Origin of the sequence: Aeromonas sp. 600886 (assembly GCF_049174935.1) — a bacterium.
In the GTDB taxonomy this organism is placed as follows: Bacteria; Pseudomonadota; Gammaproteobacteria; order Enterobacterales; family Aeromonadaceae; genus Aeromonas; species Aeromonas veronii_A.
The window spans coordinates 1-56,767 of record NZ_JAAKUB010000011.1 but is presented as its reverse complement, the minus strand read 5'-3'; the positions used below and the strand labels follow the sequence as shown (position 1 = coordinate 56,767).

The 56,767-nt window shown below is 58.4% G+C and carries 57 protein-coding genes, 1 riboswitch and 1 other annotated feature (1 of these 59 cut by a window edge); of the genes, 22 read left to right on the top strand and 35 right to left on the bottom strand.

Annotated elements, in window-relative coordinates:
• Nucleotides 1–50: the 3' portion of a Zn-ribbon-containing protein gene (locus tag G5179_RS10585; protein ID WP_421258329.1), read on the top strand. Its footprint begins 736 nt before the window's first position; only the last 50 of its 786 coding nucleotides appear in the window; its start codon lies off the left edge, out of view; the stop codon is at nt 48–50.
• Nucleotides 51–142: 92 nt separating this feature from the next.
• On the opposite strand, the gene syd is transcribed toward G5179_RS10585, so the two are convergent.
• Nucleotides 143–691 (bottom strand): SecY-interacting protein, encoded by a 549-nt coding sequence (gene syd, locus G5179_RS10580; protein WP_323924029.1) that lies wholly within the window; start codon nt 689–691, stop codon nt 143–145.
• 204 nt (nt 692–895) lie between these two features.
• Here syd and queF point away from each other — a divergent pair, with 204 nt between their 5' ends.
• From queF to G5179_RS10545, 7 genes are all read left to right on the top strand, one after another.
• Nucleotides 896–1,744, top strand: a complete 849-nt coding sequence (gene queF, locus G5179_RS10575; protein WP_101530823.1) for an NADPH-dependent 7-cyano-7-deazaguanine reductase QueF — start codon at nt 896–898, stop codon at nt 1,742–1,744.
• A gap of 177 nt (nt 1,745–1,921) precedes the next feature.
• Complete coding sequence (locus G5179_RS10570) at nt 1,922–4,204, top strand: hypothetical protein (protein WP_421258328.1); 2,283 nt, start codon at nt 1,922–1,924, stop codon at nt 4,202–4,204.
• A 79-nt stretch (nt 4,205–4,283) separates the two neighbouring features.
• Entirely contained in the window at nt 4,284–5,897 is a 1,614-nt protein-coding gene (locus tag G5179_RS10565) for a diguanylate cyclase (protein WP_421254405.1), read from the top strand.
• A gap of 148 nt (nt 5,898–6,045) precedes the next feature.
• Nucleotides 6,046–7,401 carry a nucleotide 5'-monophosphate nucleosidase PpnN gene (gene ppnN / locus G5179_RS10560; protein WP_019445906.1) on the top strand — a complete coding sequence of 452 codons (1,356 nt, stop codon included), beginning with the start codon at nt 6,046–6,048 and terminating at the stop codon, nt 7,399–7,401.
• Between the two features lie 135 nt (nt 7,402–7,536).
• Nucleotides 7,537–8,337, top strand: a complete 801-nt coding sequence (gene xni / locus G5179_RS10555; protein WP_216958970.1) for a flap endonuclease Xni — start codon at nt 7,537–7,539, stop codon at nt 8,335–8,337.
• Nucleotides 8,338–8,496: 159 nt separating this feature from the next.
• Nucleotides 8,497–9,504 (top strand): isocitrate dehydrogenase, encoded by a 1,008-nt coding sequence (locus tag G5179_RS10550; protein WP_421258327.1) that lies wholly within the window; start codon nt 8,497–8,499, stop codon nt 9,502–9,504.
• 117 nt (nt 9,505–9,621) lie between these two features.
• Nucleotides 9,622–10,080 carry a hypothetical protein gene (locus G5179_RS10545; RefSeq protein ID WP_043819010.1) on the top strand — a complete coding sequence of 153 codons (459 nt, stop codon included), beginning with the start codon at nt 9,622–9,624 and terminating at the stop codon, nt 10,078–10,080.
• A gap of 82 nt (nt 10,081–10,162) precedes the next feature.
• On the opposite strand, the gene rlmM is transcribed toward G5179_RS10545, so the two are convergent.
• The 6 genes from rlmM to dinB form a co-directional block, all read right to left on the bottom strand.
• Nucleotides 10,163–11,257 (bottom strand): 23S rRNA (cytidine(2498)-2'-O)-methyltransferase RlmM, encoded by a 1,095-nt coding sequence (gene rlmM, locus G5179_RS10540; RefSeq protein WP_005338617.1) that lies wholly within the window; start codon nt 11,255–11,257, stop codon nt 10,163–10,165.
• A complete protein-coding gene (locus G5179_RS10535) occupies nt 11,250–11,636 on the bottom strand; it encodes a DUF423 domain-containing protein (RefSeq protein WP_421258326.1) in 387 nt (128 codons plus the stop codon). Before G5179_RS10535 ends, rlmM begins: the two co-directional genes overlap by 8 nt.
• Before the next feature lie 51 nt (nt 11,637–11,687).
• Entirely contained in the window at nt 11,688–12,317 is a 630-nt protein-coding gene (locus tag G5179_RS10530; protein WP_421258325.1) for an alpha/beta family hydrolase, read from the bottom strand.
• Nucleotides 12,310–13,230, bottom strand: a complete 921-nt coding sequence (locus G5179_RS10525; RefSeq protein WP_185227590.1) for a transcriptional regulator GcvA — start codon at nt 13,228–13,230, stop codon at nt 12,310–12,312. Before G5179_RS10525 ends, G5179_RS10530 begins: the two co-directional genes overlap by 8 nt.
• 284 nt (nt 13,231–13,514) lie before the next feature.
• Nucleotides 13,515–15,656 carry a methyl-accepting chemotaxis protein gene (locus tag G5179_RS10520; protein WP_421258324.1) on the bottom strand — a complete coding sequence of 714 codons (2,142 nt, stop codon included), beginning with the start codon at nt 15,654–15,656 and terminating at the stop codon, nt 13,515–13,517.
• Between the two features lie 66 nt (nt 15,657–15,722).
• The gene (gene dinB / locus G5179_RS10515; protein WP_323913059.1) at nt 15,723–16,778 is read right to left on the bottom strand and encodes a DNA polymerase IV; all 1,056 of its coding nucleotides are present in this window, start codon (nt 16,776–16,778) and stop codon (nt 15,723–15,725) included.
• Between the two features lie 131 nt (nt 16,779–16,909).
• Between dinB and G5179_RS10510 the strand changes: the two genes are divergently transcribed.
• Nucleotides 16,910–17,116 (top strand): hypothetical protein, encoded by a 207-nt coding sequence (locus tag G5179_RS10510; protein ID WP_101530802.1) that lies wholly within the window; start codon nt 16,910–16,912, stop codon nt 17,114–17,116.
• Between the two features lie 111 nt (nt 17,117–17,227).
• Here G5179_RS10510 and G5179_RS10505 read toward each other — a convergent pair whose 3' ends face one another.
• Entirely contained in the window at nt 17,228–17,788 is a 561-nt protein-coding gene (locus G5179_RS10505) for a DJ-1 family glyoxalase III (RefSeq protein WP_101530803.1), read from the bottom strand.
• Nucleotides 17,789–17,825: 37 nt separating this feature from the next.
• Nucleotides 17,826–18,779, bottom strand: coding sequence for a ketopantoate reductase family protein (locus tag G5179_RS10500; RefSeq protein WP_421258323.1), 954 nt, complete (start codon nt 18,777–18,779; stop codon nt 17,826–17,828).
• 201 nt (nt 18,780–18,980) lie between these two features.
• Here G5179_RS10500 and G5179_RS10495 point away from each other — a divergent pair, with 201 nt between their 5' ends.
• Entirely contained in the window at nt 18,981–19,463 is a 483-nt protein-coding gene (locus G5179_RS10495; protein WP_421258322.1) for a YajQ family cyclic di-GMP-binding protein, read from the top strand.
• Between the two features lie 97 nt (nt 19,464–19,560).
• On the opposite strand, the gene G5179_RS10490 is transcribed toward G5179_RS10495, so the two are convergent.
• From G5179_RS10490 to G5179_RS10470, 5 genes are all read right to left on the bottom strand, one after another.
• Nucleotides 19,561–20,403, bottom strand: coding sequence for an outer membrane protein OmpK (locus G5179_RS10490; RefSeq protein WP_216951901.1), 843 nt, complete (start codon nt 20,401–20,403; stop codon nt 19,561–19,563).
• Nucleotides 20,404–20,559: 156 nt separating this feature from the next.
• On the bottom strand, nt 20,560–21,939 hold the full coding sequence (locus tag G5179_RS10485) for an AmpG family muropeptide MFS transporter (protein WP_040068511.1): 1,380 nt from the start codon (nt 21,937–21,939) through the stop codon (nt 20,560–20,562).
• Between the two features lie 172 nt (nt 21,940–22,111).
• A complete protein-coding gene (locus G5179_RS10480; RefSeq protein ID WP_421258357.1) occupies nt 22,112–22,699 on the bottom strand; it encodes a peptidylprolyl isomerase in 588 nt (195 codons plus the stop codon).
• Between the two features lie 2 nt (nt 22,700–22,701).
• Nucleotides 22,702–23,286 (bottom strand): YajG family lipoprotein, encoded by a 585-nt coding sequence (locus G5179_RS10475; protein ID WP_005349692.1) that lies wholly within the window; start codon nt 23,284–23,286, stop codon nt 22,702–22,704.
• Nucleotides 23,287–23,303: 17 nt separating this feature from the next.
• Complete coding sequence (locus G5179_RS10470) at nt 23,304–24,437, bottom strand: methyltransferase (protein WP_421258321.1); 1,134 nt, start codon at nt 24,435–24,437, stop codon at nt 23,304–23,306.
• A gap of 203 nt (nt 24,438–24,640) precedes the next feature.
• On the opposite strand from G5179_RS10470, the gene G5179_RS10465 reads away from it, so the two are divergent.
• The 9 genes from G5179_RS10465 to nqrM all read left to right on the top strand — a co-directional run bounded on the left by G5179_RS10465 (nt 24,641) and on the right by nqrM (nt 32,520).
• The gene (locus tag G5179_RS10465; protein ID WP_227341207.1) at nt 24,641–24,955 is read left to right on the top strand and encodes a BolA family protein; all 315 of its coding nucleotides are present in this window, start codon (nt 24,641–24,643) and stop codon (nt 24,953–24,955) included.
• Nucleotides 24,956–25,406: 451 nt separating this feature from the next.
• Nucleotides 25,407–26,750, top strand: a complete 1,344-nt coding sequence (locus tag G5179_RS10460) for a Na(+)-translocating NADH-quinone reductase subunit A (protein WP_216951904.1) — start codon at nt 25,407–25,409, stop codon at nt 26,748–26,750.
• A 3-nt stretch (nt 26,751–26,753) separates the two neighbouring features.
• Nucleotides 26,754–27,983 (top strand): NADH:ubiquinone reductase (Na(+)-transporting) subunit B, encoded by a 1,230-nt coding sequence (locus G5179_RS10455; RefSeq protein ID WP_421258320.1) that lies wholly within the window; start codon nt 26,754–26,756, stop codon nt 27,981–27,983.
• Nucleotides 27,973–28,761 carry a Na(+)-translocating NADH-quinone reductase subunit C gene (locus G5179_RS10450; RefSeq protein ID WP_005343676.1) on the top strand — a complete coding sequence of 263 codons (789 nt, stop codon included), beginning with the start codon at nt 27,973–27,975 and terminating at the stop codon, nt 28,759–28,761. Before G5179_RS10455 ends, G5179_RS10450 begins: the two co-directional genes overlap by 11 nt.
• Entirely contained in the window at nt 28,754–29,386 is a 633-nt protein-coding gene (locus G5179_RS10445) for an NADH:ubiquinone reductase (Na(+)-transporting) subunit D (protein ID WP_033114212.1), read from the top strand. The genes G5179_RS10450 and G5179_RS10445 overlap by 8 nt, the downstream gene beginning before the upstream one ends.
• Before the next feature lie 3 nt (nt 29,387–29,389).
• Nucleotides 29,390–29,986 (top strand): NADH:ubiquinone reductase (Na(+)-transporting) subunit E, encoded by a 597-nt coding sequence (gene nqrE / locus G5179_RS10440; protein ID WP_227341212.1) that lies wholly within the window; start codon nt 29,390–29,392, stop codon nt 29,984–29,986.
• Nucleotides 29,987–30,018: 32 nt separating this feature from the next.
• Entirely contained in the window at nt 30,019–31,242 is a 1,224-nt protein-coding gene (nqrF, locus tag G5179_RS10435) for an NADH:ubiquinone reductase (Na(+)-transporting) subunit F (RefSeq protein WP_216951907.1), read from the top strand.
• Between the two features lie 3 nt (nt 31,243–31,245).
• On the top strand, nt 31,246–32,286 hold the full coding sequence (locus tag G5179_RS10430; protein ID WP_216951908.1) for an FAD:protein FMN transferase: 1,041 nt from the start codon (nt 31,246–31,248) through the stop codon (nt 32,284–32,286).
• 9 nt (nt 32,287–32,295) lie between these two features.
• Nucleotides 32,296–32,520, top strand: a complete 225-nt coding sequence (nqrM, locus tag G5179_RS10425) for a (Na+)-NQR maturation NqrM (protein ID WP_216951909.1) — start codon at nt 32,296–32,298, stop codon at nt 32,518–32,520.
• Between the two features lie 66 nt (nt 32,521–32,586).
• Here nqrM and G5179_RS10420 read toward each other — a convergent pair whose 3' ends face one another.
• From G5179_RS10420 to G5179_RS10340, 17 genes are all read right to left on the bottom strand, one after another.
• Complete coding sequence (locus G5179_RS10420; protein WP_216951910.1) at nt 32,587–33,132, bottom strand: DUF3833 domain-containing protein; 546 nt, start codon at nt 33,130–33,132, stop codon at nt 32,587–32,589.
• A gap of 14 nt (nt 33,133–33,146) precedes the next feature.
• Nucleotides 33,147–33,689: a chalcone isomerase family protein gene (locus G5179_RS10415; RefSeq protein WP_216951911.1), complete on the bottom strand. Its 543-nt coding sequence runs from the start codon at nt 33,687–33,689 to the stop codon at nt 33,147–33,149.
• Nucleotides 33,646–33,867 carry a TIGR02450 family Trp-rich protein gene (locus tag G5179_RS10410; protein WP_005338671.1) on the bottom strand — a complete coding sequence of 74 codons (222 nt, stop codon included), beginning with the start codon at nt 33,865–33,867 and terminating at the stop codon, nt 33,646–33,648. The genes G5179_RS10415 and G5179_RS10410 overlap by 44 nt, the downstream gene beginning before the upstream one ends.
• Complete coding sequence (locus G5179_RS10405; protein WP_064338593.1) at nt 33,864–34,340, bottom strand: DUF2878 domain-containing protein; 477 nt, start codon at nt 34,338–34,340, stop codon at nt 33,864–33,866. The genes G5179_RS10410 and G5179_RS10405 overlap by 4 nt, the downstream gene beginning before the upstream one ends.
• A gap of 2 nt (nt 34,341–34,342) precedes the next feature.
• On the bottom strand, nt 34,343–35,599 hold the full coding sequence (locus G5179_RS10400; protein WP_216951912.1) for an SAM-dependent methyltransferase: 1,257 nt from the start codon (nt 35,597–35,599) through the stop codon (nt 34,343–34,345).
• The gene (locus G5179_RS10395) at nt 35,599–36,381 is read right to left on the bottom strand and encodes a DUF1365 domain-containing protein (RefSeq protein ID WP_216951913.1); all 783 of its coding nucleotides are present in this window, start codon (nt 36,379–36,381) and stop codon (nt 35,599–35,601) included. Before G5179_RS10395 ends, G5179_RS10400 begins: the two co-directional genes overlap by 1 nt.
• Entirely contained in the window at nt 36,378–37,637 is a 1,260-nt protein-coding gene (locus G5179_RS10390) for an NAD(P)/FAD-dependent oxidoreductase (protein ID WP_216951914.1), read from the bottom strand. Before G5179_RS10390 ends, G5179_RS10395 begins: the two co-directional genes overlap by 4 nt.
• Nucleotides 37,634–38,368: an SDR family NAD(P)-dependent oxidoreductase gene (locus G5179_RS10385; protein WP_421258319.1), complete on the bottom strand. Its 735-nt coding sequence runs from the start codon at nt 38,366–38,368 to the stop codon at nt 37,634–37,636. Before G5179_RS10385 ends, G5179_RS10390 begins: the two co-directional genes overlap by 4 nt.
• Nucleotides 38,365–38,793 (bottom strand): nuclear transport factor 2 family protein, encoded by a 429-nt coding sequence (locus tag G5179_RS10380; protein ID WP_113739012.1) that lies wholly within the window; start codon nt 38,791–38,793, stop codon nt 38,365–38,367. Before G5179_RS10380 ends, G5179_RS10385 begins: the two co-directional genes overlap by 4 nt.
• Nucleotide 38,794: 1 nt before the next feature.
• A complete protein-coding gene (phrB, locus tag G5179_RS10375) occupies nt 38,795–40,216 on the bottom strand; it encodes a deoxyribodipyrimidine photo-lyase (protein WP_421258318.1) in 1,422 nt (473 codons plus the stop codon).
• Nucleotides 40,213–41,100 (bottom strand): MerR family transcriptional regulator, encoded by an 888-nt coding sequence (locus G5179_RS10370; RefSeq protein WP_421205905.1) that lies wholly within the window; start codon nt 41,098–41,100, stop codon nt 40,213–40,215. The genes phrB and G5179_RS10370 overlap by 4 nt, the downstream gene beginning before the upstream one ends.
• A gap of 67 nt (nt 41,101–41,167) precedes the next feature.
• Nucleotides 41,168–42,115, bottom strand: a complete 948-nt coding sequence (locus G5179_RS10365; protein WP_266134143.1) for a YbgA family protein — start codon at nt 42,113–42,115, stop codon at nt 41,168–41,170.
• A 180-nt stretch (nt 42,116–42,295) separates the two neighbouring features.
• Nucleotides 42,296–42,946: a porin family protein gene (locus tag G5179_RS10360; protein WP_216979351.1), complete on the bottom strand. Its 651-nt coding sequence runs from the start codon at nt 42,944–42,946 to the stop codon at nt 42,296–42,298.
• 188 nt (nt 42,947–43,134) lie between these two features.
• Nucleotides 43,135–43,707, bottom strand: coding sequence for a DUF3157 family protein (locus G5179_RS10355; protein WP_227341230.1), 573 nt, complete (start codon nt 43,705–43,707; stop codon nt 43,135–43,137).
• Between the two features lie 106 nt (nt 43,708–43,813).
• Entirely contained in the window at nt 43,814–44,650 is an 837-nt protein-coding gene (locus G5179_RS10350) for a hypothetical protein (RefSeq protein WP_227341232.1), read from the bottom strand.
• Nucleotides 44,651–44,729: 79 nt separating this feature from the next.
• On the bottom strand, nt 44,730–45,008 hold the full coding sequence (locus G5179_RS10345) for a DUF6482 family protein (protein WP_421258317.1): 279 nt from the start codon (nt 45,006–45,008) through the stop codon (nt 44,730–44,732).
• A gap of 18 nt (nt 45,009–45,026) precedes the next feature.
• Entirely contained in the window at nt 45,027–45,638 is a 612-nt protein-coding gene (locus tag G5179_RS10340; RefSeq protein WP_421258316.1) for an HAD family hydrolase, read from the bottom strand.
• 170 nt (nt 45,639–45,808) lie between these two features.
• Nucleotides 45,809–45,930, top strand: a sequence feature (Phe leader region).
• A gap of 38 nt (nt 45,931–45,968) precedes the next feature.
• Between G5179_RS10340 and pheA the strand changes: the two genes are divergently transcribed.
• Complete coding sequence (pheA, locus tag G5179_RS10335) at nt 45,969–47,141, top strand: prephenate dehydratase (protein ID WP_005338715.1); 1,173 nt, start codon at nt 45,969–45,971, stop codon at nt 47,139–47,141.
• An 88-nt stretch (nt 47,142–47,229) separates the two neighbouring features.
• Here pheA and G5179_RS10330 read toward each other — a convergent pair whose 3' ends face one another.
• Nucleotides 47,230–47,655, bottom strand: coding sequence for an LPP20 family lipoprotein (locus G5179_RS10330; protein ID WP_064338605.1), 426 nt, complete (start codon nt 47,653–47,655; stop codon nt 47,230–47,232).
• Between the two features lie 10 nt (nt 47,656–47,665).
• Nucleotides 47,666–48,286 (bottom strand): FlgO family outer membrane protein, encoded by a 621-nt coding sequence (locus G5179_RS10325; RefSeq protein ID WP_005338718.1) that lies wholly within the window; start codon nt 48,284–48,286, stop codon nt 47,666–47,668.
• Between the two features lie 207 nt (nt 48,287–48,493).
• Between G5179_RS10325 and G5179_RS10320 the strand changes: the two genes are divergently transcribed.
• The gene (locus tag G5179_RS10320) at nt 48,494–49,648 is read left to right on the top strand and encodes a flagellar assembly protein FlgT (RefSeq protein WP_421258315.1); all 1,155 of its coding nucleotides are present in this window, start codon (nt 48,494–48,496) and stop codon (nt 49,646–49,648) included.
• 76 nt (nt 49,649–49,724) lie between these two features.
• On the opposite strand, the gene G5179_RS10315 is transcribed toward G5179_RS10320, so the two are convergent.
• A complete protein-coding gene (locus G5179_RS10315; RefSeq protein ID WP_216951924.1) occupies nt 49,725–50,669 on the bottom strand; it encodes a chemotaxis protein CheV in 945 nt (314 codons plus the stop codon).
• 139 nt (nt 50,670–50,808) lie between these two features.
• Nucleotides 50,809–53,811 (bottom strand): glycosyl hydrolase family 18 protein, encoded by a 3,003-nt coding sequence (locus tag G5179_RS10310; protein ID WP_421258356.1) that lies wholly within the window; start codon nt 53,809–53,811, stop codon nt 50,809–50,811.
• Nucleotides 53,812–53,959: 148 nt separating this feature from the next.
• Nucleotides 53,960–54,042: riboswitch (cyclic di-GMP riboswitch) on the bottom strand.
• Nucleotides 54,043–54,335: 293 nt separating this feature from the next.
• On the opposite strand from G5179_RS10310, the gene G5179_RS10305 reads away from it, so the two are divergent.
• Nucleotides 54,336–56,525: an ExeM/NucH family extracellular endonuclease gene (locus G5179_RS10305; protein ID WP_421258314.1), complete on the top strand. Its 2,190-nt coding sequence runs from the start codon at nt 54,336–54,338 to the stop codon at nt 56,523–56,525.
• Nucleotides 56,526–56,767 lie beyond the last annotated feature (242 nt).

Genomic DNA, 56,767 nt, shown 5'->3' with positions numbered 1-56,767 from the left:
GCGACAGCTGCCGTCTGATCTCCAACCTCTCCTGGGATTTCAAGGATTAAGCGCGTTCCCTGTACGCGATGCCATAAAAAAGAGCCTTGCCGCATGGCAAGGCTCTTTTCGTTCCGATGAGTAACCTTGGCTCGAAGCGGCGCTATTGCGGCAACGTCTCCAGCCGCTCCAGAAACGCCGGCAAAGAGGGCGCCAGCGTCAGACGGCGGCCGGAATCGAGCCACTCCAGCCACACCTGACCACTCTCGTTATCCAGCGAGATGAGCGTCATCTCGTTGCGGGTGGTGGCAATAAAGATGGAGGGGGTTCGTTTTAGCTTGCGCAGCATCAGCAAGTGGCCGATGAGGTTCTCCTTGAGCAGGTCGAGATCCGCCTCGTTCCACGGCAGGATCAGTTCAAGGCGCAGCCCCTTGAAAAGGCAGGGGATGGGGCGGCTTAACCAGTGCCCGAACAGGGCGATAGCGCTGGGATGAATCGTCAGCTCGAGGGCATCGGCCATGGCTGTAAAATCGGCCGGCTCGGAGCGCTGGTGAGGGCGCCAGGCCACCCGGCCATCGGCGGGCTCACCAAGCTGGCAGGGGGAACGCCAGTCCGCCTCCCACTCGCACAGGGGCAGGCCTCGTCTGGCCTCGCCATCCCGTTGCCAGCGGGCAAAAAAGTGCTCCAGGGCAGACAAAACTTGATCCGACATCGAAAATCCCCACAATTGCTGGCAAAGTCCGCTATTGCACCACCAAACCCGGTAACAGACAAGGTTGCCAGCCGACCTAGTGACCCGGGAAACAGAACCCGGGATACAGAGAGGCCGACGCCCAAGCCAAGCGGCTGCAACCATCCGGCCCTGCAATGGCCCGTTTCATTCCACTCATCATGAGCACATTACGTGAGCAACCCTGTGAGCAAACAAGATAGATACGCCGGGGCCAGCGCCCTGACCGGCCTGAGCCTGGGCCAGCAATCCGATTACATTAGCCAGTACACCCCCTCCCTGCTGCAGCCGGTTCCACGTAGCCTGAACCGGGATGATCTCAAGCTGGGCGATGACCTGCCCTTTAGCGGTTGCGATGTCTGGACCCTCTATGAGCTCTCCTGGCTCAATGCCAAGGGCAAGCCGATGGTGGCGGTGGGTGAAGTGGCCATTCCGGCCACCAGTGCGAACCTGATCGAATCCAAATCCTTCAAGCTCTACCTCAACTCCTTCAACCAGACCCGTTGCGACTCTATCGAGGCAGTCGCCGCCATGCTGACCAAGGATCTGAGTGCCTGTGCCGGTGAGACCGTCAAGGTGACCCTGTTCCCCCTCGACAAGGCGCCGCACCAGATTGCCCTGCTGCCCGGCGAGTGCATTGATGAGCAGGATATCGAGGTAGACAATTACGAGTTTGATGCGTCCCTGCTGCAAGGGGCGGCCGGCAGCGAGCAGGTTGAAGAGACTCTGCACAGCCACCTGCTCAAATCCAACTGCCTGGTCACCAGCCAGCCCGACTGGGGCTCCGTGGTAATCCGCTACAAGGGGCCGAAACTCGATCGGGAGAAGCTGCTGCGCTACCTCATCTCGTTCCGCCAACACAACGAGTTCCACGAGCAGTGCATCGAGCGGATCTTTATCGACCTCAAGCACTATTGCCAGCCTGAGCAGTTGACCGTCTATGCACGCTATACCCGCCGCGGCGGCCTCGACATCAACCCGTTCCGCTCCGATTTCGAAGCCGTGCCAACCAACCTGCGTCTGATCCGTCAATAAGAGCAGACGTTGATAAAGGGCTTCCCGGTATCACACCACAGCGCCCTGCTATCTCAACCCTGCTGGCGCCTTGATGCATCCGGCTACAAAGGAGCCTGAGCACACCATCAGTAAACGCTGGACTCGCAGGGGTGGGCTTGGATAACATGCCAACACCTCTGCGCCGTCCTTAATCCAATGAATCAACTGTTTTTTCTGGCTATGATGATGTCTTCTCTGTCCGCTCCAAATCTGGATCTGGACAAGGAGCAACTATCCCTGGATCTGCAACAGGCCCAATCACTGGTGCTGACCGACCCTGCCAGATGTGTTCAGATCACCTCCGCCTTTCTGACGCGTGCGGCCAATAATCCCCAGCAAATCATCAGTAATCGTCAGGAGTTCGGCTATCGCGAGCCTCTGCTCAGCTACAGCACCGTTTCGCAAACCATCGGAGCACACCTGCTTGAAGGGGAGTGCCGAATCCAGCTTGGCCAATATCAAGCTACCCAGCAAACCCTCGACAAGGCGATGGAACTGGCGGAGAGAGAGCGCCAACCCGAACTCAAGGCCCACGCCCTCTATCTCAAAATCCGTAGCCAGGGGCTAAGGCAAGATGGCCAGAACAACAGCCGTATCCTGCTGGAACAATTGGACGAACAGCTGGCCCGTCCCGACCTCAAACAGAGCCAGTTACAGATCTATAGCCGCCTGCAACGCACCAGCTACGAGATTGAAAATCAGCATCTTGAAGACGCCAAGACCCATCTGGCGGATGCAAGGATCTGGGCTGCCAAAGTCGCCAATCCTCTTGCCAGCGCCTGGGTCAGCGCCATCAGCGGCGACCTTTATCGTGTGCTGCAACAACCCCAGCTGGCATTGGGTGAATATATCGATGCCCAGCAGCAGGCCAAGAATCTCAACGACCCGCTCTTTCTCGGCTTGCTCTCCAACCAGATAGTCAAACTCTATCAGCAAGAGCAGGAGCCCCAGAAAGCGCTGCAATATGCCAATGAAGCGGCCAACTATTTTCACTCCATCGGCAATCCGTCACTGCTATGCGACTCACTTATCGTGCTGGCCCGACTCAACCGTGATCAGGGCGACCTCAATATGGCGCTGGTCTACTTCTTCAATGCGCTGGATTTGCTCGATGAGGGAAGCAGTCGGCCGCAGGCCTCTCTGCTCAAGTACGAGATAGGCAAAACCTATCTGCAAAGCGGTAACCTCTCGCTGGCCGGCAACTACCTCAATGCATCCCGGCAGTCCCACGAGTTGGGCGATGCCAAAGAGCCGCTGATCGATACCCTGCTGTTGCTCGGCGAGCTCTATCTGAAGAAGCAGGAGGCGGCCATCGCCATCCTGCAGCTGGAAAATGCCCGGGCACTGGCCAATCAGGTAGGCGACACTCGCCGCCAGTACGAAGTATTCCGCCTGTTGTCACTTGCGTATGAACAGAAGGGATACCTGCACCAAGCCCTCGACAGTTACAAGCGCTTCCATCGTTTGGGAGAAGAGGTTCGCCAGCAGGAAATTGATCAGGAGCAGGCTGCGATCCGCGACAACTATGTCCAGGTTGAACGGGTACAACACATCAAGGAGCTGGAGCAGCAGCTTAACAACAGCCAGCACCAGCAGGAGCGCTATCTCTGGTCGAGCATTACCACCAGCCTGCTGCTGGCGCTCTTCATCTACCTCTTCTTCACCCTCTGGCTAAAATTGCGTACCGCCCGTCTGCAACTGAAACGCACTGGCGAGGCCCTGCTGATCGAACCCCGCTCCGGACTTGCCAACTGGCAGCGGCTGATGAATCGCTGGCCGCGGGAGATGGCAAAACGCCAGCTGAAATCGGAGCGCTGGTATCTGAGCGAAGAGCACAGTGAATTCGATGACAAGCTGCACTATCTGCTGTTCCGGGTACCCTTCCTGGTCAATACGCTGGAGCGCCACGGCTATCAGGCCAGCCGTGAAATCGAGCAGGCGTTCGGCATCTATATGGATACCCTGACCCCGCAAGATGGCCGTATCTATGACTTGCGTGAAGGACACATGCTCTATGTGGTGCCACAGCGCCACGTGACCAACCTGCATCAACTTGCGGGAGACCTGCTAACCGCAATCGCCGCCTTCCCTTGCCAATACGAGCTTGATCGCCAGATAAGCCTGGGGATTGTCAGCCACCCCTTCCTGCCCAAGGCGGCGACCGCGCTCGATCACAATGGCCTGTTCGACCTCTGCTATCTCGCCCTTTCGGGAGCCATTCAGCTCAGTGAAAAATACCGGCAAAACGCCTGGTTGGAGCTCGCCGCCATCGATTGCCAGCAGGCTGCATTTTTTAATGGGGATGTGTGGCAATGCGGCTTGATGGCAATTGACAAGGGGCTGGTAAAAGTCAATTCTTCTCATGAAAAGCAATGGGTTAACTGGCCCAGCCTCGCAAGGATGCAAGCGGCTGAAGGCCAGCCGGCAAATAATAGATAACAGACGACACTCAACCTCGGGTTCGGCCACTGTTGCTATCCAACACCAAAAACAATAATGACAACAGGGCGACCTGATAATGAATGACATCGCTGCCGTAGCAGGACAATTGGCCAGGCTCAGGGAATCCCTCCAGCAAAAACAGCTGGAGCTCGACGGCGTTCTCTCCTTTTCCGATGCAGAGCGAGCTCGTGGCATCCAGTTTATCAACAAGCTGATGCTCTCTTGCCGCGGCTTCGATCGTGAGCTGGACAATCGCTTCGCCAAGCTCAAGCAGAGACTGGATAGCAATCCCGCATTCACCTCGCTGGATGCAGAGCTACTTGCCATCGAGAAGTTGCTGCAGCAGCACAGCAATGCACTGGAAGAGTCGCTCACCCTGACCCAGGCAGCCATTGATCTTGGCTCAAAACAGCTAAAAACCATCAAGGGCTTCCCGGAAGAGACCCGAAAATCCCTCAAGGAATTTCTGAAAAGCCCCGCCGGCTATGGTATTGCCGATCATCAAAAGAAGGTGATCCGCCTGCTTGAATTCTATCAGCAGGCGATCAAGATCCAGCTGCTGCCAAGCCAGCCACTGTCCGGCTCTTCAGCGCCCCAACAGCAAGAGAGCGAGCCCGGTTGTGAACCCCAACCTGATGTTGAGCCGTTTGACCTCAAAGATCATGCGCGTATCGCAGACGAACTGCAGCGGCTGATCACCGAACTTGATTTCGCCGGTTCAATTGGCGAGAGCCTCGGGGATATCCGCCGTCAACTGCTGATCGGCATCAATCCTGCCCTGCTGGCAGAGACCTGTATGCAGGTCATCGAACTTATCATCGAAGGCACCCGCGAGGAGCGCAAAGCCTCCCGCGCCTTTCTCAGCTCCCTCAACGAGAGCCTGTCAGCAGTGCATGTCGGCTTTACCGAATCCCTCGATGAGGGGCGTGCGCTACAAAATGAAACCCGTGAAACCCGCGAAGCTCTGGTCTGCGAACTGCAGGCGATCGACCACTCCCTGGCCAGCCATAACTCCATCGATGCGCTCAAGCGTGCCATCTCCGGCCATATGGGCGCCATCAATCTGCTGCTGCAAGAACGGGAAAGTACCGCAGCACGGGAACGTCACCTGCTCACCCGCCTCTCCACCATGGAGTCCAAGCTGCGCTTGATGAAGGATGAGACCGCCGAATACAAGAAGCGGCTGACCATTCAGAAGCACAAGCTGTTCCTCGACAGCCTGACTCAGGTACACAACCGGGCCGCCCTCGACGAGCGGCTGGAGCAGGAGTTCAAGCGCTGGCTTCGCTACCGCACTCCGCTCTGCATGGCGATCATCGACATCGATCACTTCAAGAACATCAATGACAATTATGGCCACATGGCCGGCGACAAGGCGTTGAAGGTTGTTGCCAAAGCGCTGCAGAGCGCCCTGCGTGACACTGACTTCATCGCCCGTTTCGGCGGCGAAGAGTTCGTGGTGCTGCTGCCCAATATCAACCCGGACAAGTTCCAGAAGCCGCTGGAAACCCTGCGCCAGACCATCAAGAGCATCCCGTTCCGTTTTCGCGATGCCAAGGTGGAGATCACCATCTCCATCGGCGCAACCCTGTTCAAGGATGGTGACAACCCCTCCGATGTGTTCGAACGGGCGGACAGAGCGCTCTACCACTCCAAGAACGCAGGTCGGGATCAAGTGACACTGGCCTGAGTGGTGACTAAAAAAACAGCGAACAGTCGTCGCCCTATTTCCCTCCCCCCTCCGTTGCCACTACTATCAAACTCAGGGGATGCAACATGGCATCCCTTTTCTCCCCAGGGAAAAAACACAACGATAACAAGTGAGTAAAGGGGAACCTATGATTACGCACATCAATCCCGTTGGCAGCATGGATTTGCTGTCACAGCTTGAGGTGGATCGCCTCAAGCAGACTGCCTCCAGCGATATCTATCAACTGTTTCGCAACTGCTCGCTGGCGGTGCTCAATTCCGGCAGCCATACCGACAGCTCCAAGGAGATCCTGGAGCGCTTCAAATCATTCGACATTCATGTGATCCGGCGCGAGCGCGGGGTCAAGCTGGAACTGTTCAACGCCCCCGAGCACGCGTTCGTCGATGGCGAGATCATTCGTGGTATTCAGGAGCACCTCTTCTCGGTGCTGCGCGACATTCTCTATGTCTCCAACCAGCTTGAATCGAACCGGCTGGTCAACCTCACCAATTCGACTCATATCTCCAACGTGGTGTTCGCCATCCTGCGCAACGCCAAGGTGATCCTGCCTGGCGCCGATCCCAACCTGATCGTCTGCTGGGGTGGCCACTCCATCAACGAGATCGAGTACCAGTACACCCGCGCCGTGGGCAGCGAACTGGGCTTGCGTGAGCTGAACATCTGTACCGGCTGTGGCCCTGGCGCCATGGAGGGTCCGATGAAGGGGGCCGCCGTCGGCCATGCCAAACAACGGGTACGCAACGGGCGCTACATCGGCCTGACCGAGCCCTCCATTATCGCGGCCGAACCGCCCAACCCCATCGTCAACGAGCTGGTGATCCTGCCGGATATCGAGAAACGGCTGGAAGCCTTCGTGCGCCTCGGCCATGGCATCATCATCTTCCCGGGCGGAGTCGGCACCGCCGAAGAGCTGCTCTATCTGCTCGGCATCATGATGCATCCGGCCAACGAGCGGCAGCCGATGCCCATCATCCTGACCGGCCCGAAAGAGAGTGCCGACTACTTCCGTGCCATCGACGACTTCATCAAGGCGACCCTAGGTGAACCGGCGACCAAGCTCTACCGGATCATTGTCGGCGATGCACCGGAAGTGGCCCGGGTGATGAAAGAGGCGATGCCGAAAATCCGCGAATACCGCAAATCGGTCGGCGATGCCTACTCTTTCAACTGGTCCCTCAAGATTGAACCGGAGTTCCAGCTCCCCTTCGAGCCGGATCACGCCAGCATGGCAAGTCTGGATCTGCACCGCAACCAGCCGCCCCAGTTGCTGGCAGCCAACCTGCGTCGTGCCTTCTCCGGTATCGTCGCCGGCAACGTCAAGGAAGGGGGCATTCGCGCCATCGAGAAGAAAGGCCCCTTCAAGCTGCACGGCGACAAGGAGCTGATGCACCTGATGGACAAGCTGCTGGAGAGTTTCGTCAAGCAGCAGCGGATGAAGCTGCCGGGCAGCCAGTATGTGCCCTGCTACGAAATCGTCCGCTAGGGTACAGATACATCATCGACAGAGGGGCGCATCGGCGCCCCTCTTTATTGGCTCAATGCCTTCCCGACAGCCATCAATCCCCCATAAGGCGAGCGGTTTGTTACAATGGGGCGTCCCTACCGCCAAGAGTGCCCCATGTCAGCTATCCGGCCACACCTGCTCATCATCGATGCCCTCAATCTCATTCGCCGTCTGCACGCGGTACAGGCCCAGCAGGCACTGACCCCTGCCCAGGCGCTGGTTGCAACTCGCGCCAACCTTATCAATACCTGCCGCAAGCTGCTGGCCAATAGCGAGCCAACCCATGTCATTGCCGTGTTTGATGGCGAGGTGCATAGCTGGCGCAAAGAGGTCTATCCGGCCTACAAGGAGGGGCGAACCCCCATGCCCCCTGAACTGCGTGAGGGGTTGGCGACCCTGCAGGATGCCTTTTGGGAGTGCGGTGTCGATGCCCTGCTCTCCGAGACCGATGAAGCGGATGACCTTATCGCCACCCTGGCCAGCGGCATCGCCAGCCATGGCCATCAGGCGACCATCATCTCCACCGACAAGGGCTTCTGCCAACTGATCTGCCCGCAGATCCGGGTACGCGACTACTTCAACAAACGCTGGCTGGATGCCGCCTTCGTCCAGCAGCAATATGGGGTAGCCCCTGCTCAGCTGGTCGACTTCTGGGCCCTGACCGGTATCAGCGGTTCCAATATCAAGGGGGTTCCGGGGATCGGCCCCAAGACCGCCACCCAGCTGTTGCAGCAATATGGCAATCTGGCAGCCATGCTCGAAGCCTGTCAGCAAGAGGATGCCGCCAAGCCACTGCTCAAGCTGCGCCAGCATCAGGATGAGGCCCTGCTGGCCCAGCGGCTGGTGCGCTTGCAGCGGGATATTCCACTGGGATTCAACCTGCGGGACATCCGCTACCCGCCCCAGCCGGACTAAATGGCCGAACAAAAATGCAGGCAAGGGGGCGAACCATGACGAGACTCACCCTCGCTGTTGATGAAAGTGAGTAGAATGTAAAGGAATGTGGTTGGTTTGCTGAGTAAATGCTATAAAACAGCCCCATCCTCCCCTATACCCTGGAAGTGGAACCCTCTCATGTCCAAAAGAAAAATTACCGTGATCCCCGGCGACGGCATCGGCCCCAGCATCATTGAATCAGCCATCCAGATCCTGACCCATGCGGGTTGTGACTTTGAGTACGAATACGCTGATGCGGGTCTGGTTGCCCTCGAGAAGCATGGCGAGCTGCTGCCCCAATCCACCCTGGATCTGATTGAGAAGAACAAGGTGAGCCTGAAAGGGCCATTGACCACACCGGTCGGCGGCGGTTTTACCTCCATCAACGTCTCCCTGCGCAAGAAGTTCAACCTCTACGCCAACGTGCGCCCGGTCATCTCCTTCAAGGGCACCAGAAGCCGTTACGACAACATCGACATCATCACAGTGCGTGAAAACACCGAAGGGATGTACTCGGGTGTAGGCCAGAAGCGCAGTGATGACAACAAGAGCGCCGAGGCGATGAGCATCATCACCCGCGAAGGGGCCGAGCGCATCGTCAAGTTCGCCTTCGAGCTGGCCCGTCAGGAAGGTCGCAAGAAGGTCACCATCATCCACAAGGCGAACATCCTCAAGTCGACCTCCGGCCTGTTCCTCGAAGTGGCACGTGACATCGCCAGCCACTACCCGGATATCCAGAGCGAAGAGATGATCGTCGATGCCGCCTGCATGAATTTGGTGATGTATCCGGAGCGTTTCGATGTCATGGTCACTACCAACCTGTTCGGCGACATCCTCTCGGATCTCTGCGCCGGTCTGGTTGGCGGTCTCGGCATGGCGCCCGGCGCCAACATCGGCGATGGCGCGGCCATCTTCGAAGCGGTCCACGGTTCTGCGCCTGACATAGCTGGCAAGAATATCGCCAACCCGACCTCGGTGATCCTCGCCTCCATTCAGATGCTGGAGTACCTCGGCATGCAGGATAAGGCAGAGCGGATCCGCGAGGCAGTACGAGCCACCATCGAATCCGGTGATCGGGTCACCCGCGATCTGGGTGGCACGGCTTCCACCAGCGAATTCACCCAGGCCATCATCGATCGCCTGTGAGTTAATTAATTGATTTTAAAAGGGAGCTTCGGCTCCCTTTTTTATATTTCCGAATCCTTTGCCACTCCCTAAACAGCAACTATGTTCAATAGAGAAGAAGAACAGGGAGTGTTTTTCATGAAGGGATACGGGTGCTATCTGGTTTCGGGTCTGATGCTGGTGTGTGGTACTGCAAGTGCCTTCGAACAGGATCAACAGACCCAAACTGCCAAACTGCCACAGCAGGAAAAACGGACTGCCACCGAGGTATGGCGTTCAAGCCTGGATACCAACGACCTGCTCAAGGCACCCAAACCCCTGTCATTTGGTATTGAAGTCTCCACCGACAACTTTGGTAATCAAAAGATCACCTCCTACCCGCAGCTTAATCTGACCCCGGAAAAGAGCGTCAGTCTGTCGGTCGAACGCTTCAGACCCAAGGTCAAGTTCAAGGCTGGCGGAATGAACACCGCCCTCAGGCTGAGAGGAGACGGGATAAAGATGCAGTTCAATCCGGTAGACAAAACCATCCCGCTGCAGATAGAGATCAAGGTGACCGACGACGAATCCTCCCTGCGCCTCGATTACCGTTTCTGATATTTTCCGGCAGCCGAATAGCAAAAGGCCGACAGCTTTCCCTGTCGGCCTTGGTATTTATCGTACAGGCAGAACTGCTACATCACGCCTTGGGCTCGAGTTTGGAGACCCAGTACTTGTTGTAAACATGCACGGTGATCTCTTCTCGATCGTGATAGAGCTGCTTGGCCTGGATCACGAACGCGTTGTCGATCTCCTTGAGCATTTCGCGCAACACCTCGATATTGTGTACCGATTCAGCATAACGCTTCTTCATCGGCAGCTTGAGGTTGAACATCGCCTCCTGGCAGTCGCCCTCACGGAACCAGTCTGCAATCATGTGAACGACCCGCGCCGGTTTATCGACCATGTCGCACACCAGCCAGTAGGTGTTCTTCTTGCTCGGACGCCAGACGAAACCGTCATCCCGGATATGCTTGACCTGACCGGTATCCATCAGGGATTGGGCCATCATGCCGTTGTCGACCGCCGTCACCATCATGCCACGACGCACCAGCTGATAGGTCCAGCCACCCGGACAGGCACCCAGATCCACCGCCTTCATGCCTGAGCAGAGACGCACATCCCACTCTTCCCGCGGCACGAACACGTAAAACGCCTCCTCCAGCTTGAGGCTGGAGCGGCTCGGCGCATCGGCCGGGAAGCGCAGGCGCGGGATCCCCATGTGGAATCCGGAGTTGTTGAACGAATAGGAGTAGCCCAGCAAGACATGATCATTGGCCATGAAGAAGGCGTGGAACACCGGACGGTTTGGCGTCTCCTTCTTGGTCAGGATCTCGTTGCTGCGCAGCGCCTGACGAAGCGGCACGGTGAACTTGCGGCAGAAGGCCGACAGCTCTTTCGCTTCGTTGGTATCCGCGGTTTCGACCCGCAGATCGCCGCAAATGGTGTAGTCACTCACCGCCTCAAGGATCGGGGAGATCCTGTCCGCGACATCCAGATCCTTCAGCTCATGGGTGACCACCAGCATCTGGCGGATGAAGATGAGCTCCCGGAACGGCAGCTTGCGAGCCAGCAGGTCCGCCTGCTCCTCGTCATACAGTTCGAAGATCACATAACCGCTGTCGTCCTTGACCCGGGCGAAACCGTAGCACTGCATGTTACCGGCACGCTCGGTGATCTCTGCAGCCGCCTCTTTCTCAAAACCGGGGCGGCAATAAAGCAGCAGATTATTCATTTTTTCCTCCAAGACGACAGCCAGCCCAGATCAGGGCCGTCCATCCCAACATAAAACAGAGGCCACCGGCCGGGGTAATCAACCCCAGCCCCTTGCTGCCAAGCAGCACCATGGCGTAAATACTGCCGGAGAATCCGATGATCCCCAGCACAAAAGCGGTGCCAGCCAGGTGGATCACCCTGCTGCGCACACCACACCAGCCCAGAACCAGCAGGGCCAATGCGTGAAAAAACTGATATTGCACGGCGGTATTGAACGCCGCCAGACGATCGGGCGTAATGCCGGTCGCCGCCAATCCATGGGCGCCATAAGCCCCCAGCATGGTGGCCGTCAACCCGAAGAGACCGGCCAGTATCAGCCAATGTCGATGGATCTGCATCCTCACACTCCCTCTCTCATCACGGCTGGCAATAAAGCCAACCCTCTCGTGCTATCCATGCCGGGCCACAAAATGGCTGATGGCCGCCGCTGCATGCAGCATATTCTCCTGCTCACTCACGCCACTGGCTTTACGCGGTTTGAAACCATGATCACCATCGGTCAACCAATGGACCGATACGGCGGGTGATAAGGGGAAATCGGCCAGTTCGGCGCGACTACCGAAGGTATCGCGCTCCCCCTGCAACAGCAGAGTTGGCACTGCAATATGCTTGAGTACCTCGCCTCGCCAACTGTCGGGCTTGGCCGGAGGGTGGAAAGGATACCCGAGAATGAGCAATCCTGCAGCATTCATCTCACCCTCGCCTTCACGATAGAGTTCCGCCGCCATCCGCCCACCCATCGACTTGCCCGCCAGAAACAGTCGTGGATGGGCAAACTCGCGGATCATGTCGTGCCAATGAGCGAGCAGCACAGGCGCCCTGTCCGGCGGGCGGCGCTTGCCGTCCTGTGCTCGCTTGGCCATGTAGGGAAAGTTGAAACGCACCACTTCGATGTCGGGGCCAGCCAGCAGGCGTGACAACTCGGTAAGAAAGGCATGATCCATCCCTGCACCCGCACCGTGGGCCAGCAAAATGCGAACGGGGGCATCAATTGCCCCCTCGCGGATCACATCAGGCATCGGCGAGCCTTGCCCTGCGACGCGCCTCTTCCTGCTCCACCAGCTCCAGCATCCAGTCGCGGAAGGCAACGATCTTGCCCTGATCCGACTGTTGCTCCTGGCACACCAGATAGAAGGCATTTTTGCTCACCAGCACCTGCTCGAACGGGCAGATAAGGCGGCCGGCCTCAATCTCCGGTTGTGCCAGCACGCTGTGGCCGAGCGCCACCCCCTGGCCGTGGATCGCCGCCTGGATCACCATGGTGGAGTGGCTGAAGATGGGCCCCTGATTGACGTTGGGTGCATCGATATCGAGCTGGCGGAACCAGGCTTTCCAGTCGCGGCGAGAGGTATCGTGCAGCAGGGTATGAAGAGTCAAATCTTGCGGTGTACGCAGTGGCTTGGATCCCGTCAGCAGCAAGGGGGAACAGACGGGGATCAGGTATTCGGTATGCAGCTTGTCACTACGCAGACCAGGCCAGTTGCCGCGCCCGTAGTAGATGGCCACATCCACATCATCGGTGAGCGACCCTTCATCGAGATCGACCGCCTTGATCCGCACATCGATATCGGGGTGACGCTCGCTGAACTTGACCAGCCGCGGCACCAGCCACTGGATGGCAAAACTCGGCTGCAAACTGACAGTCAACGCCCCCTTGGCACTGCGGGCCAGCAGCTTGTCGGTCGCCTCTGAGATGGAGGCAAAGATGTCCTTGATATCCAGGAAATAGCCCTGTCCCTCTTCGGTCAGCAACAAGGAGCGGTTTTTGCGGCGGAACAGCTTGATGCCAAGATACTCCTCCAGCGCCTTGATCTGGTGACTGATGGCAGCCTGAGTCACAAACAACTCTTCTGCTGCGCGGGTAAAGCTTAAGTGACGAGCCGCAGCTTCAAACGCCTTGAGGGCATTGAGCGGGGGTAAACGACGAGACATGACACCAGCCGACGATGAGTTTTTCTAATGGGGCGCATTATAATTTGTCGGTTGCGGGTCGACCAGTGAATAAACATAATTCCCCCAGCAATCAGTCGTCATATGGCTCACATTTTCTACTACGTGTTGGTTTACATGTGTTTTTAGTGAGTCTTTCGACTGCGATTGTGGTGTTGTGTTTCTTCCTCTGCGGGAAGAGGGGCTCAAATCTCACCGGTTTGACCCAGTCTGTCATCTGAATGTGTTTGGCGCCTCCAGCTGGATGGCGCCTTTTTTCATCCCTTCTATACCTTGAACTGCCCCACCAGCTGCTGCTGTTTATCCGCCAGCGCAGAGAGCTCGCGACCATTTTCGGCGGAGGTCGCCGCCTCGGCCCGAATGGTGTGGCTCACATCGCGAATGTTGCTGACGTTGCGGTTGATCTCGTCCGCCACCCGGCTCTGCTCCTGCGCCGCCCGGGCAATCTGCTCGTTCATCTGATGGATGGTGGAGACCGACTGGATAATTTGCTCCAGCACCTGCACCGAGAGATCCACCTTGGCGAGGGTCTCGTCAGCCTGTCCGTGACCATCGCGGATCGCCTTGACCACAGCGCCGGTACCGGATTGCAGTTGGCTGATCAGGGTCTGGATCTCGACGATGGCATTCTGGGTGCGACCGGCCAGATTACGCACCTCATCGGCCACCACGGCAAAGCCACGGCCCTGCTCACCGGCCCGTGCCGCTTCAATAGCCGCATTCAGCGCCAGCAAGTTGGTCTGCTCGGCAATCCCCTGGATCACGATGAGGATGTCATTAATGTTGTCGCTGTTGGCCGAGAGCCGTTCCACCACCGGCTGAGCATCGTTGATGATGGTCATCAGCTTGCGCATCGCCTCCTGGGTGTCGGCAACGACATATTTGCCCTCTTGCGCTGCGGCGTCAGTGGTGTTGGCAGCCGCCACCGCTGAGCCGGCATTACCGGAGACCTGCAACGCCGTGGCGCTCAGCTCTTCAAATGCCGTCGCCACCAGATCGATCTCCTGATACTGGGCCTGCATGCCACTGCTGGTGCGCTCGGCCACTTGCGCGGCTCGCTCGGCACTGTTGCGCGTACCGGAGACGGTATCAATCACCTGACTGATGGTGGATTGCAACTTGTTGAGGAAGCTGTTGAACCACTTGGCCAGCTCGCCGATCTCGTCTTGCCGCTGGATCTCGATGCGCTGGGTCAAATCCCCCTCGCCGCTGGCGATATCCTTGAGACGGGCAACTACAGCGCGGATGGGCGCCACAATCTGGCGCGCCATCAACCAGATAAAGCTCAGGGCCACCAGCGAGATCAGCACTCCAATCGACAACTGCGAGACCACGCTGCGATTGGCCTCACTGGCCAGCTCATCTTGCAGTTGCTGGGCCGAGGCCAGCACTACGGCCCGTGGCAATTCAATGTAGATGCCCCATTTACGGTCGGTGCCACGCATGGATACCGGGACAAAGGTCTGCAACAGGGTGCCATCGCTGCTCCAGCGAGTCAGCTCCTGCCCCTGACTGAGCCAGCCTTTCAGCTCGCTGGCCAGCCCCTGATACTTCTGCTCCAACCCGCGCCCCATGGTCACATCGAACTCATCGGCTCCCGCCACGCGCCCCTCGTGACTGACCAGCAAGATTCTGCCCTTGCCGTCATAGAGCTCCTTGTCCATGGTACTGACCAGACTCTGCAAGGTGGCCAGCGAGATATCGACCCCGACCATCCCCAGCAAGGTCTCCTGCTCCAGCAGCGGGACCGTCACCGAGGTCATCAATATCTGTTTATCGCCCACATCGTCCAGATAGGGCTCCAGCAGGCAGAGGGCACGGGTGCGAATACTGCAGCGATACCACTCATTTTCGATTACACCAGCCTCGGTCGGGCTCTCATCGGCCAGTACATCCTCATTCTGCACTTCCGGCTCTATCTTGCCGTTATCATAGGCCCAATAGCTGGAGAAGCGTCCTTTGTCATTTGAGCCCAGTTCCGTAGAGCCCTGATAGTTGCTGTCCTCCCCATCCAGCTGATCGGGCTCAAATACCGCATAGACGCCGAGCAGGTTGGTCGATGAGGCTGCCGCATCGTGCAATTGCTGATTGATAGCCCCGCGCAGCGCCTCCGAATGAACGAAGTTGTCGGCCGCATTCTTGCGCTGGAACAGCACGCTCTCGGCCAGCAGACTGGCACGAAAATAGGCTTCATCAAGATAGCTGGTCACCTTGGCGGCCTGCTCTGACCCCATCGCTTTCATCCTGTTTTCGGCTGACAGCTGTGCCTCATGCATGGTGGCTTGCCGCACCTGGGACTGCATCTTGCTCGCGTTATAAATAGAGGAGGTGACCAGCGCAGCGGCCGTGACAAGCAGACAGCAACCGGCGATCAGGGTAATCCGTCCCTGGACAGAAAGAGCATTCATGCCAATATTCCTACTTCATGCAGATACAGGTAGATTATCGACTTTATAAACAAAAACTTAACCATCTCATAGCAAATCCAGCGAGAGTTGGTTTACTTCTCCCTCCTTCGGTAGCCCGACTACCAGTCCCAGCAGACGTATCGAACGCCCTTGCGCCCGCAGCAGCCCTTCCTTGAGCAGTGGTGTGAACAATGCGGCCTGATAGCCCCCTTGGCTGCGATAGACGGTAGTCTGATGGAAGTCGGCAAACTTGAGTTTAATACCCTGCCCCATCACCTGCTCGGCAGGACACGCCAGCTGAAATCGCCGTTCCAGCTCAGGCAGCAGTTGCTGCAATACCTTCAGACAGGCCTCTTCGTCACAGAGATCGCTTGCCAGGGTGGTCTCCACCCCGATGGTTTTGCGGATCCGGTGCGCCTGCACCGGCTGTTCATCCAGCCCCCAGATCCGGGTCGTCAGCATCTCCCCCAGCTTGCCAAAACGGCTGCACAGCTCTTGTGCCGACAAAGCCCGCGCATCCTCACAGGTGTAGAGCCCCTGCGCCTCCAGCCGCTCGGCAGTCTTGCGCCCCACCCCGGGCAGTTTGCCGAGTGGCAGCTGACAGACAAATTCGGCCACTTCGTCGGGACGAATGACAAACAGACCATCAGGCTTGCGCTGCTCCGAGGCGAGCTTGGCGAGAAACTTGTTGGGGGCGACCCCGGCCGAAGCGGTCAATCCCAGTTCGGTGACGATGGCTTGCCGGATATCTTGCGCCATCAGGGTGGCGCTGCCACCACAACAGCGACTATGGGTCACATCGAGGTAAGCCTCATCCAGCGACAGCGGTTCAACCTGATCGGTATAGCGCAGGAAAATGGCCCTGAGCTGACGGGAGATATCCTTGTACACCGCCATTCGCCCCGGGATGAGTACCAGCGGTGGGCAGAGTTTTTTCGCCAGCGCGCTCGGCATGGCGGAGCGCACCCCGAACCGGCGCGCCACATAGTTGCAGGTCGAGATGACACCGCGCAGCTCGGAGGATCCACCGATGGCAAGCGGAACTTCCCGCAATGCGGGGTTATCCCGCATCTCCACCGCGGCAAAAAAGCAGTCCATGTCGATATGGATGATCTTGCGCATACCACTGTATAAATAAACAGACATGGCATCATCTTACCCCAAGGATAACCACAGCTCTATCTCTCTCGTTACGGCTAAAATGGTAGACTCTAAAGAGACCTTAACCACCACAATGACAAGGAGCGTTCGGGATGAAATATCTTTGGCTGGGACTCTGTTTGCTGCCGCTGACCGGCATCGGCAAGAACAACCCGACGGCGGAGTGCCGCTGGTTGTACGACCGGATTGAGATACTGGAACAGGCCATCAAGAAAGGAGACACGCTGGGCACTCAGGAAGAGCTGGCACGCTGGCGTGAGGAATACAGCAAGAAACAGTGTTCACAATACGACTACTAAGCTTGGCAATATGATGTGGCCAACAACGGCAGACAACAAGCGGGCCCCGATCAAGATGACCGGGGCCCGGTTTTCAAAGCATGGCTAGTTTGATTCAGCAACAGAGTGCGCTCAAGGCAGCACCATAGGGCCAGCCACGGCGGTAGCCACATCATCCCCACGCAGCACCCGAACCAGTTCAAGCGCAAACTCGATGGCACTGCCCGGCCCCTGGCTGGTGATAAGGCGATGAGCCTCATCCCTGACGACCCGCTCATGTGACAGTTGCGATGTCGGTAGTCGGGACTGAAAGCCGGGATGACAGGTGACGATGGCACCATCCAGCAGAGCGTGATGTTGCAACACCACCACAGGGGCGGCGCAGATGGCTGCGCGCCAGCGACCAAGAGCGGCCTGCTCTTTGAGCCGTTCGATGGCCAGCGGGGTATCGCGGATCACTTCGCTGCCGGGCAAACCACCGGGTACCACGATGGCTTCAAAGTCCCGACGGGTCAGCTCGTCGATATGACAATCAGCCACCAGCTGCACCCCACGAGATGCCTTGATCTGACGCTCACCATGCGGGCAACAAGAGGCCAGCACCACCTCGATGCTGGCGCGCACCAGGGTATCGACAATCGCGACCGTCTCTATCTCTTCCGACCCGGGGGCCACCAGCACCAGTACACTCACGTTCGCCTCCTTGCAGCTTGCTCTGCCATGTAAAAGATCAGACGGCCTGACTCTTCTCTTTAATCGCCTGATAGAGACCCTGATTGACCGGTACGGCAATGCCATGCCGGGCAGCCTTGGCCAGCAGGAAGCCGGTGATGGCCTCAATCTCGGTCTCGCGTCCCAGCTCCATATCCTGATGCATGGAGGAGTAATTGTCAGCGGTCAGTTCCACCACTGTCATCACCCGACGCAGCAACTCCTCTGCCGTTGTTGCAACTCCTTCGGCGCACATCACATCCGCCACCTCCACGCAGATCTGCTGCAGGGCATCGGCAAAACGGGGGCCAGCCAGCTCGCCATTTTTCAGCTTGTAGAGGGCCGTCAGGGGATTGATGGCACAGTTGATGGCCAGCTTTTGCCACTGGCGTGCCACTATCTGCTCATCCCAACCCGCCTGACCCAATGCCTGCGCCAACTCATCTGCCAGTGATGCATGAGCCTTGGCCGCCTCGTTAAATGGCCCCAACCAGGTTTCCCCCTTGCCGGTATGACGGAACACGAAATGGCCCGCTTTCATGGCACCATGGCTGGTCACCCCGGCAATCACCGGGTTATGCGGGAACATCTGGACCACCTTCTCGGCAATCCCCATCCCGTTGTGCAGCAGTACGATCGGCACGCCAGCATCCAGATTGCCAGCCAGTGGAGCTAGGGCGCCAACCACCTGACTGGCCTTGGTCATCACCAACAGACGCTGGATTTTTCCCGGCTGGCTGGCAAATGCACGTTCGATATTGAGCAGCTGTACCTGCCCCTCCAGCGAAGTAAAGTCAAATCCGGGGTGCAGGGTAGATTGATGATGCTCACGCAACAAGACTCGAGTGGATTGACCACTGATGGTCAACAGGGAGGCAAAAACGCCGCCGAGAGCTCCGCACCCGAGCAGTGTCCACTTGGGCGCTACAGGTGGCATAACGGGTTGTCGGGAATTTTTTAATCCGCTTGGCATGATGTGACTCTGTCAGGGTAAGGGTTGCAATCCTCTCAACCTGTTACCGGGAATAAATGAAAAATAGCGCGAACGGACACTAACGGGTCCAACCTTCCTGTGCGCAGGGGATTCTAGCAGAGCACTCCCATCAAAATCAGCAAATTTGCCGTATTTCTGGTAGATTTGGCCCCCGATAACGCAACATGAGGAGCTTCGGCTATGCCGTCATTCGATATTGTCTCTGAAGTCAAAATGAACGAGGTGTTGAACGCTGTCGACAACGCTAATCGTGAACTGGCCACCCGTTTCGATTTTCGTGGGGTAGAAGCCAGCTTCGAGTTGAACAAGGAAGAGGTAAAACTGGAAGCCGATGCCGATTTCCAGCTCAAGCAGATGGTTGAAATTCTGCGCGGCGCCCTGCTCAAGCGCAACATCGAAAACAGCTCCATGGAAGTGGGTGACTCCGTTCACTCCGGCAAACGCTTCCACCTGACCGTCAAGTTCAAACAGGGGATCGAGAAAGAGATCGCCAAGAAGCTGGTCAAGCTGATCAAGGACTCCAAGATCAAGGTACAGGTCGCCATCCAGGGTGATGAAGTACGTGTCACCGGCAAGAAGCGTGACGATCTGCAAGAGACCATGGCACTGGTCCGTAGCGCCGACCTGGGCCAACCGATGCAGTTTCAGAATTTCCGCGACTGATGATGGGAGAGAAGGGCTCTCCCTTCTCCTCTTCTTTAATCGTCCGAGCATAAAAAAACCGGAGCAAATGCTCCGGTTTTTTGTTCCCCAAGTTTTATTAGAACTTGTAGGTAACAGAGAAGTAGTGGCTGAAGCCGGTGCTCTTCCACGGGGTACCGTCGTAGGCTTTGGAGCCATCTTTGGTACCGTAGGCATCCATGAAATACTTCAGGCCATAACCAACCGCGTAGCGATCGGAGTGCCAGTAGATACCGTGGAAGGTGGCCAGGTTGTCGCTGGTACGGTCAGCACGGTCATGGGTATCCAGGCCGAATTGATAATCCAGATAACCCTGGTAGGAGACAAAGCTGCCATTGCCGAAGGTATAGAAAGGCTTGAACCAGTTCATGGAGAACTGATAACCGTTCCACTCACCTTCTTCTTCGGTGAAGAACTGGTTCTCGGTGGCGTGACGTGCATACAGGTTCATGCCAACCTTGCCAAACCAGGGAACCATCACATCGGCACCCAGACCCAGCTGGTTTTCCATCTGCTTGTCACCAACGTTGTTCAGGTTGGCAATGTAAAGCTCTTGCACAGGACCAAAGGAGAGATCTTTACCTGTCAGCGCATCCAGAGACATACGCGGTGCAAACTTCATGAACAGGTTCTGACCATGGTGTTTATTGCTGTGACGGGAGTCGAAAATATCGAATACGTCGACGTAACCGTACAGGTCAAACAGGCCGGAGCGACCACCGAACTCCATCTCAAAATAGGTATCGTTGTAGTCCTCTTCACCGGTAGTGAAAGGGCGCTGGTCGATGGTGTGCATGACGTTGAACTGCATCCACTTGTAGTCATTCTTGTGGATATCACCGCTGTAGTCAGCAGCAAAGGCTGGAGTTGCGGCAGCAGCCAGCAGACCGGTAGCGATCAGAGTCTTGGTAAATTTGGCCATTTTATTGGTCTCTTGTGCGTTAGTTGAGGTTTTCCGTAGCCTGCCCACAAGGAGCGAGAGGAATTCTAATCAAATAAAATTGGGGGTGAAACAACTTCTCGGGAACTTTATCCGGAAGTGTGAATCTAATCACCCCCGATTCTACGCAAACGCTTGCTATTTGTCAGCCGTTGAGAGCAACTCACTCCCTTTTCTGGCGACAAGCACAATCAACAACAACACGGGCAAGCCCAATAAACTGGTTCCGACAAAGAAGGCACTGTAGCCAATCTGCTCCACAACCTGTCCGGAAAAACCGGCCAGCAACTTGGGTAGCAGCAACATTACCGAGCTGAACAGGGCGTACTGAGTGGCCGAAAATGCCACATTGGTCAGGCTGGAGAGATAGGTCACGAAGGCCGCGGTAGCAATACCGGCACTGAGGTTATCCAGCGAGATGATCAGCGTCAGCAGTTCCAGATTGTGACCAACCTGATTGAGCAGGGCAAACAACAGGTTGGTGCTGGCGGTGAGCAGCGCCCCCAAGAACAGGATGCGCAGCGTGCCGAAGCGCATCACCAGCACACCCCCCAGCGCCGCTCCCACTAGCGTCATGATGACGCCAAACACCTTGGTAATGGTGGCAACCTCAGTCTTGCTGAACTGCATATCCACATAGAAGCTGTTGGACATCACCCCCATCACCACATCAGCAACCCGATAGCAGGCGATCAGAGCAAGGATCAGCAGCGCCGAGCTGCCATAGCGACGAAAGAAATCGGCAAACGGACACCAGACCGCCTCATAGCCCCAGGCCCCCGCACTCGCCAGCAGCGCAGGCCACCCTTTTTCCAAGAGCTGCGCCTTGCGTTCGGCCTGTTGTTTGCCCTGCTCGGCCAGATCGATTTCCGGCTCGTGGCAAAACAGCGTGGTGATGACCCCGAGTGACATCAGACCCGCCATCACCAGATAGGTAATCTGCCAGCCACGATAGTCATAGCCGCTGTTACTGCCAAACCAGGCTGCCAGCGCCAGCGCACCGGCGCCCGCCATGATCATCGCCAGCCGGTAGCCGGTCATGTAAGAAGCAGCCATCGCCGCCTGTAGCCGCTCGGGGGCGGATTCGATGCGATAGGCGTCGATGACGATATCCTGCGTGGCCGAGGCAAAGGCCACCAGCAGGGCAAACATCGCCAGCTGAGCCAGCTCGGTCTTGGGATCGCAGAACGCCATGCCTACCAGCGCGGCGGCAATCAGCAGCTGGGAGAAGAACATCCAGCTACGGCGACGCCCCAGCAGCGTGGAGAGCAACGGCAGCGGCATGCGATCCACTAGCGGCGACCACAGCCATTTAAAGCCATAGGCGAGCGCCACCCAGCTCATATAGCCGATATCGGTCAGGCTGACATCGGCCTCGCGCAACCAGAATGAGAGGGTACCGAACACCAGCAGCAGCGGCAGACCCGATGAAAAACCCATGGCAAAGAGAATAAACACCCGAAATTCGAGATAGACGGCGAGGGACTCTCTCCAGCTTGGTTTGCGGATCATGTTCAACTACCTGACGACTTTGGAAAAGTGCGTCATTTTGGCAGGTTGATGGCAGATAGCCAAGGCGAGCAAAGAGATAGGCAAAAGAAGTCCGGATAGAGAAAAGGCCCATCCCGAACGGGATGAGCCTTGTGTTGTGACCTGAAGAGGCGAGGTGACGAACCGCGTCCGGCGAGAGTTACTTGCCCGCTTTCTTGTCGACTTTCTTGTCTGCCGGCGTTTCTGCCAACAAGACCACTTTCTTCAGAATGATGGGACTGGTCGGCACATCTTTGGCACGCAGAATGGGGCTGTAACCGGTCTGTACCTGAGCCAGCTTGTCCAGCACTTCCATCCCCTGCACCACCTGACCGAACACGGTATAACCAGCGGCGCCACCGGCGTTGAGGTTATTGTTGTCGACCAGATTGAAGTAGAACTGGCGAGTAGCGCTGTCGACCGCCTGGGTGCGGGCCATGGCGATGGAGCCACGCTTGTTGGGCAGACCGCCGCGCGACTCGTTGACCACCGGCTCATAAGTTGGCAGTTGCTGGAACTGCTGGTTGTAGCCCCCACCCTGCACCACGAAATCCTGGATCACCCGGTGGAAGATGCTGCCATCATAGCTGCCATCAGCCACGTAACGCAGGAAGTTCTTCACCGTCTGGGGCGCCTGCTTGGACGCCAGCTCCACCACGATATTGCCGTGGTTGGTCTCCATTCTGACTTTCGGGCCCGCGAACGCCAGCGGGGCGATCAGCATGGCCAGCAACCAGAGTTTTTTCATCATCAGACCCCTGCACCGTTCGGTTGACCTTTCAGGTAACCGCGCAGCGCATCATCCGCCATGATCTGCTGCAGCACGCTACCCAGTTGCAGGTTCAGTGTAGACTCGAGATCGGCCATGCTTGGCTCGCTCGGGCTCTCCTTGCTGGAGGACATGTTGAACTGCTTGGTCAGACGGTTGCCCTGGAAATCGGCGATCACCTGCAGGCTGACGCGGGACTTGGTGACATAGGTAAAAGTCTTCTCTTCCACATTGACTGCGGCGTTGGAGATCACCAGCGTCAGGTTGGTGGTGCCACTGTTGCCCACTTCCAGACCCTGGCTGCGCAGCCCTTCGGCCAGCCGCTCGGCCATCAGCAGGTTGAGCGGACGCTCGCTGTTGACCAGCACGGGGGCTTTCTCTTTATGTTTGATGGAGAAGACGTAGGCAGCCTCACGCTTGTCTACCCCTTCCATGGTGATGCGATTGCCAGAGTAGTATTGCTGGTTGGCGGGGATCACCTGCGGATTGAGCAGCGCAGTCTCCGGCCAATGAGTGGCACACCCGCCCAGCATCAGGGCGGCCAGCAGCAAGAGTGACTTTTTCATCATGGTTTCCTTTGGCTTTAGCGTTTGATGGCTTTCAAAATAACGAATTTGCTGTTCGACGCAACGACTTGTGCGTTGGCAAACAAGCGCTTGAGTTTGTTGTGATAGTCCAGATGACGGTTGCCTACTATCCAGAGTTCACCCCCCTGAGGCAACACCCGGTGCGCATCGCTGAACATCTGCCAGGCGATATGATCGGTGATCGCCTGCAGCTGATGGAAAGGAGGGTTGCAGAGGATCCGATCCGCCGAACCTACCGCCACCCCGTCGAGACAGTTATTGACCATAAAGCGGGCACGCGGCAGTGCATCGGGCAGATTGTGCTCGACGTTGAGCTGTGCCGAGGCGACCGCCATATAGGATTCATCGATAAAGGTCACCTCCACCTCGCTATCTTTGGCGAGCAGCGACAGACCCAAAACCCCGTTGCCACAGCCCAGATCGATCACCTTGCGGGCACTGTGGATGGGCAGGTTGTCCAGCATAAAGCGGGCACCGATATCGAGACTGGTGCGCGAGAAGACGTTGGCATGGTTGTGGATGAGCATGCCACTCCCCTCCAACGGCCAGACAGTCGGGAAGGGGTTGGCCAGCGCGGGGCGTTCTGCCTGCGGCTCGCAGTGAATGAGACGCGCCTTCTTCCAGGCCAACGAGGTACGGGTAGGCCCCAGATACTTCTCGAACAACTTGAGGGTGGAGGTATGAATATCCTTCGCCTTGCCGGCAGCGATAACGCGGGTTGCCGGTGTCACCACCTCCCGCAGCGCCAGCAGTTGCTGCTCCAGCAGTGCCTGATATTTGGAGACCTTGATCACCACCAGTGCAGGAGCATCGGGCAGCGGTGCCAGCGCATCCTGCAAGGTAATCCCGCTCGTATCCAGCCCATTTTCGGCCAAATTGGCCATGGTAGCCCGCTCACTGATGTAGGAGTCGGTGACACAGCAGGGGGAGTGCGGATGCAGATAGGCGGCAAGCGCGCCAAAACCGTCATTCATGATGATGACGTGGCCCGCCAGCTCGAGGGGGGACTCCGCCAGAGTGTTGATCAGATATTCGTCAGCCGCATCCCAGGCTTGCAGTGTCTCCTGACTCTGGCGCGGATAGCGGTAGAGCGTGAGCTGGCAATGGGGAGTGTCGAGAAGGGTTTGCATAGGAAGAGTCCAACCTCGGCTTGATTCATGGATACAGGCGCCAGGGGCGACGCAAAGTGGCGCTATTCTAGCGAGGAGCAGGAATTTCACCAGTTCGGAGCGTGCCAATGAACGGATAGCAGGCGATTTTCCTTTTGCGGGGGCTTATTCCACACCTAGACAGCCGATAGAATGGCCCGACATTCACTCTGGAAGCTGATCCTATGACCATCCAACAACTGATTGAAGCCAAGCTGACGGCAGCCCTCTCCCCCACTCTGCTGGAAGTGATCAACGAGAGCCACATGCACCGAGTGGAGCCGGGCTCTGAGAGCCACTTCAAGGTGGTGATCGTCAGCGAACAGTTTGCGGGTCAGCGCCTTCTCTCTCGCCATCGTCAGGTCAACGCCATCCTGGCCGATGAACTGGCCGGCGCTGTCCATGCACTTGCACTGCATACCTACACGGCAAGCGAGTGGCAGGAGAAGGGTAAGGCACCACGCACACCAGCTTGTGTTGGCAACCCCTCGCACTCCTGAACGGCTAGCTGTCACCCATTGCTCTGACCCACCACCCTATGGGTGACAAACAAACAAAAATTAAACAAAAAGCCGCCAGCCTGCTGATCCTGACAACCATAAATAGGTATTTAATTCAGTTTTCCCTGGCGGCTTAGTCACAGACTTACACAAGCATACCCCCATGGGGGTATTAAAATAAAAAAACCTTTAAAACCACAGCTTACAAGGAATTCAGGGGTTATTCATTGCAGGTTAATTTTGTGATGACGCAGGGATTTTGCCTATTTGGCATGGCAGAAAATGGGCCTTAAGTGGTAGACTCAAGCGCTTTTGAGTGACCTCGCATGTTGAATAATTGCTGAGCCTGACCACCCGGCGCAGCCACAACAGCGACTCATTCAACCACCCGTCGTGATGTATTTCTCGGCGCTAACCAACCTCTCTTCCCGTAACGGTAGTGCAATTAAGTATGATTACAATCAAAAGAGGACTGGACATCCCCGTGCTGGGTGCGCCAGAGCAAGTAATCTACGATGGCCCCGCCATCACCCGTGTTGCTACACTGGGCGAGGAGTTCGTGGGGATGCGACCTACTATGTTCGTCAAAGTAGGTGATCGCGTCATCAAAGGTCAGGAGCTCTTCGAAGACAAGAAGAATCCCGGCGTTAAATTCACGGCCCCCGCCACCGGCGTAGTTTCAGAGATCAACCGTGGAGCCAAACGTGTGCTCCAGTCAGTGGTCATCGACCTCGACGGCTCCGATGAGCAGGTGACCTTCGAGCATTTTGCCTCTTCCGAGCTGGCCAAGCTCGAGCGCAGCAAGGTGCAAGAGATCCTGGTTGCATCAGGTCAGTGGATAGCACTGCGCACTCGCCCGTTCAGCAAAGTCCCTGCGGTTGGCTCAGCCCCGCGCGCCATCTTCGTGACCGCGATGGACACCAACCCGCTGGCTGCCGATGCCGAGCTGATTATCAAGGAACAGCCGCAGGCCTTCCTCGATGGTCTGGCCGTATTGACCCGCCTGACCGACGGCACCGTCTATGTCTGTAAAGGCGAAGGCAGTCTGCCTCACTCCTCTTTGGCTCAGGTCAAGGAAGAGATCTTCGTCGGTCCGCACCCTGCCGGTCTGCCGGGTACCCATATCCACTTCCTGGATCCGGTCAGCAGCACCAAGGTGCAGTGGCACATCAACTATCAGGATGTGATCGCATTCGGCAAGCTGTTCACCACCGGTCAGATCTGCACCGACAAGGTGATCGCCCTGGCCGGCCCGAATGTGCTCAAGCCGCGTCTGCTGCGTACCCGTCTGGGGGCCTGCATCAGCCAACTCACCAACAATGAGCTGCGTGCCGATGAAAACCGCGTCATCTCCGGTTCCCTGCTGAGCGGCGCCAAGGCTGAGGGTGTTCACGACTATCTGGGTCGTTACCACAATCAGGTCTGTGCACTGGGCGAGGGTCGCGAGAAAGAGTTCCTGGGCTGGATCAACCCCAGTGCCAACAAGTTCTCCATCACCCGCACCACCCTCTCTCACCTGATGAAGGGTCGCCTTATCAACTTCACCACCACTACCAACGGTAGTGACCGTTCCATGGTGCCTATCGGCAACTATGAACGGGTGATGCCACTCGACATCCTGCCCACCCTGCTGCTGCGGGACATGGTCTCCGGCGATACCGACGGTGCGCAAGCACTGGGTTGCCTGGAGCTCGATGAGGAAGATTTGGCCCTCTGTACTTTCGTTTGCCCCGGCAAGACCGAGTACGGCCCGATCTTGCGTGAGTGCCTGACCAAGATTGAACTGGAAGGTTAAGCGATGAGTTTCAAGCAACTTCTTGAAAATATGGAACATCACTTCGAACCGGGTGGAAAGTACGCCAAGTACTACGCCCTGTTCGAAGCGGCGTATACCCTGTTCTATACCCCGGGTAGCGTTACCCGCAATGCCGCCCACGTCCGTGATGCGCTCGATCTGAAGCGCATGATGATCATGGTGTGGCTGGCCGTGTTCCCGGCCATGTTCTGGGGCATGTACAACGTTGGCAACCAGGCCATCGCCGCCATTGCCCACATGGGCTCGGCAGCCGGTGCCAGCAGCTGGCAATATGCCCTGGCCACCATGCTGGGTGCCTCCCTCGATCCGGTTATTGCCGGTATCGGCAGCAAGATGCTGATTGGCGCCACCCACTTCTTCCCGATCTACATCACCGTCTTCTTTGTCGGTGGTTTCTGGGAAGTGCTGTTTGCCATGGTGCGCAAGCACGAGATCAACGAAGGCTTCTTCGTGACCTCCATCCTGTTTGCCCTGATCGTGCCGCCCGAGCTGCCCTTGTGGCAAGCTGCTCTGGGCATCACCTTCGGTGTGGTAATGGCCAAGGAAGTGTTCGGTGGTACCGGCAAAAACTTCCTGAACCCTGCGCTGGCAGGTCGTGCGTTCCTGTTCTTCGCCTACCCGGGCCAAATCTCCGGTGACGCAGTCTGGGTTGCCGTTGATGGCTACTCCGGTGCAACCGCGCTGAGCCAGTGGGCTCAGGGCGGCCAGATGGCGCTGATCAACGGTGCCACCGGTCAGGCTATCAGCTGGATGGACGCTTTCCTTGGCAACCTGCCGGGTTCCATCGGTGAAGTCTCCACCCTGATGATCCTGCTGGGTGCGGCCATGATCGTCTATATGCGCATCGCCTCCTGGCGCATCATCGCCGGCGTGATGGTCGGTATGATCGCCACCTCCCTGCTGTTCAACGTCATCGGTTCCGATACCAACCCCATGTTCAACATGCCGTGGCACTGGCATCTGGTATTGGGTGGCTTCGCCTTCGGTATGGCCTTCATGGCGACCGACCCTGTCTCCGCCGCCTTTACCAACAAGGGCAAGTGGTGGTACGGCGCCCTGATCGGCGTGATGGTCGTGCTGGTTCGCGTGGTCAACCCTGCGTTCCCGGAAGGCATGATGCTGGCCATTCTGTTTGCAAACCTGTTTGCTCCCCTGTTTGACCACTTCGTCGCTCAGGCAAACATCAAGCGGAGGATTGCTCGTGGCGTTTAATAAAGACTCAACCTTCGGCACCATCAGCGTGGTCACCGGCCTCTGTCTGGCCTGTTCCATCGTGGTATCCGTTGCTGCCGTTGGCCTGCGTTCTACCCAAGAGGAGAACAAGGCGCTGGATAAACAGAGCAATATTCTCTCCGTAGCCGGCGTGGACATCAGCGATGTAGCCAAGCGCGATCTGGCCAAGCTGTATGGCGACAAGATCGAAGCCCGCCTGGTGGATCTCGCCACCGGTAACTTTGTTGACGGCGATGCCGACAACTTCGATACCAAACAGGCGGCCAAAGATCCGGCGCAAAACATCCGTCTGGCTGCTGCCGAGGACAAAGCTGGCCTGCGCCAGATCTCCAAGCTGGTTCCGGTGTTCTTCGCCAAGGATGCCGATGGCAAGATCGACAACATCATCCTGCCTATCTACGGTCAGGGTCTGTGGTCTACCATGTATGCCTTCGTCGCGGTTGCCGCTGATGGCCAGACTATCAAGGGCATCACCTACTATGACCACGGTGAAACCCCTGGTCTGGGCGGTGAAATCGAAAATCCGGCCTGGCGCGAGCTGTTTGTCGGCAAGAAGCTGTTCGATCAGGATGGCATGCCGGCGCTGCGCGTCATCAAGGGTCACGCTCCGGCGGGCTCCGAGCACGAGATCGACGGTCTCTCCGGTGCTACCCTGACCGGTAACGGTGTACAGCATACCTTTGACTTCTGGATGGGTCCCAAGGGCTTCGGTCCTTTCCTGGCCAAGGTTCGTGCAGGAGAAATCAACAATGGCTGACAAGAGCGAAATGAAGAAGTTGCTGTTGACTCCAGTGCTGGGCAACAACCCCATCGCCTTGCAGGTGCTGGGTGTCTGTTCCGCACTGGCGGTTACCAGCCAGATGAAGACAGCGTTTGTAATGACCCTTGCGGTCATGGCGGTCACCGCCTTCTCAAACCTGTTCATCTCCCTGATCCGCAACCAGATCCCGAACAGCGTGCGGATCATTGCCCAGATGGCCATCATCGCCTCGCTGGTTATCGTGGTTGACCAGGTGCTCAAGGCGTATGCCTATGACATCTCCAAGCAGCTGTCAGTCTTCGTCGGTCTGATCATCACCAACTGTATCGTGATGGGCCGCGCCGAAGCGTACGCCATGAAGAGCGCGCCGCTCCCCTCCTTCCTGGATGGTATCGGTAATGGTCTGGGCTATGGCGCCATTCTGCTGAGTGTCGCGACCGTGCGTGAACTGCTGGGCTCCGGCACCTGGTTTGGCATCGAGCTGCTGCCGCTGGTGAACAACGGTGGCTGGTATGTACCCAACGGCCTCCTGCTGCTGCCGCCGAGTGCATTCTTCATCATTGGTCTGATCATCTGGGGCGTGCGCACCAAGGATCCCAAGCAGGTGGAGGCGAAGGATTAAGGTATGGAACACTATCTGAGTCTGTTGATTAAATCGATCTTCATCGAAAACCTGGCACTCTCCTTCTTCCTGGGGATGTGTACCTTCCTGGCGGTATCCAAGAAGGTCAAGACCTCCATGGGTCTGGGTATTGCCGTTATCGTGGTGCAAACCATCGCCGTACCGGTCAACAACCTGATCTACAACTATGTGCTGAAGGCCGGAGCTCTCTCCCCTGACCTGGATCTGAGCTTCCTGAGCTTCATCACCTTTATCGGGGTGATCGCAGCGCTGGTACAGATCCTGGAGATGGCGCTGGACAAGTACTTCCCGGCTCTCTACAACGCGCTGGGCATCTTCCTGCCGCTCATCACCGTGAACTGCGCCATCTTCGGTGGCGTTTCCTTCATGGTGCAGCGTGACTACACCTTCGTGGAGTCTGTGGTCTACGGCGTGGGCTCAGGGGCAGGCTGGATGCTGGCGATCGTTGCGCTGGCGGGTATCCGCGAGAAGATGAAGTACTCCGATGTTCCGGAAGGCCTGCGTGGTCTGGGCATCACCTTCATCACCGCCGGTCTGATGGCGCTGGGCTTCATGTCCTTCTCTGGTATCTCCCTGTAATCGGCTTTCCTGCAATCAGAAAGGAACGATAGATGGAAATTATTTTGGGTGTGGTCATGTTTACCGTGATCCTGCTGGCACTGGTGGCAGTCATTCTGTTCGCCAAGTCCAAGCTGGTGACCGCGGGCGACGTGACAATCAGCATCAATGGTGACCCGGCCAAGGCTGTGACCAGCCCGGCCGGTGGCAAGCTGCTCGGCGTACTCGCCGGCAACGGTATCTTCGTCTCTTCCGCCTGTGGCGGCGGTGGCTCCTGCGGCCAGTGCAAGGTACGGGTGAAATCCGGTGGCGGCGACATCCTGCCGACCGAACTGGATCACATCAGCAAGGGTGAAGCCCGTCACGGCGAGCGTCTGGCCTGCCAGGTCACCGTGCGTGGCGACATGGACATCGAACTGCCGGAAGAGATCTTCGGGGTGAAGAAGTGGGAATGTACTGTTATCTCCAACGATAACAAGGCCACCTTCATCAAGGAGCTCAAGCTGCAGATCCCCGATGGCGAGAGCGTACCGTTCCGCGCCGGTGGTTATATCCAGATCGAAGCGCCGGCTCACCATGTGTACTACAAGAACTTCGATATTCCCGAGGAGTATCGCGGTGACTGGGATCGCTTCAAGATTTTTGAGCTGGAGTCCAAGGTCGATGAGCCGATCATCCGTGCCTACTCCATGGCAAACTATCCGGAAGAGTTCGGCATCATCATGCTGAACGTGCGTATCGCGACCCCGCCCCCGAGCAACTGGACTGCCCCTCCGGGACAGATGTCCTCCTACATCTTCAGCCTGAAGGCTGGCGACAAGGTGACTATCTCCGGTCCGTTCGGTGAGTTCTTCGCCAAGGATACCGATGCCGAAATGGTATTCATCGGTGGTGGTGCAGGTATGGCGCCGATGCGTTCCCATATCTTCGACCAGCTGCGTCGCCTGAAGTCCAAGCGCAAGATGAGCTTCTGGTACGGTGCCCGTTCCAAACGCGAGATGTTCTATGTCGAAGACTTCGACATGCTGGCGGCCGAGAACGAGAACTTCACCTGGAACGTAGCCCTGTCCGATCCGCAACCGGAAGACAACTGGGATGGCTACACCGGCTTCATCCACAACGTGCTCTACGAGAACTATCTCAAGAACCACGAAGCGCCGGAAGATTGCGAGTTCTACATGTGTGGACCTCCCGTGATGAACGCAGCCGTCATCAACATGCTCAAAGATCTGGGCGTTGAGGACGAAAACATCCTGCTGGATGACTTTGGTGGTTAATCCATGAACAGCGTTGTAAAGACCTGGCTAGCCTTCGGGCTAGCCTTTTTCTTGACAGGGTGCGGTCAGGAAAGCACGGTCCAGTCGAAACCGGAGATCCATATCACCGGCAGCACCATGGGCACTTACTACTCCATCAAGGTGGCGGACAACGTCATCAGCGATGCAGCCAAGTTTCAGGCCGAGGTCGATGTACTGCTGGAGCGAGTCAACGATCAGATGTCCACCTATCGCCCCGATTCCGAACTGTCGCGCTTCAATCAGCACCACAGTTCGACACCGGTAGTGGTATCGCGGGACACCGCTCGGGTCATTACAGAAGCCATTCATATTGGCCGTGAGAGCCAGGGGGCGCTGGACGTCACCGTCGGCCCCTTGGTCAATCTGTGGGGCTTCGGTCCGGACAAACGGCCGACCAAGATGCCATCAGAGGAGCTGATCACCCAGACCCGTCAGAAGACCGGCCTGGGCAACCTGCACGTCATCACTTCGGTCGATGCCGACACCCTGCAAAAGGACATCCCGGATCTTTACGTTGATCTCTCCGCCATTGCCAAGGGCTTTGGTGTGGACAAGGTGGCCGAGTATCTGGAGTCTCTGGGTGCGCGCAACTATCTGGTGGAGATCGGCGGCGAGCTGCGGATCAATGGCGTCAACGGCAAGGGACACCCCTGGCGCGTTGCCATCGAAAAGCCGACAGCCAATGCCGGTTCGGTGCAGGAGGTGATCGTTCCGGGTGACAACGGAGTGGCCACTTCGGGCGAATATCGCAACTACTATGAGATGGATGGCCAGCGCTTCTCCCACACCATAGATCCACGCACCGGCAAGCCAATCCAGCACCGCATGGTGTCGGTCACCGTGATCCACCCCTCCTGCATGACCGCAGACGGGCTGGCGACCGTATTCATGGTAATGGGACCGGAGAAGAGCCTGGCCTATGCCAAAGAGCGCGGCCTGGCGATCTTCGTGATCACCAAGACGGACAACGGCTTTGAAGAGGCCTACTCCGATGCGTTCAAACAGTATCTGGTCAGGAAATAGGGAGGATAGATGCAGGTTTTTCTGATCACCTTCGGGGTATTCATGCTGGTGATAGCCGCCATGGCTATCGGCTATATCTTCCAGAAAAAATCCATCTCCGGCTCCTGTGGCGGTCTGGGGAGCGTTGGCATCGAGAAAGAGTGCGACTGCCCCGAGCCCTGCGACAATCGCAAGAAGAAGATGGCCAAGGAAGAGGCCCGTCGCAAGATGCTGGAAGAGAACCGCATCATCTGATGACTCTGATTGTTCGATAAACAAAAGCGCGCCATCGGCGCGCTTTTTACTGGGCGTTATCTTGCGTTAACGGTCAGGCTGACGTTCGATATAGAGGATCACCTCGCCAAGATGGATACCGAACTTGCTGATCTCGGCACGATTGATCAGACGATCTTCGTCCAGCAGATACATCCAGTCATCGAAGCTCACCCGCACTACCTCGCCATCCGGCAGCGCCAGATCAAGCTGATAACGCCAGTTGAGGGCAAACCCTTGGCTTTTACCCATCGCCTCCCCCACCACATCGGAAGCAGTACCTCGCCAGTGACCGTCAACCCCCTTGCTCAGATACCAGGTACGGGTCTGCTGGCGGCCATCATCAAAGTAGAACTGCTCGAACAGCTCTCCCTTGCCATCCTTCCAACGACCCACCATCTCGACCCGAAAGCGACTGGTCACTTCGCCGCTGCGGTCGGTTACCAGGCCGTGAGCCACTAATTTACCGTTGAAGAAACGGGCGAGATCCCAGTTTGGCCCCTGCCCCCGATAGTCATCGAGACTGGCACCACAGCCGCTCAGCAGCAAAAAAGGGAGCAACAGCAACCAGCGGTATGCACGATAGAAAAACATTGGAAACTCCATGTTCAGGGTTGGCCACGCAGGCGGCGGGTGAGGGCGGGATCGCGGCTGTTGTCAGCCAGCCAGATGGCGAGAAAAGCGGCCGAGAATTGCGGATCGGCCAGAGTGCCGAGGGGCTTCTCCTGCCACCAGAAGTGGCCTGTCCCACCCTTGTCGACATAGAAGGTAAGCCGGTCACCCGCCTGGATATCGGGCCAGAGTGCGGCGAGCTGGCCTAGCCAGCGCTGACGGTCGGCGTCAGAGCCAAGACCGAGTCGCTGCCACTCGGCGGCGGTGGCGCTCAGCAGATCTTGCCGCTCGATGGATCTGGCATAGGTGAGGGTCAGTGCCTGTGGATAGTGACCGGGCTGATAGCGCCCGCTCGCACTGTAGAGGGTGGCATCGTAGAGCTTGAACCAGAGCCAGTTCATCTCCCCCTGCCCGACCGGGCGCAGCTGCTGCCAGGGTGCGGCAGAAGCCTGCACCGCGGTTGCAGCAAAGAGCGTAAACGCCAGCAGCAGCGGGTTAATTCCACCCCATATGCCAGTGGTTGGGGTCTTCCAGTTCATGCCAATCCATCTCCTGTTCCTGCAGGGTGTTGATATCCTGCATCACCACCTGCACCAGCTGCCCCTGCGCATCCCGCTGGCAGGCAACCACCAGATAGAAGCGATCAGTCAGCTCATGCTGGCTCTCTTTGGTCCATTTGGAAAAAAGCAACGAGTCGGTCGAAAAGGTGTTTGTCATGACTCACCCTCCAGCTTGACCATTACCCACAGGAGTACGGGTAACCACCACATCCAGATCACAGCCAGCTGCGCCGAACTGATCCAGATGCCCCAGGGTAAGTGTACTGCCCCCATGGCGGCCCCCGCCACATAGGAGGAGGCACCACCAAATACGCCAAACAGTGCCTGCTGCCAGCGAGGCAAGCGCAGCAGCCAGCGCATACCGTGGGCCAGCGTCAGGGCAAAACCGAGCCAGAGCAGCACCAGCCAGAGGGGAAAACCGGACGGGAAACGGAACAGGCCGAGCTGCCAGAGCAGGGCATCCAGCAGACAGCCAGCAACCGCGATGGGGAGCAGCCGCCAGTCACGCAGGCGGCTGGGTGAGAAAATAAAGTGCAGCAGCAACATTGCCAGCAGCGGGCCCGGCTGCTGCCACTTCACCGCCAGCAACCAGTAGAGGTTGAACCCCAGCAGGTGAGCCCACTGCCACATGGTCAGTGACCGCTTACTGGCACATCACCCGACCAGCCAGCGGGCCCCGGCTTGGCGGCCTCCAGCTGCACCAGACTGATGGTGCGCTCCCAGAATCCCCCCTCGCAATAGGCGAAGTAGAAGTGCCACAGCCGGATGAAATCCTGGCTGTAACCGAGCTTGGGCAGCTCGGGCGCCAACGCCAGAAAGCGATCGCACCAGTGAGCCAGGGTGCGGGCATAGTGATGGCCGTGATCGTGCAACCGCACCAGCTGCATGTCGGTCTCCCGCGCCAGCAACCCCGCCATCTGGGAGACACTCGGCAGGCAGCCACCGGGGAAGATGTAGCGCTGGATGAAATCAACGCCGCGCAGATACTGGGCATGGCGCTGATCGGCGATGGTGATGGCCTGGATGAGCAGGCGACCACCGGGTTTGAGCAGCCGCGACAGCTGGCGGAAATAGTCGGGCAGGAAGGCGTGGCCCACCGCCTCGATCATCTCGATGGAGACCAGCTTGTCATAGGTGCCCTCAAGCTTGCGGTAATCCTCCAGCAGCAAGGTGATGCGATCCCCCAGCCCCTCCCGCGCAATCCACTCCTTGGCATAGTCATGCTGGGCCCGGGAGATAGTCGTGGTGGTCACCCGGCAGCCATAGTGGCGGGCGGCATAGACGGCGAGGCCGCCCCAGCCGGTGCCGATCTCCAGCAGATGATCGTCAGGGCCCAGCTCCAACCGCTCGCAGATGGTACGCAACTTGGCCTGCTGCCCCTCTTCCAAAGTAGCCTCGGCGCTCGGATAGATGGCGCTCGAGTACTGCATATGGCTGTCGAGAAAACCCTGATAGAGGGTATTGCCGAGATCGTAGTGGGCGGCGATGTTGGAGCGCGAACCTGTCAGGGTATTGCGATTAAGCCAGTGGCGCACCTTGTTGAAGGGGAAACTGAGCCAGCCTAAGCGCCGCTCGAGGGAGTCGAGCAGAGTCAGGTTGCGAGCCAGCAGCCGTACCAACGCCACCGGATCCGGGCTGGTCCAGAGCCCCTCCACCCAGGTCTCCCCGGCGGCAATGCTGCCCCCCAGCAACAGGCGGCGATAGAAGGCGGGATCCTGCACCACCAGTTCGGCATGCAGATCGGTGCCCGCCACGCCAAAGCTGTGGCGCTTACCGCCATCCCGCAGCAGCAGCTGGCCATGTTCTAGGCGCCCCAGCAGATTGAGCAGCAGTTGCCTTGCCCCCTTGTCGATGAAAGAGGCAGAGAGGGTTGATTGAGCAAGTTCCATTAGCGGCTCTCCGGATGGGTAAATATCGGGGTTCGTTTGATAAAAAGACGCAGGGCCTGCCAGTAGATCCCGAGCAGCACCTTCATGGTCATCCATGGCCAGCGGGCCAGCAGGGCCACCAGCCCCTTGCGCGACAAGGGTTCGCGAGTGAGCGCCAGGGTGGCGTCAAACAACTTGGCTTCACCGGATACGGGATGACTCTCGATATGGATCAGCGTCTCCTGCGCGGGCGGCCTGATCCGCCAGTGATAACGCATCGCCAGCCCCATGAAAGGGGAGACGTGAAAATCCTTGTCATGGGGTGCCAGCGCCGCCAGATCCAGCAGGTAGTAGTGACGCTCGTTCCAGGGGGTGTTGGAGACCTCTGCCAGCAGATAGCGGGCGTCTCCCTGCCGGTAGCAGAAGTAGAAGTTGACCGGGCTGAAGTAGAACCCGAGACAGCGCACATTGCCGAGCAGCAGTACCCGCCCCTCGGGCTCGGCATCACCACCCAGCTCGCTCACCTTCTGCCACACCGCCTGCTTGAGGCTCCCCTCGCTGCCCTTGAGATAGTCATGGCGGTGAAACGAGAGCAGCCCCGAGCGCTCCACCCCGAACCAGCGCCCCTGATCGAGCTGCGGCAGCTCGTCGAGATCCAGTCCCAGCATAAAGAGGCTGTAGGAGAAGGCGTGGGGCCGCGGCGCGAAACGGCGGTGGCGCACCGAACCCTGCCAGATGGCGCTGGTAACACCAGCCAGTTCGTCGGCTCCCTCATGTTCGGTGGCCACGGTGGCGCCATTCATAGCTCGGCCCCGAAGCGCCTGGCGACATCCAGCGCGCTGCGCACCCCATCCTCGTGGAAGCCGTTGTACCAGTAGGCACCGCAGAAGTGGGTGTGCTGCTGGCCGCAGATCTCCGCACGCCGCTGCTGGGCGGCGATAGAGGCCTGATTGAACACCGGATGGTGGTAGACGAAGCGGCGCAGCACCTTGCTCTCATCCACCTTGCCCTTGGGGTTGAGGCTGACGCAGAAGGGCTCCGGCGAGTTCACCCCCTGCAGGATGTTCATGTTGTAGCTCACCAGCGGCCGTGTCTCATCGTTGCCATCGAGCTGATAGTTCCAGCTGGCCCATGCCTTGCGACGGGTGGGCAGGCAGCGAGCATCGGTATGGAGCCAGACATCGTTGGCCTGATAGGGCATGTCGCCGAGGATGGCCTGCTCCCGCTCGCCGGGATCCGCCAGCAGCGCCAGCGCCTGATCGCTGTGGCAGGCGAAGATCACCTCGTCAAACCGCTCCTCGCCGTAACTGCTCTGGATCACAACGCCATCCGCGTCCCGCCGTACGCTCTGCACCGGACAGGCGAGTCGGATCTGCGACTGCCAACCCGCGGTAAGGGGGCCGATATATTCCCGCGAGCCACCCGGGATCACGTACCACTGGGGGCGATTGGCCACATCCAGCAGGCCGTGGTTGGCAAAAAAGCGCAGGAAGAAGCCAAGGGGGAAGGCGCGCATATCGGCCAGGGTCGATGACCAGATCGCCGCCCCCATCGGCAAGATGTAGTGGCGGGCGAAGTAGTCGCTAAACTCCCCCGCCAGCAAAAAATCCCCCAGCGTCAGCTCGGGGCCAGCCCCCTGATGCTGACCATCCGCCAGCCAGGCCCGCGCCTCCCGGTTGAAACGCAAGATCTCGGCGACAAAGCCATAGAAGCGCGGACTCAGCAGATTGCTGCGCTGGGCAAACAGGGTATCGAGATTGTGGCCGTTGTACTCCAGCCCCTCCGGGCTCTTTACCGAGAAGCTCATCTCGGCCGGTTGGCGCGCCATGCCAATCCGCGCCAGCAACTTCAAGAAGTTGGGGTAGGTACGATCGTTGAAGACGATAAAGCCGGTGTCGATGGCATAGCTGCGGCCAGCCTGATTCACATCGACGGTGGCGGTGTGACCGCCCAGGGTCGGCGCCGCTTCGAACAGGGTGATGTCATGGAGTTTGTGGAGCAGAAAACCGGCGGTGAGCCCCGAGATCCCTGAACCGACGATGGCGATCTTTTTCTTCATGAATGGCTTCCTTTCGATACGAGTGCGCGGCCAAGGCGCAGCCAGAGCCCCACCGGCAGCGCACCAAGCAGGCGCAGCAACCAGATGAAACGGCGGGGAAAGTGGATCTGGTGACGACCAGCGGTCAGCCCGTCCATGATGGCGCGGGAGGCCTGCTCCACCGTCACCAGACAGGGCATGGGAAAATCATTTTTGGCGGTGAGCGGCGTCTGGACAAAGCCGGGGCGGATCAGGGTCACCCCGATCCCTTTGCTGGCCAAATCGAGGCGCAAGGTATCCGCCAGATAGTCGAGGGCCGCCTTGGAGGCGCCATAGGCCTCGGCTCGTGGCAGCGGCAGCCAGCTCACCGACGAGCTGACGATGGCCAGCCGTGACCCAGCCCCGAGCAACGGCAAGAAGGCGGCCAAAGCATGGCCGGTAGCGGTCAGATTGGTGTCGATGACACGGGCAAACAGCTCGCTGTCAAACCCATCGCCGACATCCATGTACTCGCAGTTGCCTGCGTTGAGGATCAGCAGATCGAGGAATGGCAGCATGGCGGCCACCCCGTTCATAGCGGCCAGATCCCGGGCATCAAATTGCAGCGGCGTGACGCCATCCAGCCCCAGCGCCTGCAGCCGTTCGCCATCGCGGCCACAACCCCACACCTGCCAGCCTGCCCGCCGGTAATCCAGCGCCAGTTGACGACCGATGCCGGAGGTCGCGCCTGTAATAAGCACCCGGCCGCTCATGCGCCCAGCCTCATCTTGATAGTGCGCACCACGGGCCCGAGCAGCGGCAACTGCTCGTAGAGCATGGCGCCCAGGTCAAAATAGTCCCGGTGCTGGCACACCTTGCCCGCCTCATCGAATTCGAGGCGGGTGGCCCCCTCCACCGTCACCGGCTCACCACCACGCAATCTGGGGTGAGAGAAGGTCATGGTCCAGCCGAGCCAGGCCTGAGGCCCTTGCTGCTGCTGACTGGTGATGACGAAGCGGCAGTAGGCGAGGCGCTGATAGAGGGCGGCAAAATAGTCGCCAAGGGCCGCCAGCCCCTCGATACGGTGGGCCGGATCGGTAAAGACCACCTGTTCGGCATAGACATCGGGCAAGCGGTGCAACTGCTGTTTGTCCAATTGCTGATAGAGGCCAATAAAGCGGGCCAGCGGCTCGTTCATCCTATTTCTCCAGAGAGCGAAACATCTCGATGGCTCTCACCCGGGCAACGGCGTGATCCACCATGGGTGCCGGATAATCACGTCGCCCCTTGAGCCGCAGCCAGTCGTGGGGCTGATGCACATAAGCGGCGGGAATATCGGCCAGTTCAGTTACCCAGGTACGGATAAACTCCCCTTGTGGATCAAATCGTTGCCCCTGAGTGGTGGGGTTGAAGATCCGAAAGTAGGGGGCGGCATCGGCACCGGTGCCTGCAGCCCACTGCCAGCCACCGTTGTTGGCTGCCAGATCTCCATCGATGAGCCGACTCATGAAGTAATCCTCCCCGAGCCGCCAGTGGATATGGAGATCCTTGGTGAGAAAACTCGCCACTATCATCCGCAGCCGGTTGTGCATCCAGCCGGTGGCGTTGAGACAGCGCATCGCCGCATCGACGATGGGGTAGCCAGTGCGCCCCTCGCACCAGGCGGCAAAGGCATCCGGATCCCAACTCCACGGCAAGTCCGCCGTCTCGGGCTTGAAGGGGCGATTCATGGAGAGGGTCGGGATCAGTACCAGCAGGTGGCGATAGAACTCGCGCCAGATGAGCTCATTGAGCCAGACAAAGCCGGGCTGGGCTTTCGACTGGGGTCGATAGCCCAGCCGCTGCTGGAGCGCCGCCACGCACTGACGCGGGCTGATGATGCCCGCCGCCAGATAGGGGGAGAGCACGGACGTGCCTGCGATGGCAGGAAAATCCCGGGTCTCGCCATAGTCGAGCACTGCCTGCTCCAGAAAAATGTTCAAACGACGCAGAGCTTCCACCTCCCCCACTGGCCAGCGTGGATCAGGCGTCAGCTCGCCGAGCCCTTCATCAACCCACGCACGTTCGACCAGCGGCTGCCACGGCAAGGGCTCACCACGGGGCGCAGGAGCGCGATGAATGACAAACCCCTCCTCATCGAGTGCCTTGAGCCAGGCGCGGCTGAAAGGGGTGAAGACCTTGAACATCTCACCCGAGCCGGTCAGCACCCGCCCCGGCGGCAATACGCAACAACCGTTGAGCCAGTGACAGCTCACCGCCTGCTCTGCCAGCACGGCGCTGACGGCGTGGTCGCGGCGCTGCTCATCGATCTCGATAGCCTGATTGGCGTAAAGCTGGGTCACCCCCAGCTCGCGGCAGAGGTCTGACAACGCAGCGGGCGCCTCGGCAAAAGTCTCCACTCGCAGCAGATGGAGCGGGATGCCAAGCGCCGCCAGCTCGCGGCCCAACTCATCCACCTGCGCCAACATAAAGCGCTGACGGATGGGGGCCATTTTGTGCTGCCGCCACTGGGTGGGGGAGATGATAAAGAGCGCGGCGACCGGTCCATCACCGGCGCAGGCATACCGCAGCGCCGGGTTGTCGGCAAGGCGCAGATCGTTGCGCAACCAGACCAGTCTCATGACGTTTTCCTCCCGCGTCCGCTGGCGCCAGCCGCAGCAGGCGCGTTCGCCATCAGCTCGGCAAGGCTCGCCTGCCAGCCGTGTGCTTTAAGCCACTCATCATCGTAGAGACGGCCCAGTTCGCCAAACAGGCGCGTGCCTGCAGGCCACCCGGCGGCCAGCTCCGGTTTGCCAAGACCAGCTCCCAGCAGTACCAGCCAGGGGGTAACGGCACGCCCCTCCAGCAAGCTGGCATGGCGAGGCTCTACCGCTCCCAGCAGTTGCACCTCATAGCCTTGACCGATCAGCTCGTAAGCGGCCCACACCAGATCGAGGGGGCCGACCTGTCCCCAGCTCACCAAGGTGATCGGCACGCCCTTCTCCTGCTCGATCAGGTGGCGGGCGAAGCGGGTATGGAACCAGCCCAGCCACACCTGTTGCAGCAGCTCGCCATCGGGCCGCTCGCGCCACAACCCCAGCAGCCGCTCCACCAGCGGTTGCAGTACCCGGCTGCGCACCAGCTCGAACGGGTAGCTAGCCAGCAAATCGTTGAGCTCAGCCTCCGCCTTGCGCTGGTTGAAGGCGAGTAACGCCTGACTGAACTGCTCCAGAGTCTGCTGCCAGTGATCGCTCACCGGCTCGGAATGGGGTTCGCTCAGGAGCCCCTTCACCTGCCCGATACTCACTCCCCGCTCCAGCCAGCTCAGAATCTCGCCGATTTGGCGGATATCCTGCTCGCTGTAGAGGCGGTGGCCCTTTTCGGTGCGGGCCGGTTGCACCAGACCATAGCGGCGCTGCCAAGCGCGCAGGGTCACGGCGTTGACGCCGGTGAGACGGGAGACCTCGCGAATGGGGTAGATCCCCTCATCAGCGAGATGAGCAACTTCTTGCGATAAATCAGACATACAACGTCCATCAAACAGAGGTGTAAAGCGCCCGGTGCAAATCATGCACCGGGGCAACAGAACGGATTCAGAGTCCGTAACGCAATTTGAGCGTATCGGGGTGCGGATTGAGATAAACCTGCTCGGCGAGATAGGGATTGGGGTACTCGCGCAGGTAGTGGCGGATCAGGGTGAGCGGCACCAGCAAGGGGAAGATGCCGGTGCGGTACTTGTCGATGGTATCGGCAAGCTCCTGCTTCTGGGCCGGGGTCAGCACCCGCTTGAAGTAGCCCTGCAGGTGCATCAGCACATTGGTGTGGCTGCGACGGTTGGCCCGCAGGGTCAGCGCGGTCATCAATCCCTTGATGTAGTTGTCAGCCACCTCCTGCAAATTGGTGGACTTGCCCAGATTGCCGAGCAGCTTGCCGAGCGCCCGGTAGTGGGTGGTTGCGTGGGAGAGCACCAGATACTTGTAGCGGGAGTGGAAGCGGATCAGCGCAGAGGCGGTGATACCGCGGGCACAGAGTTGCTGCCAGTCGTGGTAGGCGAAGACCCGCAGCACAAAGTTCTCCCGCAGGATGGGATCACAGAGCCGACCATCCTCTTCCACCGGCAGCAGGGGGTTGGCCTCCATCAACGCCTTGGCAAAGAGGCCGATCCCCTCCTTGGCGCTCCCCTCGTTGTTGGCGCCATAGACCTTGACCCGCTCCATACCGCAGCTGGGTGATTTGGCACAGAGGATATAACCGGAGATGAAGTCGAGCTGACGGGCCTTCTGCTCGCTGAAGGCAATCAGCTTTTGGGTGACATCGAAACTACCGTTGCTCGCCTCGGCACGGATCTCGCCGTTGCGCTTGACCAGCCGGATGGCGGCACGGGGCGCCCCCAGACCGATAGCCATCTCGGGGCAGACGGGGTGATAGTCAAAGTGAGCGCCAAGATCCCGTTCGCAGAAGCTGGAGCGCTTGTGGCCCCCGTCGAAACGCACCTCTTGTCCCAGCAGGCAAGCACTGATACCGACTTTAATCTTGTACATGATGGCACTCCTTGTATAAGTCTTGATTCAGTTATAGCAGTTATACAAAAAAATGGAAGTTGTATAACTATTGCCGACTGATACGACACAAGGAGAAAAAAGAGATCACCGGAAAACGAAAAAACCCATGGCGAACGCCATGGGTAAAAATCAAGACACTACGGACTACTGGAAGGAGGATCAGAAGCTGTACTTCACACCCAGGCTGGAGATGGAGCCTTTCTGCAGATCCCAGCTGCGATAGGTGTAGTCGGCAGTCAGCGCCCAGTTCTGGTTGAGCTTGTAAGCACCGCCTACCTTGAAGTCATGCATATCGTCGGTCATGTTGGCGTAACGGTAAGCCGTGGAAAGCTCGATGTCGCCGATGTCGTAGCGCAGACCCACTTCACCGTACATGCTGCCACTATCCTTGCGAGCCACTTCGTCCCATCCCTTGTTGTTCTTGGCCAGCTCACGCTCAAGTTGATAGCCCATCAAACCGGTTTCGCCATAGAGATTGAGTCCTGTGCTCAGCGGGGTAAAGACACCGATACCCAGGCTGGAGATGGACATGCTGTCATTGCCGTCGTTGCGGGAGGTGAATTCGGTTCCGGCACGACCGTAGAAGTTGGAGCCAAAGCTCTTTGAGAGGTCCAGGCTCAGACCACCAAAATCACGGGTACCTTTGCTGGCAGCATCACGGGGAAATGCAGCGCTGTCTTGGCTAAGGTAATCAGACTTGGTGTGCGCCCAGGTCAAACCGCCCTTTGCGTAGCTGAACGCATCCTGTGCCAGAGCGGAAGTAGAGGCGAAACCGGCCAGAACCAGAAGAGATACAGTTGCTTTTTTCATGATGATAACTCCATGTGATTGGGCCCGTTGCTAGCGAGCTGGTATGGAGTCATTGTGCGGTCAGCATCCCGGCTTGCCGAGCGGCAAGCTGTTGCAAAACCATGTCAGATGTAAGCAGATATTTCCCGAGATGTCAGGGGTAACAAATTGCCGGCCCAATCGGTTTGCATGGGCCGGACAACACCAAATCAGCGGAAGACCACCTCATCAATTTCGACCCTGACCAAGGGCTGCCCGGTCAATCCGGCAGGACGGGGGATCTCGAGGGCCAACGACGGACGGACTTGCCCCTTGCGCAGATAGGTCTCCGGCAGGCGGTTCTCGGCAACCCAGAAACGGGCCTCCTGACGGCTCAGCTGCACTCCGTCAGCACTGAACAGGGTCACCATGCCACGCACCCCGACCACATTGCGGGTGCCGGTATTGCTCACCATAAAGGTCAGCACCAGCGGGTCAGATCCCTCGATCTTGTCCAGCTTGACCACCACACCGTCGCGTGCTGCTTGTGACAGCAATTCGGGGTTGGCCTTGGCCTGATCGGTCAGCACCGGAGCAGCAACGGCCACCACGGCCCCAGCCTTCCCATCAGCAGCCACGCCCTGTACGGACTCGGCCGGTTTGACCACCAGATACTCCCAGGTAAAGTCATCGTTGAGCTGAACCTGCCGACCATCGGGCAGCGTCACCCGAGAAAGAGGGGCAGCCTGCGCCAACACGGGGGAGAGGCACAGGGCAATCAGCAGACGGGAGAAGGGTTTCATAGGGCGAAGCTCGGCAACAGGTGAAAGGGCGACAGTATAAACAGTCCCGCCACCCCTTGCCTATGACGGCACTCACGTTCTGGCTCCGGCGTCGCTTGCCCACGGGCTAGATGGCAAGATCGTGCCGCTCTTTGTGCGCCATATCCAGAGTCACCAGATCGAACTCGGTCCTCTTGAGGGCAGAGAGAATATCCGATTGCATATCAAAGGCCTGAGCACGCTGATGCTCGGGCAGACGCACCCGGGCCAGGGTGGTAGAGCAGTCGCACAGGGTATGGAAAAAGACCTGCGCCTCATCCAGCCCCATGTCGGCCAGCATCTGTTCGGCCTGATCCACCATTCGTAGATAACGTTGCTTCAACTGCCGTGGATTGGTGAAGCGATTGCTGAGGCAACCGTTGCTCCCTTTGCCCCAACGACCGAGCTGACGCTTGTTGAAGCCATAGCGAAAATCACGGCTCATCACCCCGTTATCGGCAAAAAACCAGATGGTGTTGGCAGGCAGTGAGCCGAACTGGGCAAGATAGTCATCACGCTCCTCCACCGCGGCCGGAACCAGCAACGGCAGATGAGCCCATTCCGGACGAGCCTGCACATACTCACCAATGCGGCGAACCGGATCGATCAACCCCTCCATATTAGGCAGGCGATCGCAAAAGATGATTTCGTCACTCTTGATGACCCAGTGATCGATGCCATAACGCTGGCAATAACGGCGGGCTCGGGCCACTTCGCTGCGGCTGCGGGTCGGATTATCGAGGGTGATGGCGCGGATCTTGATCCCGCTGGCACGGCACAAATCGATGCTGTAACAGGATTCCAACCGCCCCGAAAAAGAGACTATCAGCTCGTCAAAATTTGCCAGTCGCTCAATCAGCTGCAGCTCCCTGGCTTGAAAAGAGTGATCATATCCCTGATTCAAGACAACAACATTGGCATCCATTAAACAGCTCCGGATGATAAACAGGTGGCTTATTGTGCGGGAAACAAGCTGAATAGGCCCTTACAGAGTCAGGTTAAAATTAAAACTTGATGATTATTTCCCGTGATTCATCCATAAAATCAATACCTTGAGCGTCATACACTCGCAATCTGGCCTGATGTACCCGATGGGCTCGCAAAAAGCCCTGCGCCTGATCCAGCGAGGTGAAGGTCAGGTGCTCCCCCTCGCTGTCTGTCAGACAGAGGTACTCCCCTTCCGCATCGATACAGAGCTGATAACCACTGCCATCCTTGCAGGCGATGATCAGGGTTGCCTCGGGATAGTGACTGAGCCAATTGCGAAACCGGCCATGCTCCATAGTACTCCTGGAGGGGCATCACCCCTTGTCGGTGACAGGCAAACTGTCCAGCTCACCCAGTTGCTGACGGCAACTCGCCACGTCGGTAAAGACGATCCCCCTGATGCCGAGGGCCTCGGCGGCCGCAATATTGGCGGGACTGTCATCAATAAAGATGCACTCTGCCGGTTTCAGATCGAACGACACCAGCAGATAGCGGTAGATATCCGGCTCCGGCTTCATCATCCGTACCCGCGCCGACACCACCTTGCCGCTAAAGAAGCGCCAGAAATCCTGATGCTGCTCCAGCCAGTCGATGCTGGCGTGCCCCATGTTGGAGAGGGCATAAAGAGTGTGCCCCGCCCCGTGCAGATCGGCTATCAGGGTTAGCATAGCGGGATCTGGCAGCAGGGAAGCGGGAACTGCCTGTAAAATGGCCAGATTCTGTGCCGCCGAGAGGCCAGTGCGCGCTTGCGCTTCCCGGGCCATGGTGTGGAGCGACATGGTGCCTCTGTCCACCCCCAGCCAATCCGGGTGGTTAAAAAGCAGCTCGGCCAACTGTTCAGCCCCTTGCGGGCCACGCACCGAACGCACTATGCCTACCGGATCCCAGCTCACCACCACCCGTCCCAGATCGAAAATAATCGCCATCGTCTTTACCTCCCCCACTGGGTTTCAGTCATAAAAACAGAGTCAATAGAACATCGCTCATATGCCATTTTCTTAACCGGATACCCTGCCCCCATCCCCGCCCGCGGGCAAGTTTTACTTGCATCAGACCGGCAAATCCCTTAATGGTTATGACGTTACTTCAAGGACACACCTATGCACGCACCATTCTTCTTTGCTTTCTCGTTTATCCGGCCCGCTTGAGGGAAGGCCTGTCGTCGTGTGAACAGAAAGCAAAGACGAATCGAGCCTCCCCTAGCGGAGGCTTTTTTTTGCATTAATATCAATCGATTACTTGGATAGGGAACAATCATGGCAACGCTCGACGAGATCAGACAAGACATCACCCGGTTGGATCAGGAGCTGCTTGCCCTGCTGGCGAAACGCAAGACCCTCAGCATCGAGGTCGCCCGTGCCAAGCAAGCCAACCCGCGCCCCATTCGTGACCACCAGCGGGAGCAGGAGCTGCTGGTCGCCCTGATCCAGAAAGGGCGCGTGCTGGGGTTGGATGCCCAGTACATCACCCGCATCTATCACACCATCATCGAAGACTCTGTGCTCTCCCAGCAGGCCTATCTTCAGAGCCTGCTCAACCCGGAGCAGCAGGAGCCGATGACCAGCGTCGCCTATCTGGGACCGCGCGGTTCCTATTCAAGCCTGGCCGCCCGCAAATATCTGGCGCGCTACAAGGATCAGGTGATCGAAGTAAACTGCCAGAACTTCCGTGAAGTACTGGATGCGGTGGAGTCGGGTCGCGCCGCCTTTGGCGTGCTGCCCATCGAGAACACCAGCTCGGGCTCCATCAACGAAGTCTATGACGTGATGCAGCATACCAGCCTCTCCATCGTCGGTGAGCTCACCTACCCCATCGAGCACTGCATTCTCACCGCCGTGCCGACCGAGCTTGGCCGTATCAAGACCTTCTATGCCCACCCGCAGGTGTTCCAGCAGTGCTCCCACTATCTGAGCAAGCTGGAAGGGGCGCGTCACGAGATCTGCGACTCCTCCTCCAGCGCCATGATGAAGGTGAAAGAACTGGCCAGCCCGGAGGCCGCCGCCATCGGCAGCGCCGCCGGTGGCGAACTGTATGGTCTGGATGTGCTGGCCGAGCAGCTCGCCAACCAGAAAGAGAACTACAGCCGCTTTATCGTGGTGGCGCGCAAGCCCATCGACGTGGCACCGCAGATCCCGGCCAAGACCACCCTCATCATGTCCACCTCCCAGAAACCGGGCTCGCTGGTCGAGGCGCTGCTGGTGCTGCGCAGCCACGAGATCAACATGACCAAACTGGAGTCCCGTCCGGTGCAGGGCAACCCGTGGGAAGAGATGTTCTATCTGGATGTCTCCGCCAACCTGCAGACCCCGGCGATGCAGGCCGCACTGGTGGAGCTGACCAAGATCACCCGCTATATCAAGGTGCTTGGCTGCTACCCGAGCGAGGATGTGAAACCCACCGCAGTGCCGCCGGTGCTGATGGGGAGCTAACCAGCCCACAACGACAAAAGGCGAGCACCCTGCTCGCCTTTTGTTTTGATGCCTGTGTTGATGCCTGTTTTCAGGTCAGACAATCAACTCAGAACTGACCAGCCATCAACTGATTGATGTTGTAGAGGGCACGGGTATCGAGCTCCATCTCGGTGGCATAGGTGTTGCCGCGCGGATAGGAGGCAACCACCCGGGCACCACGCACCACACCAGCGACCGACACATCCAGCGAGTTGGAGGTCTGGGTCAGGTCACGATAGCTGCTCTGACCGCGCACCTGCTGACCATTGAGCTGCTCGGCCAGCTCGCGATAGGCATCCATCTTGGAGGCGCGAATGGCTTGCAGCATCTTCTCCGGCTGGGAGGGGCCGGGCTGGATGTCGATCACCGCATAACCCACCGCCTTGAGCACCGGAAAATCATCGGGCTTGCCACCCTGGGTGTAATCCACCACCCGGTTACCGCTGCAACCGGTGAGCAAGAGAGCCAACAGGCAACCAAACAGGATCTTCATGACTCGCTCCTCACGGGGTCAGGTTGACTAGATGACCGCCCGGCCTAGCCTGACTGTCACGCATCAGATAACCGCGATTGATCGATGCCCGACCAAACGAGTTGTTGGCACCGAACAGATATTTTTGCGGGATCAGGCTCTGGGCTGTGGTCTCCACCATCTTGGTGCGCATGTCGATAACGCGGGCGTTGACCAGGATCCCCTTGCTATTGCGGCTGAAGGTGCCGACCAGAATGCGGGAGATCGGCAAACGGGAAGAGAGCTCCTTATAGTTGCGGCTCAGCACGAAGTCCCCCTGCGGCGTCACCTTGATGCTACCGGTCAGCTTGAAGTCCACCACCACCTCGCCGCGGCGGTTGAGCTCGTAGATAAAGCTCTCCTCAATCTGCTGCCCCATCCAGTTGGTATCCTGCAGGGTATCGAGATCGACGAAAGAGGCCACCGCGATGGGCTCGGTCAGGGTGGTCAGTGATTTGCGCTCCATCAACTGATCGGTCATACGCGCCACCAGCCAGTTGAGCTCCATCCCCTGCGCCGCCTGGCGGGGGTCACCCTGATCTCGATTGATAGGGTCGGAGCCGCATCCGGTCAATGCCAGGGCGAGCGCCAACGCCGTGATGAGTTTGTTCATGGATACCTTTCCTGTATCTGCACCTGATTTGTTATCGGACGCGCCGGACAAAGCTTGAGCCGGGAATGAGGCATGATTCTTGCTTTTTTAATGGACATCGTCAGCGCCAACGTGCGCTGCCACTTGGAACGTGTTGTGATCCATGTCGGCCAGCAGGCGCCATTTCCTCAAAATGGCGCGGCTGCCCGCCAACTCAAGGTATCTGCTATGAAATTACCGCTGCTGTTGACCCTGCTGCTGGCCAGCCTGAGCGCCCGAGCCGAGCTTATCGAAGCGCAGGGCAGCGCCGCCATTCTGGGGGGCGATGAGGTCTATGCCCGCGAGCAGGCGACCCGCGACGCCCTGCGTCAGGCGCTGCTGGCCAGCGGCGCGGCCGTTTCCAGCGTCCAGCGTCTGGAAAATGGCAGCCTGCGATCCGAGCAGATCCAGATCCGCTCCGGCGGCGACATTCGCCAATACCGGCTCAAGCGGGAAGAGGTGCGCAACGGCCGCATGTACATCACGCTAGTGGCCGACATTCAGGCCGAACGCCAGATCTGCCAGACCCAGCACTTCGCCAAGGATTTGACACTGGTCAGGCTGCGAATGCGCTATCCGGACCAAGCCAGCTACGGCGCCATGGACGACATGCCGGAAAACCTCTCGCGACGACTGTTCGAGACCCTCGCCAATGCGCCGCAAGGGGTCGCGGTGCGCCAGTGGCTGGATGAAAACCTGCGCATCGATCCGCTCCATCTGCAACAGGGGGATCGCAGCGCCCTCGAGGAGATCAAGGCGCTCAGCCTGCGTACCGACAGCCAGTATCTGGTGCTCGGCAGCATCGACGATCTCTCCATAGAGCCGCAGGGCAACCAGCTGACCAGCTGGTATGAGGATCCGGTGCGCAACTTTCGCATGCAGCTCTACCTGTTCGACGGTATTAACGGCAGTCTGATCAACCGCAAGGTCTACGAAGGACGTGCCACCTGGACCTTTGGCAAGCGGGAACAGGTGGGCAGCAGCAGCGGCCAGTTCTGGCAGTCAAGTTATGGCCAGGAGGTCAACTACCAGTTGCAACAGGCGGCTCAGGATCTGGTAGCCCAGCTCACCTGCGCCCCGGTCACCGCCCGGGTGGTCGGCCAGAACGAACGCGGCCCCTACATCAATCTGGGACGACGCAACGGCATCAAGCTTGGCGATCAGTTCCGCATCCAGCACAACGCCGACTTCATCGACCCCTACGGCAAATCGCGCATGATGCGCAACCCGGCCGACGGCCTGTTCGAAGTGGTGCAGGTGTTCGACGATGGCGCCATCATCAGCAGCCAGAACAAATATACGCCGTTTAACATCCAGAATGGGGATTTGGCTGTATTGGAATAGGTGCCAGAGAGTTACCGGCGCTTACGGCATCTCCCGAGTTTCCCGTTGTTATGGTTCACCAGTGGATTGGTATCGGTCAGTTTCCCAACACCTGACGCAACCTCTCCTGCGCAACGCCCACCAGCAGGTCGGGCTGGAACTTGGAGATAAAGCGATCACAACCCACCTTCTTGACCATGGCTTCGTTGAAGTTGCCGCTCAGGGAGGTATTGAGGGTAATAAAGAGATCGGACATGCGCGGATCACTGCGCACCTCGTGGGTCAGCCGGTAGCCGTCCATCTCAGGCATCTCGGCATCGGTGATCATCAGCAGGATCTCGTTGGTCACCTTCTTGCCAGCATCGCACCACCCCTTGAGCAGGGTCAGCGCCTGCAAGCCATCCTGACACTCGATAACCTCGAGTCCCAGCTGGCCAAGAGTCTCACGCACCTGGGTGCGGGCGGTGCTGGAATCATCGACGATCAGCACCTTGCGGCCGTGCATCTCGGGCAGGATCTCCCGATCCAGCACCTCTTCGGAGATGCGGATGTCATAGGTGATGATCTCCGCCAACACCTTCTCCACATCAATGATCTCGACAATCTGATCGACGCCATCTTCCGGAATGCGGGTGATGGCGGTGAGGTAATTGGCGCGCCCGGCGGAGCGCGGCGGTGGCAAGATATCCTTCCAGGTCATGTTGACGATATTGGCCACCTGCCCCACCAGAAAGCCCTGAATGGTGCGGTTGTATTCGGTGATGATGAGGTTTGATTCACTGTCGATGGGCATGGGGCGCATACCAATGGCACTGCGCAGGTTGATCACCGGGATCGAGGTGCCGCGGATATTGGCCACCCCGCTGATATTGTGATGGGAGCCCGGCATCTTGCTGAGATGGGGCAACTTCACCACTTCCCTCACCTTGAAGACGTTGATGGCGAACATCTGGCGGGTGCCGAGACGAAACATCAACAACTCAAGGCGGTTTTCCCCCACCAGTTGAGTTCGTTGATCAACGGAATCCAATATACTCGCCATACGCTGATATCCATCTGATTATTAATCGACTCTAGTATAGAGGCTGCCTGCCAGGAAGGGCAGGCGCATTTTCAACCAGAGTGACCAACCAGATAAAAAAAGTGAGGCCGAAGCCTCACTTATATCATTGATTTTAAAATCAATAACTACAGACAGACTTCCAGCTGCCGTCGCTTGCCTTGGGCTCGCTGCTGGTCCACCAGTTGGCCTGCCACACCATCTTGTTATGGGTGATGCGATCACCACCATTGGCATGATCCCCCTGCGGCCAGTTCGGGTAAGCCTTGTAGGAGGCCGGGTTGACGTTCTGGCTGCTGCAGGTGGCGCCGCCCGGGTTCTCACCGCCACCATTGCTGCCCAGCACGGCCTCCGGCAGGGTCGGGAACTCGGCCTTGAGACCCGCAGTCTGGCTGCCGCTGATGATGCGGATGCCACTCGGCACACCGGCGGCCGGCAGATAGTAGGTCATCGCCACTTCCACATCGCTGCCCGGCGTCCAGGCTTTCCAGGTCGGCAGCGTCAGAGCCACCTTGTGGAAATCCTTCTCGTTGGCAATCCCGTCAGAGTTCTGGTTGCCACCGCTCTCCACCACTTTCAGCCCCACCCCGCTCTGGTCAGTGATGGTGTCGGAGGTAGAGGTGGGTACCAGAAACTCGATGCGAGTGCCGCCCGGAATGGTCTGGGTCGAGTTGTTGGTGAGCTTCAGGGTCGGGTTGATCGGATAGTTGGAATCCCCCTCCTTGAAGCCGGAGAGGCTCACAGCGATGTCGAGCTGGGCAGTTGGCGCAGCCAGATCGTTCTGCTTGGTGTTGTACTTGGTCGCCTTGGCGAACTTGTCGTAGGCGAGCGTGGTCAGGGTATCCCCCATACCGTACTCTTTTTTCACCGGATCGTAGGCATAGTCACCCGCCATCTCCCAGAACATCACACCACCCAGACCACGATTGACGATGTAGTCCAGCTTGTGACCCATGGACTCCTCATCCTCGGTGGAGAGGAACACCTTCTTCTCCTCGTTCCACAACCAGGGGGCATGGGCCTTGTCGTCGTAGTAGCGGACATACTTGCCCTGCATCACGTGCGCCGGGTTGTTGGGATCCAGACCCCAGGCCTGACCGTAGCTCGGCATGGTGGTGATACCCAGGCTGGCGGCGTTCTCCAGGTTCTTGGCGTGCCACATGGGTACGGCACCACCGCCGATCTCCTTGCCGTTCTTGTCGAGATCATGCCAGATGTTGTCGATACCGACCGCCCCGTTGCCGCACGGAATGGTGCTGCCACCGGTACCCGGCTGACAATCGCTCTGGCTCGGCAGGGCTGCCTTGCCGGCCAGGCCGTGAGTGCCACCGCTGACCCCTTGCCAGCCACGGGTGTAGTAAGGCACGCCCACGTTGATCTTGCCGGCCGCTAGGGCACCACGGAAGTAGTGGGCAGACCAGGCCGCATTGAGGTAGCCGATACCGCCAAACTGGCTCTGGGTATAGACGCCCCAGTGGGCAAGTTCGGCATCTGCCTTGTTGTCGAACAGGGCGGCGTTGTGACCGACGAAATGGTTCCAGGCGCCGTGGAAGTCGTAGGTCATCAGGTTGACGTAGTCGAGGTACTGGGTGACCTGGAAGTTCTCCATGCCGCGCAGCAGGTAGGCCGAGGCCGGCGAGGCGATGGTCAGCATATACTTGCGACCATCCTCGCTGCCGGCGCTGTCGAGCTTGCTGCGCAGAGTCTGCATCAGCACCTTGTAGTTGGCAAACAGCTTGCCACGGCACTGGTTGGAGAGCGGGAAGTCGTTGGGGTTGCCCGCATCCTTCATCGAGGTGGGGTATTCGTAGTCGATATCGACCCCATCAAAGCCGTACTGGCGGATAAAACTCACCGCCGAATCAGCCAGGGTGTTGATACCGGCAGTATTGACCGAGCAGTCACCCTTGGTGGTGGCGGTATAGAAGCCGCGGGTATCGGCCCAGCCCCCCACCGAGATCAGGGTCTTCACGTCCGGATACTGCTTCTTGTACTTCGACAGCAGGTTGAAGTGGCCCTTGTAGGCAAACTCCGGATCCATCTCGGCACCCGGCACGCCATCCCAGGTCATCTTGGTCGCCGAGTCATCCACCTTGATGGTGTGGCTCTGCTCGTCCACCGCCGCGAAGGCGTAGTTGATGTGGGTGATCTTGCTCCACGGAATGTCGCTCACCAGATAGGCGGGCAGACCGTTCTTGCCAGTGCGCCAGGAGGTGAAGTAGCCGATGACCCGGCGGGCATGGTCATCCCCCATGCACTCGTAACCATCCGGGCGATAGATCTGGCGAATGTCACAAGAGAGGTTGCCACCGGTGGGCGGCAGCGCTGCCTCCTCGACAGTGACGGTCACCGCCGCTGACTCGCCGCTCAGATTGGTCTTGTCAGTGGCCACCAGCTTGAGGGCGGCACTCCCTTTGGCATCCGGTGTCCAGTTCACCTGCCAGGGGGCACTGGTATCTTCGCCCACCTTCTTGCCGTCGACATAGAGCTCGACTTTGGCCACATCGTTGTTGGCATCGGTGACGTTGCCGCTCACCGCCACACTGCGACCCAGCATCACCTTGGCTCCATTGGCCGGGCTGCTGATGCTCGCCTTGGGCGCCTCTGGCGCCACCACGGCGGCGACGTTGAAGCTCGAATCCGCCTCGCTCAGCACTTTGCCATCTTTATCCAGCGCGCGAGCTTTGAGGGTATGGCCTCCCACTCCGGCGGCGCTCCAGCTGGCACTCCATGGCGAGGCGCTCGCCGTGGCGACCAGCTTGCCGTCGACAAGATATTCCACCCGGGCCAAGGCCGTTACCGGGCCGCTCAGGGTCACTGCCAGCGCCACGCTGGCTCCTTCGTTGAAGCTGGCACCGGCAGCCGGTGAGCTGACTGCCACACCGAGCGCAGGAGGGGGCACCTCGCCACCATAGGGCTTCCAGGCATCTGCCCAGACCACACCTACCCCCGGCTCATAGTGATAGGGGGATGCCCCGCACCAGCCTGAATAGGGAAATTCTTTGCACTCGTAGAGGGAACCGACGTTGCTGACGATATCGCCAGCCTTGTAGGCAGTACCGGATTTATAGGCGGGATAAGCGGCCTGAGCCCAGGCGGGCGCGGCCGCAAGGGCGACCAGCATGGCAAGCCTGCTGGGTCTGAAGAGCTGTTGCATATTGTTATCTTCCTTGTTTTGTCTTGGCTTGGTCACCAAGGCAAAGAACAATCGCAACCTGCATGATGGGCGCAGACAACTGGCAATGGACCTGCCACAAAAACCACCCCTCACCCAGGGAAACCCCGCTATCTGGATCCACGATCGAGACCGGAAGCATTGCGCCCCGACATCACTGCCGGTTTGCCCTTTACCTGGGTTCCGTGAGGAACGAACCCAGTATAGGAAGGCGACAAGATCCCCTCAATCTTTATTCTCAAAGAGAATTATCCCCTGCCACGAAAGCGTCATGATCTCAGGGTTAAAATTGATTGAATTATCAAAAAAATCATATCGTTACTGGGATCATAAAAACGCTTTCCCGCACCTTCCCAGATTCATTTAATGTGCGTTGGCTCACTGGTATGACATGCCAGAAATGTGACAATGCGCGCCCTTGGTCAACGAGCCAAGGCTATGGAATCACTGGCAAAAATAAAAAAGGAACACCTATGAAAGGTACTCGTACCCTGCTGTCGCTGGCCGTGGGGCTGGCACTTGCATCCTCAGGCGCCCATGCGGCATTTGTCTGCCCGTCCGATCCGGCTCAACTCACTCCCATCCCGACTATTCAGGGCACAGGTTCCGCCAGCGCACTGGCCACCCAGACCGTGACCGACAATAACGGCAAGGTGACCGGCAAAATCAGCCCGGGCACCTTCAACGTTCGCGGTATCGTGACGACGCTGGGCCAAAGCCTGACCAAGGGTTTCTATCTGACAGACCCGGTGGGCGATGGCAATCCGGCCACCTCTGATGGCATCTTTGTCTATCTGAACGACAAGGACTTCGCGACCAAATATAAAGACATCAAACCGGGGAGCGAAGTCTGTCTGGAAGCACAGGTGCAAGAGTTTTACGGCGGCACCCAGCTGACCCCGTTAGTCGACAAGGCCACCAAAAAAGCCCACTTGCAAGTGACCGCACAAGGGCTGAATGTGCCGACCAGCGTACTGCAGGTCAATGAAGGGGAGACGCTGGCTCAAGCGCTCAATCGCCACGAAGGGATGCGGGTACGTCTCGACAGCAGCAGTGACCTGCACCTGACCCGCAACTACGGCTTCGACTACAAGGTCTATCGCAACAACGTAGAGTTGGCCCACAAAACCCCGCTGATCAAACCGACCCAACTTCATGTTGCCAACAGTGCGGACGCTGTCGCACTGGCCACCCAAAATGGCAGCAACCGTCTGGTGGTTGAGTCTGATTACAAAGCACCGGATGGCGTACTGCCCTGGTTCCCGAGCTGGGATGCCGATCAGGGATATCTGCGCATCGGTGATCAACTGACCGGGCTGGAGGGGGTGATCGTATACAACAAAGATGCCTTCCGTCTGGTGGTACCGAGCGATATCACCCTGACTGCCGGTGCCCTGCTGCGCAGCCCTGAAGAGGATCGTCAAGACGCGCCGGCTCGCCTCGCTGGCAGCGATCTGCGGATCGGCAGCTTCAACGTGCTCAACTACTTCACCAGCCACTCCAGCATTGGCGGCGCACTCAATATCCTGTGCAAGGATCAGGCGGATGCCGACAACGCCAAAGGTTGCAACCGGGGAGCCAAAAGCCAGCCCGAGTTCGAGAAGCAGCGCACCAAGATCGTCAATGCCATCACCGCAATGGATGCCGATCTGCTTGGCCTGATGGAGATGGAGAACAACGGCTTCGAGGATAACTCGGCCCTCCAAAATCTGGTGACCCGCCTCAACGAACAGCAGAAGGATGCGAGCAAACACTACGCCTATGTGCGTCTGCCGGTCACTGCACTTACCGATGGCAAGTTCTTCGGCGGCGACGCCATCATGGTAGCGATGATCTACCGTCCTGCCCTGCTCACCCCCAGCGGAGATGCCAGCGTCATCAAGCTGCCGGAGCAGCGCTACACCACTGGTGGTGTGGCCAAGACAGCCGGTCAGCGCGACTCGCTGGTTCAGACCTTCACCCTCGCCAAGAGCAAGGAGCCGCTGACGCTGGTGGTCAACCACCTCAAATCCAAGGGGTCAGGCTGCTACGAAAATGGCGATGGCAAGACAGAACCGGCCGATCTGCAGGGCAAGTGCACCGAGTTCCGAGTCTCTGCCGCCAAGGTGCTGGGTGAAGCGGTCAGCAAACTGCCGGGCCAGGTGCTGCTGGTGGGCGACTTCAACTCCTACGCCAAGGAAGATCCGATCCGGGTACTGACCGACTACAACCCGGCCACCAGCGAGCGGAAGATCGTATCGGCCTCCCACACCTTTATCGGTGAGCAGTCCTATGAACAGCTCGGTCGCGAAGTGACTCGCAGCTACGGCCTGATCGATCTCAACGTCAAATTCAACAAGGAGAAAGCCATCTCCTACAGCTACGACGGGGAGCTGGGCACCCTGGACTACGCCCTCGCCAACCCGGCGCTGGCCAGCAAGGTGGCAGGTGTCGCCGACTGGCACATCAACTCCTTCGAGAGCTCCCTGTTCGAATACGGCAGCCAGTACACCGGCTCCCTGCTCAAGTCTGACAACCCCTTCAGTGCCTCCGACCATGATCCCATCATCGTCGACCTGAGACTGGAGAGCGATGCCACCAAACCGGACACCTCCTCAGGCGGTGGTGCACTGGGACTCGGCCTGCTGGCACTGTTGCCGCTGGCTTGGCGACGTCGCCGTTAACCACTGGCGTATCTGAATAGTGCAAGCAAAGCCCGCGAGTCTCGCGGGCTTTTTCATTCAGGTCATTGGATTTACAAATGAAAGGCGCGGACGTATGGAGAAAATAAATGATGGAGAAAACAAAAAGGCCACCGCGATGCGGTGGCCTTTTTGCTTCTTGTAACAAGAATTTGGTGGAGCTACGCGGGATCGAACCGCGGACCTCTTGCATGCCATGCAAGCGCTCTCCCAGCTGAGCTATA

Coding starts and splice junctions, on each gene's coding strand:
- G5179_RS10510 (WP_101530802.1), top strand. CDS start 16,910: ATGAAATATCTTTGGCTGGGACTCTGTTTGCTGCCGCTGACCGGCATC.
- G5179_RS10345 (WP_421258317.1), bottom strand. CDS start 45,008: ATGGAGCATGGCCGGTTTCGCAATTGGCTCAGTCACTATCCCGAGGCA.
- G5179_RS10545 (WP_043819010.1), top strand. CDS start 9,622: ATGAAGGGATACGGGTGCTATCTGGTTTCGGGTCTGATGCTGGTGTGT.
- G5179_RS10360 (WP_216979351.1), bottom strand. CDS start 42,946: ATGAAAAAAGCAACTGTATCTCTTCTGGTTCTGGCCGGTTTCGCCTCT.
- G5179_RS10405 (WP_064338593.1), bottom strand. CDS start 34,340: ATGTGGCAGTGGGCTCACCTGCTGGGGTTCAACCTCTACTGGTTGCTG.
- G5179_RS10565 (WP_421254405.1), top strand. CDS start 4,284: ATGAATGACATCGCTGCCGTAGCAGGACAATTGGCCAGGCTCAGGGAA.
- G5179_RS10490 (WP_216951901.1), bottom strand. CDS start 20,403: ATGGCCAAATTTACCAAGACTCTGATCGCTACCGGTCTGCTGGCTGCT.
- G5179_RS10415 (WP_216951911.1), bottom strand. CDS start 33,689: ATGAACTGGAAGACCCCAACCACTGGCATATGGGGTGGAATTAACCCG.
- G5179_RS10470 (WP_421258321.1), bottom strand. CDS start 24,437: ATGCAAACCCTTCTCGACACTCCCCATTGCCAGCTCACGCTCTACCGC.
- G5179_RS10500 (WP_421258323.1), bottom strand. CDS start 18,779: ATGCCAAGCGGATTAAAAAATTCCCGACAACCCGTTATGCCACCTGTA.
- G5179_RS10370 (WP_421205905.1), bottom strand. CDS start 41,100: ATGTCTGATTTATCGCAAGAAGTTGCTCATCTCGCTGATGAGGGGATC.
- G5179_RS10350 (WP_227341232.1), bottom strand. CDS start 44,650: ATGGATGCCAATGTTGTTGTCTTGAATCAGGGATATGATCACTCTTTT.
- G5179_RS10390 (WP_216951914.1), bottom strand. CDS start 37,637: ATGAAGAAAAAGATCGCCATCGTCGGTTCAGGGATCTCGGGGCTCACC.
- xni (WP_216958970.1), top strand. CDS start 7,537: ATGTCAGCTATCCGGCCACACCTGCTCATCATCGATGCCCTCAATCTC.
- dinB (WP_323913059.1), bottom strand. CDS start 16,778: ATGCGCAAGATCATCCATATCGACATGGACTGCTTTTTTGCCGCGGTG.
- G5179_RS10380 (WP_113739012.1), bottom strand. CDS start 38,793: ATGAACGAGCCGCTGGCCCGCTTTATTGGCCTCTATCAGCAATTGGAC.
- G5179_RS10305 (WP_421258314.1), top strand. CDS start 54,336: ATGAAAGGTACTCGTACCCTGCTGTCGCTGGCCGTGGGGCTGGCACTT.
- G5179_RS10365 (WP_266134143.1), bottom strand. CDS start 42,115: ATGTACAAGATTAAAGTCGGTATCAGTGCTTGCCTGCTGGGACAAGAG.
- nqrM (WP_216951909.1), top strand. CDS start 32,296: ATGCAGGTTTTTCTGATCACCTTCGGGGTATTCATGCTGGTGATAGCC.
- G5179_RS10475 (WP_005349692.1), bottom strand. CDS start 23,286: ATGAAAAAGTCACTCTTGCTGCTGGCCGCCCTGATGCTGGGCGGGTGT.
- G5179_RS10395 (WP_216951913.1), bottom strand. CDS start 36,381: ATGAATGGCGCCACCGTGGCCACCGAACATGAGGGAGCCGACGAACTG.
- G5179_RS10465 (WP_227341207.1), top strand. CDS start 24,641: ATGACCATCCAACAACTGATTGAAGCCAAGCTGACGGCAGCCCTCTCC.
- phrB (WP_421258318.1), bottom strand. CDS start 40,216: ATGAGACTGGTCTGGTTGCGCAACGATCTGCGCCTTGCCGACAACCCG.
- G5179_RS10320 (WP_421258315.1), top strand. CDS start 48,494: ATGAAATTACCGCTGCTGTTGACCCTGCTGCTGGCCAGCCTGAGCGCC.
- ppnN (WP_019445906.1), top strand. CDS start 6,046: ATGATTACGCACATCAATCCCGTTGGCAGCATGGATTTGCTGTCACAG.
- G5179_RS10480 (WP_421258357.1), bottom strand. CDS start 22,699: ATGAAAAAACTCTGGTTGCTGGCCATGCTGATCGCCCCGCTGGCGTTC.
- G5179_RS10420 (WP_216951910.1), bottom strand. CDS start 33,132: ATGTTTTTCTATCGTGCATACCGCTGGTTGCTGTTGCTCCCTTTTTTG.
- nqrE (WP_227341212.1), top strand. CDS start 29,390: ATGGAACACTATCTGAGTCTGTTGATTAAATCGATCTTCATCGAAAAC.
- G5179_RS10315 (WP_216951924.1), bottom strand. CDS start 50,669: ATGGCGAGTATATTGGATTCCGTTGATCAACGAACTCAACTGGTGGGG.
- G5179_RS10535 (WP_421258326.1), bottom strand. CDS start 11,636: ATGCAGATCCATCGACATTGGCTGATACTGGCCGGTCTCTTCGGGTTG.
- G5179_RS10325 (WP_005338718.1), bottom strand. CDS start 48,286: ATGAACAAACTCATCACGGCGTTGGCGCTCGCCCTGGCATTGACCGGA.
- G5179_RS10330 (WP_064338605.1), bottom strand. CDS start 47,655: ATGAAGATCCTGTTTGGTTGCCTGTTGGCTCTCTTGCTCACCGGTTGC.
- G5179_RS10460 (WP_216951904.1), top strand. CDS start 25,407: ATGATTACAATCAAAAGAGGACTGGACATCCCCGTGCTGGGTGCGCCA.
- syd (WP_323924029.1), bottom strand. CDS start 691: ATGTCGGATCAAGTTTTGTCTGCCCTGGAGCACTTTTTTGCCCGCTGG.
- G5179_RS10355 (WP_227341230.1), bottom strand. CDS start 43,707: ATGAAACCCTTCTCCCGTCTGCTGATTGCCCTGTGCCTCTCCCCCGTG.
- G5179_RS10530 (WP_421258325.1), bottom strand. CDS start 12,317: ATGCCTGATGTGATCCGCGAGGGGGCAATTGATGCCCCCGTTCGCATT.
- pheA (WP_005338715.1), top strand. CDS start 45,969: ATGGCAACGCTCGACGAGATCAGACAAGACATCACCCGGTTGGATCAG.
- G5179_RS10385 (WP_421258319.1), bottom strand. CDS start 38,368: ATGAGCGGCCGGGTGCTTATTACAGGCGCGACCTCCGGCATCGGTCGT.
- G5179_RS10410 (WP_005338671.1), bottom strand. CDS start 33,867: ATGACAAACACCTTTTCGACCGACTCGTTGCTTTTTTCCAAATGGACC.
- rlmM (WP_005338617.1), bottom strand. CDS start 11,257: ATGAATAATCTGCTGCTTTATTGCCGCCCCGGTTTTGAGAAAGAGGCG.
- G5179_RS10430 (WP_216951908.1), top strand. CDS start 31,246: ATGAACAGCGTTGTAAAGACCTGGCTAGCCTTCGGGCTAGCCTTTTTC.
- G5179_RS10455 (WP_421258320.1), top strand. CDS start 26,754: ATGAGTTTCAAGCAACTTCTTGAAAATATGGAACATCACTTCGAACCG.
- G5179_RS10495 (WP_421258322.1), top strand. CDS start 18,981: ATGCCGTCATTCGATATTGTCTCTGAAGTCAAAATGAACGAGGTGTTG.
- G5179_RS10445 (WP_033114212.1), top strand. CDS start 28,754: ATGGCTGACAAGAGCGAAATGAAGAAGTTGCTGTTGACTCCAGTGCTG.
- nqrF (WP_216951907.1), top strand. CDS start 30,019: ATGGAAATTATTTTGGGTGTGGTCATGTTTACCGTGATCCTGCTGGCA.
- G5179_RS10520 (WP_421258324.1), bottom strand. CDS start 15,656: ATGAATGCTCTTTCTGTCCAGGGACGGATTACCCTGATCGCCGGTTGC.
- G5179_RS10570 (WP_421258328.1), top strand. CDS start 1,922: ATGAATCAACTGTTTTTTCTGGCTATGATGATGTCTTCTCTGTCCGCT.
- G5179_RS10400 (WP_216951912.1), bottom strand. CDS start 35,599: ATGGAACTTGCTCAATCAACCCTCTCTGCCTCTTTCATCGACAAGGGG.
- G5179_RS10550 (WP_421258327.1), top strand. CDS start 8,497: ATGTCCAAAAGAAAAATTACCGTGATCCCCGGCGACGGCATCGGCCCC.
- G5179_RS10310 (WP_421258356.1), bottom strand. CDS start 53,811: ATGCTGGTCGCCCTTGCGGCCGCGCCCGCCTGGGCTCAGGCCGCTTAT.
- G5179_RS10340 (WP_421258316.1), bottom strand. CDS start 45,638: ATGGCGATTATTTTCGATCTGGGACGGGTGGTGGTGAGCTGGGATCCG.
- G5179_RS10525 (WP_185227590.1), bottom strand. CDS start 13,230: ATGTCTCGTCGTTTACCCCCGCTCAATGCCCTCAAGGCGTTTGAAGCT.